The 52,822-nt window shown below is 39.2% G+C and carries 31 protein-coding genes and 1 pseudogene (1 of these 32 running past the window's edge); 30 read left to right on the forward strand and 2 right to left on the reverse strand.

Going from position 1 to position 52,822, the window contains the following annotated elements; genetic code table 11:
* Window positions 1-1,124, reverse strand: the 5' end (the start) of a protein-coding gene (dnaG, locus tag OCV73_RS12185) for a DNA primase (RefSeq protein ID WP_147552577.1). It extends 1,153 nt beyond the left edge of the window; only the first 1,124 of its 2,277 coding nucleotides appear in the window; it begins with the start codon at window positions 1,122-1,124; its stop codon lies off the left edge, out of view.
* Between the two features lie 657 nt (window positions 1,125-1,781).
* Between dnaG and OCV73_RS12190 the strand changes: the two genes are divergently transcribed.
* The 9 genes from OCV73_RS12190 to OCV73_RS12230 all read left to right on the forward strand — a co-directional run bounded on the left by OCV73_RS12190 (window position 1,782) and on the right by OCV73_RS12230 (window position 23,702).
* On the forward strand, window positions 1,782-5,783 hold the full coding sequence (locus OCV73_RS12190) for a hybrid sensor histidine kinase/response regulator transcription factor (RefSeq protein WP_147552579.1): 4,002 nt from the start codon (window positions 1,782-1,784) through the stop codon (window positions 5,781-5,783).
* Between the two features lie 595 nt (window positions 5,784-6,378).
* Window positions 6,379-8,559, forward strand: coding sequence for an alpha-galactosidase (locus OCV73_RS12195; protein ID WP_147552581.1), 2,181 nt, complete (start codon window positions 6,379-6,381; stop codon window positions 8,557-8,559).
* 296 nt (window positions 8,560-8,855) lie between these two features.
* Entirely contained in the window at window positions 8,856-11,918 is a 3,063-nt protein-coding gene (locus tag OCV73_RS12200) for a SusC/RagA family TonB-linked outer membrane protein (RefSeq protein WP_147552583.1), read from the forward strand.
* Window positions 11,919-11,946: 28 nt separating this feature from the next.
* Entirely contained in the window at window positions 11,947-13,512 is a 1,566-nt protein-coding gene (locus OCV73_RS12205) for a RagB/SusD family nutrient uptake outer membrane protein (protein ID WP_147552584.1), read from the forward strand.
* A gap of 197 nt (window positions 13,513-13,709) precedes the next feature.
* Window positions 13,710-15,575, forward strand: coding sequence for a T9SS type A sorting domain-containing protein (locus OCV73_RS12210; protein ID WP_167551260.1), 1,866 nt, complete (start codon window positions 13,710-13,712; stop codon window positions 15,573-15,575).
* A gap of 179 nt (window positions 15,576-15,754) precedes the next feature.
* Complete coding sequence (locus tag OCV73_RS12215; RefSeq protein WP_147552588.1) at window positions 15,755-18,040, forward strand: T9SS type A sorting domain-containing protein; 2,286 nt, start codon at window positions 15,755-15,757, stop codon at window positions 18,038-18,040.
* 162 nt (window positions 18,041-18,202) lie between these two features.
* Entirely contained in the window at window positions 18,203-20,605 is a 2,403-nt protein-coding gene (locus tag OCV73_RS12220; RefSeq protein ID WP_167551261.1) for a glycoside hydrolase family 95 protein, read from the forward strand.
* Window positions 20,606-20,625: 20 nt separating this feature from the next.
* Entirely contained in the window at window positions 20,626-21,666 is a 1,041-nt protein-coding gene (locus OCV73_RS12225) for an aldose epimerase family protein (protein WP_147552592.1), read from the forward strand.
* 35 nt (window positions 21,667-21,701) lie between these two features.
* A complete protein-coding gene (locus OCV73_RS12230) occupies window positions 21,702-23,702 on the forward strand; it encodes an alpha-galactosidase (RefSeq protein ID WP_147552594.1) in 2,001 nt (666 codons plus the stop codon).
* Window positions 23,703-23,758: 56 nt separating this feature from the next.
* On the opposite strand, the gene OCV73_RS12235 is transcribed toward OCV73_RS12230, so the two are convergent.
* Complete coding sequence (locus OCV73_RS12235) at window positions 23,759-24,649, reverse strand: AraC family transcriptional regulator (protein WP_147552596.1); 891 nt, start codon at window positions 24,647-24,649, stop codon at window positions 23,759-23,761.
* A gap of 146 nt (window positions 24,650-24,795) precedes the next feature.
* Between OCV73_RS12235 and OCV73_RS12240 the strand changes: the two genes are divergently transcribed.
* The 21 genes and pseudogenes from OCV73_RS12240 to OCV73_RS12340 form a co-directional block, all read left to right on the forward strand.
* The gene (locus OCV73_RS12240) at window positions 24,796-26,184 is read left to right on the forward strand and encodes a sugar porter family MFS transporter (protein WP_147552597.1); all 1,389 of its coding nucleotides are present in this window, start codon (window positions 24,796-24,798) and stop codon (window positions 26,182-26,184) included.
* A gap of 19 nt (window positions 26,185-26,203) precedes the next feature.
* Window positions 26,204-29,545 carry a DUF5107 domain-containing protein gene (locus OCV73_RS12245; RefSeq protein WP_147552599.1) on the forward strand — a complete coding sequence of 1,114 codons (3,342 nt, stop codon included), beginning with the start codon at window positions 26,204-26,206 and terminating at the stop codon, window positions 29,543-29,545.
* A complete protein-coding gene (locus tag OCV73_RS12250; RefSeq protein ID WP_262512961.1) occupies window positions 29,542-31,554 on the forward strand; it encodes a glycoside hydrolase family 97 protein in 2,013 nt (670 codons plus the stop codon). Before OCV73_RS12245 ends, OCV73_RS12250 begins: the two co-directional genes overlap by 4 nt.
* A gap of 89 nt (window positions 31,555-31,643) precedes the next feature.
* Entirely contained in the window at window positions 31,644-33,644 is a 2,001-nt protein-coding gene (locus OCV73_RS12255; protein WP_262512962.1) for a sialate O-acetylesterase, read from the forward strand.
* Window positions 33,645-33,653: 9 nt separating this feature from the next.
* Entirely contained in the window at window positions 33,654-35,921 is a 2,268-nt protein-coding gene (locus OCV73_RS12260; protein WP_147552601.1) for a GH92 family glycosyl hydrolase, read from the forward strand.
* A 20-nt stretch (window positions 35,922-35,941) separates the two neighbouring features.
* Window positions 35,942-38,518: a beta-mannosidase gene (locus OCV73_RS12265; protein WP_262512963.1), complete on the forward strand. Its 2,577-nt coding sequence runs from the start codon at window positions 35,942-35,944 to the stop codon at window positions 38,516-38,518.
* A 344-nt stretch (window positions 38,519-38,862) separates the two neighbouring features.
* Window positions 38,863-39,372 (forward strand): UpxY family transcription antiterminator, encoded by a 510-nt coding sequence (locus OCV73_RS12270; RefSeq protein WP_147552603.1) that lies wholly within the window; start codon window positions 38,863-38,865, stop codon window positions 39,370-39,372.
* Between the two features lie 288 nt (window positions 39,373-39,660).
* Complete coding sequence (locus OCV73_RS12275; protein ID WP_147552604.1) at window positions 39,661-40,863, forward strand: glycosyltransferase; 1,203 nt, start codon at window positions 39,661-39,663, stop codon at window positions 40,861-40,863.
* 3 nt (window positions 40,864-40,866) lie between these two features.
* Complete coding sequence (locus OCV73_RS12280; protein WP_147552606.1) at window positions 40,867-41,910, forward strand: EpsG family protein; 1,044 nt, start codon at window positions 40,867-40,869, stop codon at window positions 41,908-41,910.
* A gap of 1 nt (window position 41,911) precedes the next feature.
* A complete protein-coding gene (locus tag OCV73_RS12285) occupies window positions 41,912-43,099 on the forward strand; it encodes a glycosyltransferase family 4 protein (protein ID WP_147552608.1) in 1,188 nt (395 codons plus the stop codon).
* On the forward strand, window positions 43,086-43,667 hold the full coding sequence (locus tag OCV73_RS12290; protein WP_147552610.1) for a serine O-acetyltransferase: 582 nt from the start codon (window positions 43,086-43,088) through the stop codon (window positions 43,665-43,667). The genes OCV73_RS12285 and OCV73_RS12290 overlap by 14 nt, the downstream gene beginning before the upstream one ends.
* On the forward strand, window positions 43,664-44,629 hold the full coding sequence (locus OCV73_RS12295; RefSeq protein ID WP_147552612.1) for a glycosyltransferase family 2 protein: 966 nt from the start codon (window positions 43,664-43,666) through the stop codon (window positions 44,627-44,629). The genes OCV73_RS12290 and OCV73_RS12295 overlap by 4 nt, the downstream gene beginning before the upstream one ends.
* Before the next feature lie 33 nt (window positions 44,630-44,662).
* On the forward strand, window positions 44,663-45,811 hold the full coding sequence (locus OCV73_RS12300; RefSeq protein ID WP_147552614.1) for a polysaccharide pyruvyl transferase family protein: 1,149 nt from the start codon (window positions 44,663-44,665) through the stop codon (window positions 45,809-45,811).
* Window positions 45,804-46,991, forward strand: coding sequence for a Coenzyme F420 hydrogenase/dehydrogenase, beta subunit C-terminal domain (locus OCV73_RS12305; protein WP_147552615.1), 1,188 nt, complete (start codon window positions 45,804-45,806; stop codon window positions 46,989-46,991). Before OCV73_RS12300 ends, OCV73_RS12305 begins: the two co-directional genes overlap by 8 nt.
* Before the next feature lie 12 nt (window positions 46,992-47,003).
* Entirely contained in the window at window positions 47,004-48,275 is a 1,272-nt protein-coding gene (locus tag OCV73_RS12310; protein ID WP_147552617.1) for a glycosyltransferase family 4 protein, read from the forward strand.
* Between the two features lie 182 nt (window positions 48,276-48,457).
* On the forward strand, window positions 48,458-49,897 hold the full coding sequence (locus OCV73_RS12315) for a lipopolysaccharide biosynthesis protein (RefSeq protein WP_147552619.1): 1,440 nt from the start codon (window positions 48,458-48,460) through the stop codon (window positions 49,895-49,897).
* A gap of 7 nt (window positions 49,898-49,904) precedes the next feature.
* The gene (locus OCV73_RS12320; protein ID WP_147552621.1) at window positions 49,905-50,759 is read left to right on the forward strand and encodes an LbetaH domain-containing protein; all 855 of its coding nucleotides are present in this window, start codon (window positions 49,905-49,907) and stop codon (window positions 50,757-50,759) included.
* A 140-nt stretch (window positions 50,760-50,899) separates the two neighbouring features.
* Window positions 50,900-51,503, forward strand: a pseudogene (locus tag OCV73_RS12325) (oligosaccharide flippase family protein).
* Between the two features lie 39 nt (window positions 51,504-51,542).
* Window positions 51,543-51,941, forward strand: a complete 399-nt coding sequence (locus OCV73_RS12330) for an MATE family efflux transporter (RefSeq protein WP_147552626.1) — start codon at window positions 51,543-51,545, stop codon at window positions 51,939-51,941.
* Between the two features lie 52 nt (window positions 51,942-51,993).
* Window positions 51,994-52,674 carry a CatB-related O-acetyltransferase gene (locus tag OCV73_RS14520; protein WP_147552628.1) on the forward strand — a complete coding sequence of 227 codons (681 nt, stop codon included), beginning with the start codon at window positions 51,994-51,996 and terminating at the stop codon, window positions 52,672-52,674.
* A partial coding sequence (locus tag OCV73_RS12340) for a polysaccharide biosynthesis protein (RefSeq protein ID WP_167551241.1) occupies window positions 52,671-52,822 on the forward strand: 152 nt, incomplete at its 3' end. The genes OCV73_RS14520 and OCV73_RS12340, both read left to right, overlap by 4 nt.

Consider the following 52,822-nt stretch of genomic DNA (forward strand, 5'->3'; position numbering starts at 1 on the left):
AACAAATTAGTCTTGAAGCGGATAAAGTCCGTTTCATGCGATTTTATGTATTCAGTGAATGAGGCTGCACTCTGTTTTTTTGAAAAAGAATCGGGATCGTCTCCGTCCGGCAATAATACGACCTTTATATTCATTCCTTCTTTCAGGATAAGGTCTATTCCTCTTAACGAAGCTTTTATTCCGGCAGCGTCTCCGTCGTAAAGAACGGTGATATTGTCAGTGAATCTGTGTATCAGACGTATTTGTCCCGGGGTGAGAGATGTTCCCGAAGAAGCCACTACATTCTCTATGCCGGCCTGATGCATGGATAATACATCGGTGTAACCTTCCACCAGGAAACAGGAATCGTTTTTTACGATAGACTGTTTCGCTTGAAATATCCCGTATAATTCATTACTTTTATGGTATATTTCCGATTCCGGAGAATTAACGTATTTAGCTGTTTTATCGTCCTTTTTAAGAACCCGTCCTCCGAAGGCCAGTACTTTTCCCGACAAACTGTACACGGGAAAAATGACACGTCCTTTGAAACGGTCGTGAATATGACCGTTCTGTCCTTCCAGGCATAAACCGGTTTTTAACAGGTATTCCTGGTTATATCCTCTCTTTTGAGCTTCCTGTGCCAACGCGTTTCGCTGGTCCAGAGAATATCCCAATCCGAATTTCCGGATAATATCGTCCCTGAATCCTCGTTCATGAAAATAGGCCAGTCCTATGGAACGTCCTTCGGCATGGTCGAATAATATATGGCTGAAATATTCTTGAGCAAAACTGTTCACGATAAGCATGCTTTCGCGTTCGCCTCGTAGTTGCTTTTCCTCGTCGGTCAGTTCCCGTTCTTGTATTTCGATACTGTATTTTTTTGCGAGGTATTTAAGAGCTTCGTAATAGGACATTTGCTCATGCTCCATAATGAAATGGACTGCACTTCCGCCTTTTCCGCAACTGAAGCATTTACATATGCCCTTAGATGGCGATACGCTGAAAGAAGGAGTTTTTTCATCGTGGAACGGGCATAAACCTACATAGTTAACCCCCCGTTTCCGTAAGGTTACAAAATCCGACACTACCTCCAGTATGTTGGCGGTATCCATAATCTTGTCTATGGTGGCTTGGTCTATCATAAAATTATCCTGTTTTTTCGACTGAGCGAAGATAATATATTTCTGGCTTATCTTCTCTAAGAAAACAAATAACAATAGATAAAAACTATCTTTTTTGAAAATATGTATCTAATGCATAAATAATTTTAAATAGATTGATTTTGTTGTTGTTATGTGATGTTTTTTTATTTAAACATCTTATATTTGCAATGTGTTTTTCATAGTATTAGATTTAAGGTTAATGAAGATTGGTTGCCGTGAGGCAACCATTTTTTATTTAGAGACTTTTATGTTACTGTCCTTTTGGTAATAGCCCGTTTATCTGTGGTTAGCAGGTAAATCATGCGGCGTGTAATTTTTTCAGGATAAAACTTCGCAAATGATAATTATAAAAACAGGAATTCATTTTATGTTTTTCTTTTTTAGTTATGCATAAAGTGCAATATAAAGAGTATCCCCTCTTGTTCCCAGCACTGATTTACATATTTCGGTTTTCAATAATTTATTCTTCAGAGGTAAAAGATTGTTCCGGTTATAATTATTTTGCGGGTATGCATTTATGTTTTGAACAATCTATTATCTTTGCAGGTAGATGAAAGACCGTAAACATGATAATGGGGAAAATGTGTCCGGTGAGTGCAGATAAAACTTGGAATTATAAAGAGGCTTTTGACACGCATGAAAAAAACAGGATTGCTTATAATCATAATAATATATGCTATAACGGTACGAGCGGTAAAGCAAGATATATCCAGCTATTCTTTTTTGCATATAACCGGTGAAGACAGGTTATCTCAGAGCCACGTGAAATCTATATTGCAGGATAGCTACGGTTTTATGTGGTTCGGTACCAGGAACGGCCTGAACCGGTATGACGGAACTTCTATGAAAACCCTGAACTGTAACGATTACCACACTAACAAAGGAAATCATAATATTTCGGCGTTAAGCGAAGATTCGGAACGGACATTATGGGTAGGTACAGATAAAGGTGTTTTTACGTACGACCATATTTATGAAACATTTACTTCGTTTGATGTATTATCGGACGATAGCCTGAGGATAGAGAACTGGATTGCCGATATTAAGCCTGACTCATCCGGAAATGTATGGATAGTTGTCCCTAATCAGGGAGTTTTTAAATATCGGTTGTCGGATAAGCGGTTATTCCATTATTACATAACCGATCCTGAAAAATATAAAGATGATTATCCTCAATGTATTACGGTTACCCGTAACGGGCAAGTATGGATAGGTTCGGCAGGTGCCGGGCTGTTTCTTTACAATGATAAGGATAACAGGTTCATACAATATATTACAGATAGGAACGGTAGCTCTTTGAAAGGAGAGAACGTATATGCTATATGTGAGTATGGAGATAATATAGCCGTCGCCATTCATAGAGGAGAGCTAAGAAAGTTTGATAGGAAAGAGAATATATTTTCCCGGGTAGACGTGCCGGAAGTAAATTACAGTATTATCCGGGACATAGAGTGCTACCATGATAATGAACTGTGGGTGGCTACTCAGTTAGGGCTTTTTATTATAAACGAGAAAGAAAAAAAGGTGGTTCATATCGAAGAGGACGATATGAATCCTTACAGTATATCCGATAAGAATGTATATACATTGTACAGAGACCGTCAGGAAGGGATATGGTTAGGTACTCTATTCGGCGGTGTTAATTACCTGCCGGATTATCGGTTTAAAATAGAAAAATATCGTCCTCTGAGCAAAGGAGCTTCGTTGAATACGAAACGTATAGGGGCTTTGGCCGAAGATTCTTTCGGCAATATATGGATCGGGACCGAAGATGCCGGAATTAATATCCTGAATCCTGTGACAGGTAAAGTGGAACGGCTGAAGCCATCGGATAGCAACCATCTGAATATCCTTACTTTATTTGCCGATAAAAGATCGGTTTGGGCTGCAACATTTATAAAAGGACTGGATGTCATTGATTTGCCTTCCAGACAAGTAAAACATTATACCTCGCAACAATTAAATTCGGGAGATGAAAGCGTATATGCTTTATACCGGGACAGTAAAGACCGGATATGGCTGGGGAATATGATGGGGCTGAGATATGCGGGACCCGGGGAGATGCGGTTTAAGATGATAGAAGCTCCGGGATATATATGGGTATATGATATCGTGGAAGACCCGCATGGAAACATATGGGCGGCAACTATGGGTATGGGGGTTTATCGCTATGATCCGGAAAATAATACGATAAAACAGTATCAGCATCACGATACGGATAGTTCCAGTCTCAGTTCGAATTCGGTAAGTAGTATTACTATAGACAGTAGAGGCCGTCTTTGGTTCTCTACGGATCGTGGAGGTATTTGTTGTTACCGGGAAGAGAGTGATGATTTTATTTCTTATTCCAGAAAAGACGGATTGCCGGACGATGTGGCTTATAAAATATTAGAAGATCCGAACCACAATTTATGGTTCGGGACGAATAAGGGGCTTGTCAGATTTAATCCGGAAACAGGAAAGATTCGTGTGTACACTAAAAACGACGGATTACTGGGAGACCAGTTTAATTATAAATCGGCTTTGAGTACTTCGAATGGAAAGTTTTATTTCGGCGGGATTGACGGATTGATTGCTTTCGACCCTCTGCAAGAGCATGTAACCGGCTTTACCCCTCATGTTTATATTACGAAATTCAGTGTTTATAATAAGGAACTGGATTGTCATGCTGAGGGTTCTCCTTTGAAAAAAAGCATAATTCATACGAGGGAAATAACCTTGCCGTATAATCAGGCGAACATCAGTATAGATTTTGTTGCTGTCAGTTTTTCCACATCAGCTATTACACAATATGCCTATAAAATGGAAAATATAGATATGGACTGGATATATACCAATAATAATCATAACATATCATATTCTCAGTTACCTCCCGGACAATATGTTTTTAAGGTTAAGGCTTTCGATCCCGATAGAACCTGGAAGCCTGCAGGGACATCGCTGCAAATTACTATTTTACCTCCGTGGTGGAATTCTCACTGGGCTTACACATTATATATAATATTAGGATTGTGTGTGTTGGCTTATTGGTTTTTCTGGTATAAAAAAAGGCAGGAAAAAAAAATCCGGGAACAGCAGAAATTATTTGAAGTCGAAAAGGAAAAAGAGCTGTACAGTGCCAAGGTCGAATTCTTTACCGAAATAGCCCATGAGGTGAGAACTCCATTGACACTGATCAACGGGCCATTGGAAAATATAATGGAAATGGGAATAGAAGACCCCAGGATTGTCCGTAATTTGCAGGTTATGGAGCAAAATACGAAACGTTTGCTTGACCTGACAAAACAGTTGCTTGATTTTAGAAAAGTAGGGGCCAATAAGTTTTTAATGAATTTTGTAAAAGCGGATATTTCGGAACTATTACGCGATACGATAGCCCGTTTCGAACCTACTATAGTACAGCAGGGAAAAGAACTCGATGTAAAAATATCCGCTGAACCGGTATTCGTAGATATTGATAAAGAAGCCGTTACTAAAATCATTAGTAATTTGTTGAATAATGCCCTCAAATATGCTGTGCATAAGATTATTGTAAGTTTGAGAAAAGATGCCACATCGTTCACTGTAATCGTGTCCAGCGACGGCGAAAAGATTCCGAAAGATTTGAGCCAGCAGATTTTCGAACCTTTCTATCAGATAAATAATAAGAAGAATACTACATCGGGTGCGGGGATCGGTCTGCCCTTGTCCCGTTCGCTGGCAGAGCTCCACACCGGGCAGTTATTTCTGGATACCGGGGCGGAAATGAATTCGTTTGTTCTTATTTTACCTTTAAATCAAGAGAAAGTTATGGACATCGGAGAGCTTCCGGTGCAGGGAGAATATATAAGAGCCGATGAAAAAGAAGAAGTCATTCAGACAACGGATTATATTATTTTATTGGTAGAGGATAATGAACAGATGTTATCGTTCGTCTCCGAAAAACTGAAAGAACATTTTGTGGTGGAAACGGCCCTTAACGGGGAAGAAGCTTTGGAAATTATGAAAGACCGGCCTGTGGATATCGTTATAACCGATGTAATGATGCCTGTTATGAACGGTATGCAGCTATGCAGGGCTATAAAAACAAATGTGGAGTATAATCATATACCGGTTATATTCCTTACGGCAAAGAATGACCTGGATAGTAAGATAAAAGGACTTGAGATGGGAGCAGATGCTTATATTGAAAAACCATTTTCCTTTAATTATCTCGAAGTACAGGTTATAACGTTACTGAATAACCGGAGAAAAGAAAGAGAAGCTTTCTCGAGAAAGCCGTTTTTCCCTGTACACAATATGCATATGAATAAGACTGATGAAGAATTCCTGAATAAAATAATACTCATCATACAAAAAAATATTACAGACGATAATTTTAATGTGGAACATTTAGCTGAGATACTGGGTATGAGCCGTTCCAGTCTTTTGAGAAAAATAAAGGTGCTTACTACATTATCGCCTGTGGACTTTATTAAGGTGATACGGCTGAAACGGGCGGCAGAACTTATTGCCGGGGGGGAATACAGAATCGGGGAAATTTGTTATATGGTAGGAATCAATTCACCGTCTTATTTCAGTAAATTATTTTTCAAACAGTTCGGAGTGACACCTAAAGACTTTGAGAAAAACAATAATACATCTTCTTCCGGTAAATGAAAGTAATAAAAAAATATTAAGAGAGTCTGAAAATGAGGTGACGTGTTTGTAACAAATGCGTCATTTTTTATAATAAAAGCGCCATACATGCGTTATATTACAGTAAATGCGTCATTTTTTTTATTTTTTGGTGCATATGTTCATGGTTGAAATTAAGAGTGCGTATACATTTGTGCATACAAAAAATTTAATATCATGAATGCACGCGCAAATAAATTCTTTGGTAAATCCGCTTTTCTTTTTTCTCAGGAATGTCACCTATATAATAATATGTGTCGGGTAAATTCCGAAAATGAAGAGAACGGTCTTTTATCCATCAAGGGAATAAATTATGCTCTCCTTTTGTCCTTTGATGATATATTACATTATTAGAATATAAAAGTTTGGTTGTAGCGTATTCGATTCTGTCTATGCTAATCGTAAAATCGTCTATTTTTCCAATCGTCGTAATGTGATTACTTTGCTACAGTTATAAATGTTTTTTCGGTTGTATGTAAGAAATAGCGATGTCGATAGTGATTTTTGATTGCTGATTTAAATGTTGTGCTAATAATTATTTTTTATAAACCTGTTTCTAAATAACATGAACTCCGTTATGAAAATATTTTTGTTTAGTTTAATGTGCTTATTTTCTTCCGTCGCTTTTGCTCAGGAAATACTGACTCCGGTAATCTCTGTAAATACCCGGAATAATACTTTATTATTTAAAGTAGATGATAAAAGCAAATTACGTCAGTGCTATTATGGTGAAAAATTGCCGGAGGCATCTTTTAAAGGCGTACAAACCACAGCCGCCGATGCTTATCCTGCTTTTGGAACTTCTTATGTGCATGAAGCAGCCCTTCGTGCCGTTCACGCCGATGGAAATACATCTACCGAGCTGATATATGATTCCCATTCGGTTAAGAATATCTCCGATAATATTGAACAGACAGTTATTACATTGAAAGATGCATATTTCCCTTTTCAGGTGAAATTATTCTTTAATGCATATAAAAATGAAAATGTGATAGAACAATGGGCTGAGATATCCCATCAGGAAAAAAAGCCCGTTACATTATATAATTTTGCGTCGTCGCATTTGTTCGTGTCCGAGCCTACATATTATCTTACACAATTTTATGGTAACTGGGCGGAAGAAATGAATATGGCGGAAATGCAGCTGACCAGAGGCCAGAAGGTTTTGCAATCAAAATTAGGTGTGCGTGCCGACCAGTATGATCATCCTTGTTTTCTTCTTTCGCTCGATGCGCCGGCTCAGGAAAATTCCGGTTCTGTTATCGGTGGAACGCTGGCTTGGCCCGGAAGTTGGAATCTGACTTTTGATGTAGATAACTTGAATAATCTTCATATTATTTCAGGAGCTAATCCCTATGCGTCCCAATATATATTGAAACCTAATACCAATTTTAAAACGCCTGCGTTATTATATACTTTCTCGGAAGAGGGAACTGGTAATATATCCCGGAATTTTCATCGTTGGGCAAAGAAATACGGTATTTATCGAGGCGACCGTACCCGTACTACTTTGTTGAACAACTGGGAAGCCACCTATTTCGATTTTAACGAGGAAGTACTATCAGGCATTATTAAGGATGCTTCTGAAATGGGATTTGAACTTTTCTTGTTGGATGACGGTTGGTTTGGAGAAAAATATCCCAGAAATAGTGATACGGCAGGTTTAGGAGACTGGATGGTCAATAAGAAAAAATTACCAAATGGTATCGGATATCTGGTCAATGAATCGCATAATAAAGGAATTAAATTCGGTATCTGGCTGGAACCAGAGATGGTTAATCCCAAAAGTGAACTGTATGAGAAACACCCCGATTGGGTGATAGGTCAGAAGAACCGTCCGTTGGACTTGAGCCGTAATCAGTTGATTCTCGACCTCTCCAATCCTAAGGTTCAAGATTATGTTTACTCAGTGGTTGATAATACGATGTCCGAAAATCCCGGTATCGCTTATATTAAATGGGATTGTAACCGTTTTGTCACAAACTCGGGTTCTTATTATTTGCCGGCCTCAGAACAGTCTCATTTGTGGATTGAATATGTACGCGGATTATTTAATGTCCTCGACAGAGTACGCGCCAAATATAAAGATGTATCATTAATGCTCTGTTCTGGCGGCGGTGGCCGTATAGATTATGCGACTTTACCATATTTCGATGAGTTCTGGATTAGCGACAATACCGATGCTTTGGATCGTATATTCATCCAGTGGGGAACTACCTATTTCTTTCCGTCGATGGCTTTAGCCAGTCACGTATCGGTAGTGCCGAATCATATAACCGGGCGTACAACACCGCTGAAATTCCGTTTCGATGTAGCTATGTCGGCAAAACTGGGTATGGACTTGCAGCCTAAAGATATGACTCCGGAAGAGAAAGAATTCTCAAAGAATGCAATTCGGGAGTATTACGGAATCCGGGAGATCGTTCAGTTCGGCGATCTGTATAGGTTGCTTTCACCTTATACCAATAAACGAACGGCAATGATGTACGTAAGTGAGGATAAAGATAATGCGGTAGTCTTCTCATATTTGCTTAAAAAATCTATTAATGGAAACACACAACCTTTAATACTGAAAGGTCTTGACCCCAAGAAAAACTATAAACTCACCGAAGTGAATAAGATGCCGGGTTCGTATTCCTGGTTTACTCCGCTGGAGGGTAAAGTTTATACAGGGGAATTCCTGATGAAGTATGGCTTGAGATTCACTATGTATAACGAATATGACAGTAAGGTAATACGTCTTACAGTACAGAAATAGGATAATGATTAGGTAAAGAAGATTGTTTTCTTGTCACTCCGGAATTTCCGGTAGTGACAAGATTAAAGAAAAATTTAGTAAAACCTTAAAACTGATTAAAATGAAAACCATGTTATTTATTCTTTCCAGATTGATGCCTTCCGGCTGATAAAAAATTATTGCTGTCGATAAAATAAACAGGCGTAATTTTGAGTTTTTATAAAACTCTTCCTGCATATATTATTAGATGCTTATTAATATATAATAATAAAAAATTTCTTCGAATTTAAAAAGGATAAATTAATATCTATGAAGCTATGAGAAAGAAAGTTGTAATTTTTTTATTAACTGTTTTATCGCTGTTCCCGGCACTGGGCTACGCTCAGGGTACCCCGGCATTTAAAATAAGCGGTAATGTAATTGATCGGAACACAGGAGAACCGTTGATAGGAGTAAGTATCCGTATTGAGGGTAAGAGTGTAGGTACGACTACCGGAGTGAACGGTGAATTTTCCATTCAGGCTCAAAAAGGAGAAACCATTAAGGCCTCTTTTATTGGTTATTTGTCGCAGGACATAAAAGTGAAGAATGATAATTTCCTGAGAATATACATGGAAGAAAATGCACAGGAAATTGGTGAAGTCGTAGTTGTAGGTGTGGCTATGAAAAAATCGGATTTGACCGGTTCTGTTGCTCGAGTCGGTGCTGCCGAATTGAAAGAGCTTCCTACCGCTAACGTAAACCAGGCTCTTCAGGGCAAAGTCCCGGGTGTTTATATTGAAAGTAATCCGAAACCGGGAACCAAAGCATCGATAAAAATACGTGGCAACAACTCCATCCAGTATGGTACAGACCCTATATTCGTAGTAGACGGTTTGGTAATGGATGGTGGTTTCGAATTACTTAATCCCGACGACATCGCTACGATCGACGTTTTAAAAGATGCTTCTGCTACTGCTATATATGGTTCCAGAGGTGCAAACGGTGTTGTTCTTATCACGACTAAGAAAGGTAAAAAGGGAAGTGCCCGTGTAACGTATGATGCATGGTTCGGTTTCCAGGATTTTAGTAAGAAAATGCCGATGTTATCGGCAAACGAATTATTCGACCTCCGTGTTGATGCTTACGCTAACGTATATTCCGATAAATATCCTACAAGAGATCGTGAGGCTTATATCAAAAATTCTTTAATAACGGAAAATGCAAAAAGAAATGTTGCTTTTTCCGAAACCGAATTGAATTCATATAAGAACGGGGAAACTTATAACTGGCTGGACAAAGTGACGAGAAGCGGTTTCCAGCAAAACCATGCAGTTTCTTTTTCCGGAGGTAATGATACGGGAAACTATTTTTTAAGCTTTAACTATAATAACCAGCAAGGTCAGGTAAGAAATACCGGTTATGACCGATATTCCGGTAAAGTGAATTTGGAACAACTGATAAAACCCTGGCTGAAAGTAGGAACCAATAATACTTATGTTTTTGCAAAGGAAAAACCTGTAGGCGATGATAATACATTTATCAATGCATTGAAAGCCTCTCCTTTATATCCTATTTCGGAAGAGCCCTGGTATATGATGAGCGGTAAAACCGAAAATCAGAGCGCATCCAATCCCTTGCGTGATATGTATATCGACAAAGATTATTACCGTAATCGTTTAATGAGTTCATCTTATGTAAATATCAATCCTATAAAAGGACTCGATATACGTTCTACTTTCTCGATCGATGTAGACCAGATGGAAGAGTTTACTTATTATCCTACAAATTCTACGCAATCATATAAAGGTTCTTACGACGGACAATCCATTCAAAAGAAACAACGTAATCTTAACTGGCAATGGGACAATACTGTATCCTATAATAATACATTCGCCGAAAAACACCGTATAGGCGCAATGGCAGGTATGAATATGTCATACTACAGTTATAACTACAATCAGCAAAACGCCAGCGGTTACGGGAACGATCTTTTCTCTTATAAATATACGGGTGGTGCAACCGATAAAGAGAACTTCGCTCTTTCGTCCGACTTTGTAACTTATTCGTTAATGTCTTATTTCATGCGTCTCAATTATACATATGACTCCAGATATTATTTGACTTTAACAGGACGTTTTGACGGTTCATCCAAATTCGGTACCGAAAATAAATGGGGTTTCTTCCCGTCAGTTGCAGCATCTTGGAATATTACCGAAGAAAGTTTCATGGAAGACCAGCGTGTAGTAAATAACCTTCGTTTGCGTGTTGGATACGGTACGGCTGGCAACCAGAATATTCCGAACTATAGTTATTATACTCGTTATTCTCCCTCCAGCTCGTTAGGATCCAGTATTCTTACCAATGATGGTATGTACGGAAATCCCGGTCTAAGATGGGAAAAACAAGGTCAGTTTAATGTAGGGTTGGACTTCGGTGCTTGGAATAACCGGGTAAGTTTTGCGTTGGATTATTTTAATATCAAGAATGAAGATTTGTTGATGGAAATAAGTAAACCCGCTTCTACCGGTTATTTGAAAGAGATATCCAATGTCGGTGCAATGAAAAATGAAGGTGTGGAATTCTCATTGAACGTGACTCCCGTACAGACAAAAGACTTTACCTGGGATGTTTCTTTCAACATTGCATCTTCACATAATAAAGTGACCCGTCTGGATGGTAAAATGAAGGAGAAGTATAAGTTAGGCGGCTGGTCCAACAATGAAATACAACGTGAAGGAAACCTATTTGTAGGTGAGTCCATCAATAATATTTATGTATATAAATTCGACCGTATCGTTCAGGAATCCGATATGGATTATGTGAACTCTTTGGATTTAGGTGGCCGTATCGTAAAACCGGGCGATATACTTCCGTTAGACGCCAATCACGATAATATTATCAATGATAAAGACCGTAGAGTTGTGGGTAAAAAAGATCCGGATTTTTATGGAGGTTTACAGACTACGCTTAGCTATAAAGGATTCTCTTTGAATGTTGTAGCAACATATTCTGTCGGAGCAAAACGAAACAGTTATTTGTATGAAACATTAATGAACAGTACGGGATTAGATGGTACGCACAAAGACATGTTGAACCGTTGGACACCGACCAATACCAATACCGATATTCCTCGTGCTTATTCTGAGAGCGGAAGATTCGGTATCGGAGAAGTTGATTGGGCTGTACAGGACGCTTCATTCTTCCGTTTGTCGGCGGTTACTCTTTCCTATACGTTCCCCCGGGCATGGATGAAGCAAGTTTATGCCGAAAATCTGAGGCTGTATGTTACAGGAAATAATCTTGTTACTGCTACCAAATATAAAGGATTCGATCCGGAAAGCGGAGACTGGTATCCTTCTTCCAGAATGTGGGTAGTAGGTGTAAATCTGAGTTTTTAATGTGTAAATACCGTAATACTATAAAAATATGAAAACTGTAAAGATTAAAATATTAAGTATAATACTGGCGGGGACCCTGTTATTGCCTTCCTGTGAAGACGGTTTTCTTACACAGGATCCGCAGACCTCGTTGTCTACCGATCAGGTTTTCGAATCATTGGATAATGTTCAGCCTTATTTGGACGGCTTGTATTTTAAATGGCGGAGTTCGCGTGTGAACCGTAAGGGATTTATTATGATGCTGGGAACAGATGAAGCACAGCAAGGGGAATATCAGGTACAGACCGATGCCACACAAGCGGGGATGGATAAATATAACGGATTTTATGAGCCGCAAAATACCGTTATCGCTGAGTTGTGGAATGTTCGTTGGCCCGTTGTAGTCCAGGCTACCGAAGCTTTAAATACATTGAACCGTAAGCTGGAATCTGCTTCCGAAGCGGATATTACGCGCATCCGTTCATTTAAGGGACAAGCTTCATTTTATCGCGGAGCCGTTTTATTGGAATTGGCACAGGCTTGGGGTAGACTACCCATTCCCACTGTCGTAGGTTCTAAAGTAGAACTTTCAGGTCGGAAACCACTGACCGAGGTTTATACCGAGATCGAAAATAGCCTGAAAGATGCAGGTTCATTATTAGGAATAAAAGCCGATGCTTCGAATGTACGTATTCCTACTCGATGGGCAGCAAAAGTCTTATTGGCTAAATTATATATGTCCGCCGATCCGGAATCCGGTTTCAGGGATTTTGGAAAAGCACAGACATTATTGGAAGAAGTGAAATCCAATGGCGGATTTAGCCTGGTCAGGACTTTCGGTGATTTGTGGGATCCGGAAAAGACGGCTGGTAATGAAGCTGTATATACATTCTATTTCAATAATATCTGGCCGGATACGAATGAATTACAATGGTATGCCGGTACTCGGGCCTGTTCCAGCGATCCCAATTGCTATTTGGGCGGTTATGACTTGATTCTCCCTACCGAGTATTGCTACAGCGATGCCAGTGCCAACGGCTTATGGGAGACCGGAGATGTGCGCAAGGACGAAAGTATCCGCTACAATTTTGTATATAACGGAAAACAGCCCTCCGCAATGGCCGGTTTCGGAGATGACCAGTTAAAGCCCCATATCAAAAAATACGAAGATAAACGTATCGACGGGACAAAGACATTTTACAATACAGGTAAGAATGTGTACTATCTCCGTTATGCCGATGTATTGCTTATGCTTGCAGAATGTATGAACGAGACGGGGAATACGTCTGGTGCCGTGACTTTGGTGAATAACGAAATACGCAACCGTGCTTGGAATTACAATTTGCCGGAACAGTATAAGTGGGATACGGGAATGTCTCCTGAAGAATTCCGTACTAAGATTATGGACGAACGTATGCGTGAACTTTGTTTCGAAGGATGGAGACGTTTCGACCTTATTCGTACAGGACATTTTGTAGACTACATTTCTGCTAAGAACCGTTGGGCAAAAGCTGAGGGAACCATAAAGAAAGAACATGCCTTATATCCGATTCCTTTGGTAGAAATGAAGCAGAATCCGAATATAACGGAAGCCGATCAGAATCCTGGATATTAAAAAGATATGAGCTTAGCTTCATGAGGAGGATAGTTTGTCTGTCCGGTCATTCCGGATTTAATCCGGAATGACATTATTCCTCCTCTGATCTGATGAAACGGCCTTAAGATGGCCCGCTCCTGATTGTTTCGGGGGAGCAGGAGCGTTAATAACCCGACTTAGAAAAAGAAAATTTATTTACTCAAAAAATGTTTGACATGAGAACACTTATTACTTCATTAGCATTGTGTGCTGCTATGGCAACACAAGCTGCAGATGCCCCAAAGACAGTGACTTGGGAAATTTTGAAAGATTGTGTAACGAACGGTAACCTTCCTATGACTCAGTCCGGTCAATTGATTTGGGGAGATTATAACAATGACGGTCTCCTGGATGCTTATATTTCCGCCGGGACATCCGATCCTGTTTCCGGATTATTTAAGAATAACGGAGACGGTACTTTCACAGAAGTGACGTTTGGTGATCAGAGTATGTTCGGTCTTGCCTCTGCCGTTTTCTTTGATTATAATAACGACGGAAACCTCGACCTGTTGGTAACGGGCTCGATGGACGGAACTGCTACGACTGCTGTAATGGACTTGTATCGTAATACAGGAGCTCCTGATTATGATTTCGAACTTGTTGATATTTCCGATGTTGTCGCAGCGGTAAGCTCCGAGAGCGGCGATAACGGAACCCGTATGCTCGAAGCCGTGGATTATGACAATGACGGTTGGGTAGACCTGTTTGTCAATGGTAATGCCGGCGGAATATTTGAAGGAACCGGAAGCTCTCGTGTTGTTGCTTTATTCAGGAACAATCACGGTACTTTCGAATTGGTGAATAATCCGGTAAACAATGGTACGGAGCAATTCCTTCCTGTAAACGGAGGTTCCATACATTGTGCCGATGTGAACAATGACGGTTTTGTCGATCTTATCGTTTCAGGCTATCATGATGATATGAGTACGATTACGGACCTTTATCTGAATGACGGAAAAGGCGGATTTACCCGTTTGGAAGATTCTCATAATATTTTTAAAGGACATCAGCAAGGAGAAACATTCTTTGCCGACGTTAATAACGATGGCTGGATGGACATCATTGAGATAGGACGTGACGTGAAAAACGGATGGGCGAGCTTTGCAAGTATGTATATTAATAATAAGGATAATACCTTTACTGCTCTGAATGAAGCCGAAACAAACCTGATCGGCGGAGGTGCTTGTGCTGCAGTCGGTGATATAAATAATGACGGACTGGTAGATCTGTTCGTTTGCGGCTGGGGACCTAATGCTACATTCTTCTATAACAACGGTAACAATTCTTTCACCCCGGTAGCTATTGATCCCGATGCTGCACGTGCTCGTTCGGGTTGTGCCTCATTTGTCGATTTCAATAACGACAATAATCTGGATATGGCGATATTCGGATATCGTGACAACGGCAGCGGAACACCAGAAGATCCTACATGGCCTGATTTCTTCCTGCAAAATAAATTAGGAGACGGAATCGCTTCTAACCAAAAACCGACAGCTCCCGGAAATGCAACTTTCAATTATAGTGAAGATCATTATATTCTTTCCTGGGATAAATCGACCGATGATACAACTCCTAAAGATGCTATCCGTTACAATGTTTTGGTAAAATCTGACGATGGAACAGTGTTCTCTTATGTTCCCGCTGCGGAAAATGGATTTGTAAAAGTAGGAGGAATGAGAGCATTCATTATGACCAATTCGTTCCGGTTGAATATTCCTCAGGGAAATTATACTTTTATGGTACAGGCTATTGACAATGCTAATGCTGCCAGTGAGTTTGTTCAGTTGAAAGATGGTGCATCCGTTGGTAAAATAAATGCCGATGATAATGTAAGAGTATGGGTTAACGGTAAATCGGTTAAGATTAACAATGCAGGCGATAAGGCTCTTTCCTATACGATAGTTTCGGCTAACGGTCAAACTGTCAGTGCCGGTGAATGTGCCGCTTACGATGATAGTACCGTTTCTTTGAGTGATGGCGTATATGTTGTACGCGTAACTACTGCTGCAGGTGTATCTGCCCAGAAAGTGATCATATTCTAAATTATAAAAGTAGAGGGACACTTCGCAGTGAGTGTTCCCTCTGCTTATTTTTTTCAGTACAATATTTTTGAAGAGGGTGGTACCGCCACTCGGATAACGGTACAAAAGCAGACAAATTCTCAGGATGATATCGTGCTGTTTATAATAATTTGTCTATATAAAATTTAATATATATCATTATGAAAAAGTTAAGTTTAAAGACAGGTGTCTTATCTTTATTGGCCTTGGGCTGTTCCATGAGTGTTTCGGCACAGGCTAGTGAAAATGACGGGACATATCAGATGACTGGTGGAGATTGGCAACTGTCAGTAAATCGTGCTACCGGAACAACTGATATTTCTAAAAATCAGGTAATACTACTTAACCAAACACAGCCGTCCTTTAAATCCGGCAGTACAATTTATTCCGGTAGTCAGCTTACAGTAAAGAATATAGAAGAATCGGATTTGAATGATAAGTTCGGAACCGGAAAACAATTACAGATTACTTCTGTTACCGAAAATGAATCTGTTACTTTGGTCCAGCATTTTTATTTGTATAATGAAAGAGACTATATTCTGACGGAATTTACGATCGAATCAGCCGAAGAACTTGAGTCTAATTATATGGCTCCTATTGTAGCTTCGGGTAGTTCAGTATTTTTGGAAACTTCAGGTAACAGAGCTCTTTTCGTACCTTATGACAATGACCAGTGGGTACGTTATAAATCAGAAAATTTTGGGAATACGGTAACCAGTTATGAAGTAGGTGCTTTATATAACCCCGATAGCAGAAAGGGCTTGGTTGTCGGTTCCGTTGAACATACTATGTGGAAGACTGGAATAGTTTACACAACGACAGAGAATGCAATGACCCGCTTGGAAGTATATGGGGGAATTACGTCTTCCGAAACACGCGATAATAAAGAACACGGTGCCGTAAAGGGAACAAAAATAAAATCTCCGTTGGTTTTTATAGGTTATTATAATGATTGGCGTGAAGGAATGGAAACCTATGCCGATGCTAATGCGATTGTGGCTCCGAAACTTCCCTGGGACCAGGGCGTACCGTTCGGTTGGAATAGCTGGGGAGCCATACAGACCAATCTGTCAAAGAAAAATGCGACCGAAGTTGCCGATTATTTTAAAGATACACTGGTTCCGGGCGGTTTTTCGAATGACGGTACCGTATATATTGGACTGGATTCATATTGGGACAATATAACTTATACCGATCTGAGATCTTTTGCGAGAAGTTGTAAAACAAAAGGATTGAAAGCCGGTATCTATTGGACCCCGTTCGTAGATTGGGCGAAAGATCCTAACCGTACAGTAGAAGGTTCTGACAATGTAAAATATAAAGATATTTATTTATATGCCAACGGTCAGCCTCAGACGATTGCAGGAGCCTATGCCATTGACCCCACTCATCCCGCAACAAAGACAAGAGCCGAAACCTATCTGAAGCGTTTTATCGATCAGGGATTCGAGTATATTAAACTTGACTTTATGACACACGGCTCTTTGGAATGCGACGGTCATTATGATAAAACGGTTTATACTGGTATACAGGCATACAATCAGGGACTGCAGCATATCATTGATTTTCTGGATGGTAAGATGTATATTAATCTTTCTATCGCTCCGCTATTCCCGGCCAATTATGCCCATAGCCGTCGTATAGCTTGTGATGCCTATAAGAAAATGTCCGAGACAGAATATACACTCAATTCCCTGACTTACGGCTGGTGGCTCGACAGAGTATATTCCTATAACGATGCCGATAATATGTGTTTTTACGGAGCTACCGTAGGAGAGAACAGGGCTCGTATGACATCCGGTTTGGTATGCGGGATGTTTACGGTCGGGGATGATTTCAGTTCTTCGGGAGCTGCTAAGGCAAAAGAACTTGCCGAAACATGTTTGCTGAATAAAGAGGTAATTAAATTGGCACGTAACGGACGTTCGTTCCGTCCTGTGGAAGGAGCGGCAGGAGATGCTGCGGCCGATATGTTTATACAACGGGTAGCGGATACGGTATATGTCGCCGCCTTTAACTATTCCATCAAAGTAACCCAGCCGCTGATAGATTTCGACCGGTTAGGTTTAAACAAAGGTACTAAGTATGTTGTACATGAGATATGGAGAGATGATATATCTCAAAAGTCCGATTCCTGGGAAGAATCGGTTCCCCGATATGATGTAAAATTATTTAAGATATATCCGGGAGATTTAGGATCGGTAGACAAAACGGAAACCGGTTCCGGGTTCCTCTGTTACCCTAATCCGTGTACCGATTGGCTGTATGTTTCCAACGACGGATTTGAAGCGAATTATACGATTCTTAATGCTTCCGGTCAGGTTGTTAAGGAAATGTCGGATTCTACAGGAATTTTATCGGTTGCCGATTTGGAAAAAGGAATCTATTTCCTCATGAGTAAAACTGCGGAGGGGAAAGTAAATACTGCTACGTTTATCAAGCGGTAATTCCCTGCCTTTCTTTTTAAATTCAAGTTATATATAAGTTTAGTTAATTCTTTCCGGACATGATTCGTAATTTTTTAATTACGAATCATGTCTTTACAAGAGAGAAGCAGCTTGTCTTTTGTCTTTTCGTTTTGCTGTAAATTAAATAATCGCGAAATTATCATGAAAGTCCTGAATAAAATATTCGTTGCTTGTATTGTCTCATTGTTATTTCCTTTTTCGGGTTGCGCCCCGCATGAAGACAATGATTTTATTATGTGGTACGAACAACCGGCCCGGGAATGGATGGAAGCGCTCCCTATGGGGAATGGCCGCTTAGGTGCTATGGTATATGGTGGTATCGAAAATGAAAAAATAGCGTTGAATGAAATAACGATGTGGTCCGGGCAACCCGATTCTACACAAGACGATCTTTGCGGTAAAGAGAACCTGAAAAAAATGAGAGAGCTCTTTTTTCAAGGGAAAATAGAAGAAGGAAATATGATGGGGTCCGCTTGTCTGTCCGGTGCCGGAAAATCTTTCGGTACCCATTTGCCGGTAGGAGATCTGGATATGCGATTCGTTTATGGAGAAGGAGAGATAAAAGATTACCGCAGACAACTCGATCTGGAAAATTCGATCTTGTCTGTTTCTTTTGAGAAGGGAGGAGTGAATTATTTCCGTGAATATTTCTGCAGTAATCCCGATGATGTGATGGTTATGAAATATACAGCGGATAAACCCGGAAAAATAACCACGACACTTTCGCTGAATATGCTTCGGGAAAGTAAAATACGAGCCGGAGTGGACGGCTTGAGTATGTCCGGTAAGGTTTCCTTTCCTAAGCTCGGACCCGGCGGAGTCAGCTTCTTAGGCATGATATCCGTTTTGCCGGTAAGAGGGAATATTACTTTTACCGATAGTACGGTCACGATTACAGATGCGGATGAGCTGGTTGTTTTAACTGATATCCGCACCAACTATAAATCAGAAAATTATAACAGCCTATGTGCTGAAAATATAAATTTGGCAAAAGGAAAAGATTATGAAATCCTGAAAAGTTCCCATGTAAAAGATTATCGTTCTCTCTATAGCCGGATGAGTATTTCTTTAGGAGACGGAAATAACGCTCTGCCTACCGATGTACGCAGGGAACATATAAAAGCAGGTAAGTCCGATCCTGCCTTCGATGCTTTGTTCTATCAATACGGGCGTTATATGCTTATTTCCTCTTCCCGCCCCGGAGCGCCTCTTCCTGCAAATTTGCAGGGAATATGGAACGATAATCTGGCCTGTAATATGCCTTGGACCTGCGATTACCATCTGGATATCAATATCCAGCAGAATTATTGGTCTGCCAATGTGGCGAACCTGCATGAATGTAACGAACCATTGTTCGATTATATCAGGCAGTTATCCGTCGCCGGACACCGGACGGCCGGAAAAGTATACGGATGTGACGGATGGGTAGCCCATACCATTGCTAATGCATGGGGATATACAGCTCCCGCAGCAGTGGGGTGGGGAATGCATCCTACTGCTGGTGCGTGGATTGCCACACATCTGTGGACGCATTATCTATATACCAGAGATAAAGAATATCTGAAAGTAACGGGATATCCTCTGCTTAAAGAGACAGCTAAATTTTTCAGGGATTATATGATAGAAGATCCGAATAGCGGTTATCTTGTTACGGGACCCAGTATATCTCCCGAAAATGCTTTTCGTTATAATAACGGGAACTGGTCTTTGTCCATGATGCCTACGGTAGATCGTTGCATCGTTTATAGTATCTATACCGCTTGTATAGAGTCATGCAAAATATTGGGAGTAGATGAAGAGTTTCGGGAAACTCTGGAAAACGATTTATCGAAACTCCCGCCGTTGATGATCGGTAAAAACGGCAATATACAGGAATGGTTGATGGATGTGGAACGGGCCGAACCGAATCACAGGCATTCTTCTCATTTATTATGCTTATATCCTTTGGGACAGATCTCTTATACGAGAACTCCTGAATTGATGGCGGCTGCCCGTAAATCTGTCGAAAGCCAGTTGAATGCTCCCGGATGGGAAGACACGGAATGGAGCCGTGCCAACATGATAAATTTTTATGCCCGCCTCAAAGATGCTTCCGCTGCTTATAATTCGTTACAGGGACTGTATCGTGAATTTTCCAGGGAGAATCTTATGACGGTTTCTCCGGCCGGGATAGCCGGTGCGGAAAATGATATATTCAGTTTCGATGCAAATGAAGCCGGAGTGTCCGGTATTTCCGAAATGTTGTTGCAAAGTTACGACGGATTCCTTGAATTTCTTCCGGCTCTTCCGGCACAATGGGCTCGGGGACAAGTGTCAGGTATTTTTGCGCAAGGCGGTTTGGAGATAAATATGAGCTGGAGGGAAGGCCGGTTGAAAAATGCATCGGTAAAAGCGACGAAAGCTCATCATTTCCGCCTGAAGTTGTCGCAGTCATGGGGCAAGCCTTTATTTAGAATAGATGGAAAAGAGTTATCCCTGGACGAAGGGGACGGTTATTATACCGTGAATTTAAATCCCGGTTCGGTTTTGTCTGTACGGTATTGATAAATAAAAATCTCTGAAAGATGAAGATAACAAAAAGAGTTTTCGGGTATGCGGCATCAGGAGAACCTGTATTTTTATTCCGTCTTGTTTTGGACAACGGAGCCTATGCCGAAATATGCAATTATGGGGCGACGTTGGTTTCCGTTGTCGTACCCGGTAAAAAAGGACGGTTCAATGATGTTGTGCTGGGATATACCAGCCTGGACGGCTATATTTCCGATACTTGTTATCTGGGCGCTACCGTAGGACGTTTTGCCAATCGTATAGGAGACGCGCAGTTTCACTTGAACGGAAAATTATATCAGCTTGAACAGAATGACGGAGAGAATACCAATCATGGAGGATTCTCAGGATTCCATAAAAAAATATGGGATTACGAGATAAAAGATTCCGGCTTGGTTCTTACCCTTGAGAGTCCCGACGGAGAAGGAGGCTATCCCGGAAATATACGGGTAGAGGTCTCATATACGTTTACCGAGAATATGTGCCTCCTCATACATTATAAAGGCAGAACGGACAGGGACACTTACCTGAACCTGACGAACCATGCTTATTTTAATCTGTCTGGGACCGGTAATATATTGGATCATAAACTTTTTATTCCTTCGGCATATATGCTCGATACTACGCAACAATATATACCTACGGGTGAAATGATCCCGGTAAGAAATACGGTTTTTGACTTTTCTGCTCCAATGTGTTTGGGGACTCATATACATGAACCGCTTCCGCAACTGATATGGAATAAAGGATATAACCACTGTTATGAAGTTCGAAACAATAAAAAAATTGCGTTAGCAGCAGAACTGACCTGTGAAGAGTCGGGACGTTCGCTGGAAGTACATACGACATTACCGGGCATATTGTTATATACCGCGGGATTTCTGGACTCTGCTTTACCAGGAAAGTCTGGAAGCCGGTACAGCCCGTACGAGGGCGTGTGTCTGGAAGCCCAGTATTTTCCCGATACCCCCCATCATGCGAATTTTCCCTCTTGCCTGCTAACCCCTGTTGATGAATATGACGAGCAAATTGAGTACAGGTTTAAAATCGTAGAATAAATAAAATCGAACAGAGAACTTAAATGTATATGCACATGAAAAAATATTTTATATCTGCTTTTTTGTTTTTATTGATCTCCGCCTTTTCGGTAAAAGGAGAAAATAACAGAACCTCTTTACATCGGGGAAATTGGACGATCAGTTATGATACGAAGTCGGGGAAAGCCGATTTTTTATACAAGGACAAATGTGTTCTGGCCGATGTCGCCGCCGTAGCTTATACCCGCAATAAATATTCATCGGATGCGTATGAACGGTGCGAAATCACGGAAGATAAGCTAAACGATGATTTCGGGAGCGGAATAAAATATACCGTTGTACATATGGGTGAAAAAAAACCGGTTATGAAACGCATTTTTTTCTTGTATGATAATACCGATTATTTTTTGACCGAGCTCGTACTGGAAAGCGACGTCCGGATAGCATCCAATTATATGTCTCCTATATCGACAGAAAAACCTGTCGATATATTGAAGAAAGGAGATAACCGGGTATTGGTAGTGCCGTTTGACAATGATAAGTGGATACGTTACAAGTCGTCACCTTTGAATTCCGGAATAAATAGTTATGAAGTAACGGCTTTGTACAATCCCGATAACAGGGAGGGACTGGTGGTCGGTTCGGTCGAACACGATACATGGAAGACAGGAATACGGGTGGAAGCCGATAGCAAGACTCGTTTGAGCCGTCTGGTCTGTTATGCGGGAGCGGCCGGGGAAACAACCCGGGACATTTTGCCACATGGTAAAGTTTCGGGAACGACCGTGAAATCTCCTAAGATTCTTTGTGGCTTCTTTAAAGATTGGAGGGACGGAATGGAAACTTTTGGCAAAGCATGTGCCGTTGTTGCACCTCCGCGGGAATGGTCGAAAGGCGTACCTTTCGGGTGGAACAGCTGGGGAAAAATGCAATTCAATATGACATATGATAAGGTACTCGAAGTTTCCGATTTTTTTGCAACTGATTTACAACCGAAAGGATTCGGAAATGATAGTATCTTATATATAGGAATGGATTCGGGCTGGAACCATATGACCGATGAACAGTTGGCCGAGATTGTGAAACACTGCAAACAGAACGGTCAAAGGGCCGGTATATATTATACCCCGTTTACCGATTGGGGACGTAAACCGGATAAGGAATTGGAAGGCGCTCCCGGATATACATATAAAGACGTTTATCTGTATGCCAACGGTAAACCTCAGGAACTGGACGGAGCCTGGGCCATAGACCCCACTCACCCGGCAGTGCAGCAACAGATTAAATATTTTGCAGATAAATTCAAGAAAGCCGGTTTTGAGTATCTTAAAATAGATTTTCTTACGCATGGCGCTATGGAAAGCGATTCTTATTATGACCGTTCGGTCACTACGGGTATACAAGCTTATAACAAAGGCATGTCCTATCTCGAATCACAGTTAGAAGATTTTTATATTACGGCTTCCATCTCACCGCTTTTCCCTTCTCAATATACACATTCACGTCGCATTGCCTGCGATGCCTTCGGAAATATGAGCGATGCTGAATATACCCTGAATTCGGTCTCTTATGGGTGGTGGCTCGATGAAGTATATACATTCAACGATCCCGACCATTTGGTGCTGGAAGGTGCTTCGGAAGGTGAAAACCGGGCCCGGGTAACTTCGGGTGTGATTACCGGTATATATATGTCCGGTGATGATTTTAGCAAGAGCGGTTCCTCCGAAGCAAAGAAAAAAGCCTTGAAATTTCTTACTAATCGGGATATAAATCAACTGGTCCGGAATGGCAGGACCTTCCGTCCGGTGAACGGAAACGATGAGAATACCGACTGTTTGTTCATGCTCCGTAGTGGGAAAGATCTGTACGTGGCTGCGTTTAACTATTCGGGTTATGATACGACAATTGAATTGCCTTTGGAAAGATTAGGTTTGAACCGGTCGGAAAAATATCCCTGTAAAGAATTATGGAGTGGAAAGAAAACTACGGAAAAAGGTTTGTTTAAAATAAAATTACCTCGGAAGGATGCTGCTTTGTATCGTTTCGAATTGGAATAGAATAGATAGGCGGGCTGGTAAAACACTGTTTTATCTCGTCCGCCTGTAATGTTTGATTATCCTTTTTTCTGATTCCGGTATTTACTGGGCGACATACCCATTGTCTTTGTAAATATTCTGGTGAAATAAAAAGGATCCTCGATTCCGATCTTAGGACATATTTGAATAATTTTCATGTCGGTGAAGTCGAGATAATGGCAAGCCTTCTGGATTTTCAGATGTATAAGGTAACTGAGTGGGGAATATCCCGTCTTTTTCTGGAAAAGGGCCGACAAATGGGAGGCGGACAGGCTTACATGGTTGGCGATATCCGCCAAGGTTAATTTACGTTCGATGTTTTCACACATAAAATGAATGACCTCATCTATGATATTTTGATTTTTATCCCGGGAAGTACCGCTTTCACGATATTCTCCCAGGAATTTCATGGAGCCCAGAAAATGAAAAAAACTGGTAATCGCATAATAGATATTGTTCATCGAATATCCCCGGCTGAGGATTCCGAAAATTTCTTCGAACAAAAGAAGCCTTTCTTCGATACGGGAATTGAAATTGGGAGATATATCGGTCGGCTTATCAAAACCGTTGGCAAAAAAAGACGCCTTATTCCCGTCAAAGTGGACCCAGTAGATTGTCCACGGCGATTTAGGTGTACTCCCGTATTTATGAGCCTTTTCTTTAGGCAGTATAAAAAACTGGTGTTCCGATATTTCTTCGTGTCTTCCGTCCAGTTCGAACCAGCCGTTTCCTTTGACACAATAAATAAGTACAAATTGCCGGGCTTCTTCTTTGGTACGTTCCCGGTAATGAAACTCAGCCTGTGGATAATAACCTATATCGGTAATATGAAGTTCTTTACCCAGTACGTCGTTCGAGATTTGTTCTACTACAAAAGCCGGCAGTACGATAGCTCTTTCTCCTTTGAATCCGCTTTTTATTTTAGCCATAATAGTATTACTTATTCAACAAATATAATAAAAAAAAACGAATATCCTTATCTCATAAAATAATCCATGTATAAAATAGTTTATTCTATTTTGTTTATTGCAGAAAAACAGTCAATTTGTATCATTAAAATTAATTCATCATATCAATGAAAAAGCACAGTAATCTCTATCTTTTTTTAATAGCCGTGATTTCGGCTATGGGCGGTTTGCTTTTTGGTTACGACTGGGTCGTAATCGGTGGAGCTAAGCCCTTTTATGAACAATATTTTGATATTGCGGGAAATCCGGCTTTGCAGGGTTGGGCGATGAGTAGCGCGCTTATCGGATGTCTGGTAGGTGCTTTGATCGCAGGTAAGTTTAGCGACCGGTTCGGACGCAAGCCTATATTGATACTGGCTGCTGCCCTTTTCACATTGACATCTCTCGGTACGGGAGCAGCCAATAGTTTCGCATTGTTTAATGTATTCAGGCTTATCGGAGGTTTTGCCATAGGTATCGCATCCAGTCTTTCTCCCATGTATATTGCCGAGATAGCTCCGGCAAAAATACGGGGCCGGTTTGTTTCAATTAATCAGCTGACTGTGGTGCTGGGCATACTGGCGTCGCAAGTCGTGAACTGGCTTATAGCGGAGCCTGTTGCTGCAGATGCGACAGCCGAGATGATACGTACGTCCTGGAACGGGCAATGGGGTTGGCGCTGGATGTTCTGGGCGATGATGGTTCCTGCCGTTCTGTTTTTTATTTTCAGTTTTATATTACCCGAAAGTCCGCGTTGGCTGGCTTCTAATAATAAAATAGAAGCAGCGCGTAAGGTATTCGCCCGTATAGGAGGAAGTGCTTATGCCGAAGAACAACTGGCCGAAATAGAAGAAAGCAAAGGACAAGAAAAAAGTCATCAGGGCGGTTTCCGGCAACTACTGCATCCGTCACTGCGAAAGGTACTCATTATAGGAGTCGTACTGGCTGTTTTCCAGCAATGGTGCGGAATTAATGTAATATTTAATTATGCACAGGAAATATTTATGGAAGCCGGTTATGGCGTTTCGGACGTTTTAATGAACATTGTCGTGACAGGTATCACCAATGTTATTTTTACAGTCATTGCAATGTTCGTTGTCGATAAGTGGGGACGTAAGGCTTTGCTGAAAATAGGAGCATTCGGGCTTACACTTATTTATGCTTTGATGGGTAGCGCGTATTTCTTCCACGTTTCGGGGCTGCCGTTACTTATCGTGGTTGTTATGGCAATAGCCTGTTATGCAATGACCCTGGCTCCTGTTATGTGGGTAGTAGTTTCCGAAATATATCCCAACCGTGTAAGAGGGGTGGCGATGTCTGTTGCGACCTTCGCTTTATGGACGGCCTGCTTCCTGCTTACATATACTTTCCCTTTGCTCAATACGGGATTGGGTGCCGCCGGTACCTTCTGGCTTTATGGAGGTATCTGTCTGTTAGGAGGTATCTTTGTTTGTGTCCGGGTGCCTGAGACGAAAGGAAAAAGTTTGGAAGAACTGGAAAAAGAACTCGTAAAATAAAATTTTAAAATATATAATAATGGAAAAAATAACGGAATATCTGATCCGTAGCACGGTCAGTACGAGCGAGGTACGTGCATGGGAAGAGGACATTATGCTGCCTACCTATGAAATAGGAGAGGAAGAAAAGAATCCAATATTTTTGGAAAAGCGTGTATATCAGGGGAGTAGCGGTTCTGTATACCCTTATCCTGTAGTAGAGAAAATCTCCGATGAGAAAAAAGATAAAAAGTATCATGCCGTATTTATTGAAAATGAATATATTAAGGTAATGATCCTGCCCGAATTGGGTGGACGTGTACACATGGCTTATGATAAAGTAAAGAAACGTCATTTCGTTTATTATAATCAGGTGGTAAAGCCGGCATTGGTAGGACTTACGGGACCTTGGATTTCCGGAGGTATCGAGTTTAACTGGCCGCAGCATCACCGTCCGTCCACTTTTCTTCCTACCGATTTTTCGATAGAAGAACATGAAGACGGCAGTAAGACTATCTGGTGTAGTGAAGTGGAACGTATGTTCCGTACCAAGGGCATGCAGGGATTCCGCTTGTATCCCGGAAAAGCCTATATAGAGATAAATGTAAAAGTTTATAACCGTACTTCATTCCCCCAGACTTTCTTGTGGTGGGCCAATCCTGCTGTTGTCGTGAACGAACACTATCACTCGGTGTTCCCGCCCGATGTAAATGCCGTGTTCGATCATGGCAAACGGGATGTTTCCAGTTTCCCTATAGCTACGGGAATATATTATAAACAGGATTATTCGGCAGGAGTCGATATTTCGAAATATAAAAATATTCCGGTTCCTACTTCCTATATGGCTATCAAGTCTAAATTTGATTTTGTAGGAGGATATGAGAATGATGTTAACGGCGGACTTCTTCATGTCGCTAATCATCACGTTTCACCGGGTAAAAAACAATGGACCTGGGGTAACGGAGATTTCGGTATTGCCTGGGATCGTAACCTTACAGACGAAGACGGGCCCTACATCGAGCTGATGACCGGTGTTTATACCGACAATCAGCCGGATTTTACTTGGTTACAGCCGTACGAAGAAAAATCATGGGTACAATATTTTATGCCTTATAGTGAAGTCGGTTATGTAAAGAATGCGACGAAAGATGCTATTCTCAACCTCGATGTAAAGGATGGTGAAGCTACCGTTATTTTATATACGACAGGTATTTATCCGGGGGTAAGAATAACGCTTAAAGATAAAAAAGGAAAGCTGCTGCTGGATAAAGAGACATGTATGTCTCCGGCCGAACCGTTTAAGACATCGGTAAAGGTAGGAGGTGTTGCACCGGAGGACCTGATTGCCGAAGTTCGTGATAAAGACGGTAAAGTCATGGTATCTTACCAGGCGGATAAACCTGAAATCAAACCGGTTCCCGATCCCGCGAAAGCTGCAAAAGATCCTAAGGATATCTCATCGATAGAACAGCTTTATCTCACGGGTCTGCATTTGGAACAATACCGGCATGCCACATATAATCCGTTGGATTATTATCAGGAAGCCTTACGCCGTGAACCGGGCGATGTCCGTTGTAACAATGCTATGGGATTATGGTTGATGAGAAAGGGCCGGTTTGCCGATGCAGAACCATATTTCAGAACCGCTATTGCCACATTGACGGAACGGAACCCTAATCCTTACGACGGAGAACCTTATTATAATCTGGGTTGGAGTTGCAAAATGCAGGGAAAGAACGACGAAGCTTATGAAGCGTTCTTTAAATCGGCTTGGAATGCGGCCTGGCAGGATCCTGCTTATTTCTCGGTAGCCCAAATAGATACGTTGCGGGGAAAATATACAGAAGCCCTGGACGCCATTGAACGTTCTTTGGTACGTAACTGGCATAATCATAAAGCACGTCAGTTGAAGTGTTCTGTTCTACGGAAATTGGGACGAACCGAAGAAGCGGTTTCCTGGGCAGACGATTCTCTGAAAATAGACCGTTTCAATATGGGATGTCGTTTCGAGAAATATTTGCTTACCCGTGATGAGAACGTGCTGGCTGAGATGAAATCATTGATGCGAGGCTGGTCTCACGGTTATATGGAATACGCACTTGATTTTGCAGGTGCAGGATTATATGATGAAGCTATAGAACTGTTGCAGGCTTATTTGTCCGGTGCTCATGATGTATATCCTATGATATATTGCGCTTTAGGATATTACTATTCTTTGAAAGGGGATAAAGAAAATTCCTTGAAATATTATAAGAAACTGGAAGAGGCCAATCCCGACCGTTGTTTCCCTAACCGTATCGAAGAGGTGAGCATGTTGCAGGATGCGATCAATAATAATCCCCAAGGGGCTAAGGCTAATTATTATCTGGGTAATTTCTGGTATGCTATGCGTCAATATGACAATGCTATTGCCTGCTGGGAAGAGTCGGTAAAACTCGATGATAAATATCCTACTGTATGGCGAAACTTGTCTTTGGCTTACTATAATAAGCTGAATGATAAATCGCTTGCTTTGAAAGCGATTGAAAAAGCTTTTGCTTTGGATGAAACCGACGCACGTATATTGATGGAACTCGACCAGCTTTATAAGAAACTGGGACGTGACCATGCCGGACGTTTGGCCTTACTGGAAAAATATATTGATTTGACCGATTCGCGGGATGACCTGTCTATAGAACGTATTACTCTTTATAATCAACTGGGACGTTATGAAGAAGCCCGTAAGCTGATAGCTGCCCGTAAGTTCCATCCCTGGGAGGGCGGTGAAGGAAAAATCACCGGACAATATGTACTTTGCCGGATTGAATTGGCTAAAATAGCGATTAAAGAAGGACGTTTTGCAGATGCATTATCTTTGCTGAAAGAAACGGAATCATATCCTCATAATTTGGGAGAAGGTAAATTGGCCGGAGCGGAAGAGAATGATATACATTATTATATGGGTGTAGCCTATCGCGGACTGGGACAAGAAAAAGATGCAGTGGAATGCTTTAAGAAGGCGACCGAAGGATCGGCCGAAGCTAAACAGGCGTTTTTCTATAATGACCAGCAGCCCGATAAGATATTCTACCAGGGATTGGCATGGCGTGCATTGGGATGTGAAGATAGAGCCCGCAGCCGTTTCAATAACCTGATTAAAAATGGAGAGAAACATTTGTTTGATAAGTGCCGGATAGATTATTTCGCCGTGTCGTTACCCGACCTTGCTATTTGGGATGATGATTTGAACAAAAGGAATAAGATTTATTGCAATTATGTGATGGGATTGGGATTCCTTGGTTTGAACGATCTGACAAAAGCAACTGAATTCTTAAGAGAGGTTAAGAACCTGGATGTGAACCATCAGGGAGGACAAATTCATTTAAATCTTTGTGAACTATGAAAAAGTCGGGAATGCCGGTGGTATGTTTATGGGTTGTAGCTGTTCTTTCAGGCTTGGTAATGCCGGGCCTGGAAGCGGCGAATACCTATAGATTGTATTCGCCAGATCGGAAACTGGAACTAACGGTAACATTGGGTACCGATGTAAAATACCAGTTAAAGTACAGTAAGAAACAAATAGTAGAACCGTCGGAAATAGGAATGAGCCTTGCGGATGGTTCGCAATGGGGTATAAATCCCGTAGTAATAGGTGAATCCGAAAGAACGGTTGATGAAAAAGTCTTTCCGGTTTGTGGCAAATTTTCCTCTGTCCGGGATAATTTTAGAGAACTCAAATTACAGATGAAAGACGGATATAGTCTTTATTTCCGTATATATAATGAAGGCATGGCTTATCGTTTCGAAGGAAACAGACTGGTCTCCGATTCTGTAACGGTATTGAATGAAACCGCCACGTTTCGTTTGGCAAATGACCCCGGTGTGATATTGGGTGAAACACAGAATTTTACCGCATGGGAATTAAGCAATGTGGTGTATAATTCTGTTTCGGAAATCAAACAGGATACCTATGGTATTACTCCTACGGTATTTAGTGATAAAAAGCAGGGATTAACGGTGGTTGTCGCCGAGTCCGACCTGAATGACTATCCCGGTATGTATCTTCGTAAAGATAACGGGATTATGAACGGTTTCTGGGCTAAATCCCCTAAAGAGATCGTAATGGGCAGCTGGGGAAATTTCGTAACGGTGGTAAAGGACCGTTATGATTATCTGGCCCGTACCGCAGGGAATAACCAGTATCCCTGGCGGGTAGTGATCGTAACGGACGATGACAGGGAATTGCTGACAAATGAAATGATATATTTGTTAGCGAAACCTAATCAGCTGGCCGATACATCCTGGATTCGTCCGGGTAAAGCGACATGGGAATGGTGGCATTGTGCGATTTTGGAAAATGCACCGTTTGAATCGGGACATAAAAAACTTTCCACCCGGTTGTATAAATACTATATTGATTTTGCTGCGGAAAACAAACTGGAATATTTATTGATAGATGCGGGATGGTCCAATTTGTTCCGGCCGAATGAGCTGAACCCGAATGTAGATGTAAAAGAGATTATACGTTACGGAAAAGAAAAGAATGTAGGAGTATGGTTGTGGACGGTGGCTTCTACTTTGATACATCATCCTCATAAATATCTCGATTCAATAAGCGAATGGGGAGCTGCAGGTGTAAAAATAGACTTTTTCGACCGGGATGATAATTTAATAATCAGGGAATATGAAAACCTGGCGAAAGCGTGTGCGGATCGCAAACTTTTGGTGGATTTTCACGGTTGCAGCAAGCCTACCGGTTTACATCGTGCTTATCCGAATATATTAAATTATGAGGCTACACGGTGTGCCGAATGCCATAAGTGGGATACATCCTCCAATCCCGATTATCGCATGCAGTTTATTTTCGGCCGTATGTTGGCCGGTGGTTTGGATTATACACCGGGTGCGATGAGGAATGCGACCCGCGAGAATTTTAAACCGATAGATCCGGGATTGCCGTTCGGTTTGGGAACCCGTTGTCAGGAATTAGCAATGTATGTCGTATTTGACAGCCAGTTTACGATGTTGAGCGATTCACCCGATGAATATCGTAAATATCCCGATATCCTGAAATATTTGTCGGCTGTACCCGTTTCTTTTGATGATACCCGGGCTTTGTCTGCCAAAGTGGGAGAATATGCCTTGATGGCGAAAAGAAAAGGAGCTGATTGGTATGTGGGCGGAATGACGAACTGGACTTCCCGGGATATGACAGTCGATTTTTCATTCTTACCTCAGGGGCAGCAGTATGTGGCCGAAATCTATAAAGATGGAAAAGATGCCGGTACGAATGCCAATTCTTATGTATATGAAACTCTTACGGTAGATTCCGGAACAAAGATGAATGTCTGGCTGGCTCCCGGAGGAGGAATAGCTATGCGCCTTAGTCCTGCTTCTCGGTCAGGAAAATAATATGTATGATAGAACGGGATCGTCATTGGAGGACGATCTCGTTTTGTTTTTTAATAGGAGATACCTGAAAGACTTTAATGGAATATATTATGAGTAGAATAACCTTAAATGCATTGCGTAAAATAACGTTTTCTGCTATTATGCTGGCAGGAAGTATGATGTTGTTTGCAAGACCCGTGCTTCCGGTACTTTTTTCCGATAATATGATTTTGCAGCAAAGGACGGAAGCTCCTGTCTGGGGAAGTGCTATTCCGGGAAAGAATGTGAGAATATGGACCTCCTGGAACGGTAATGAAAAAATTGTGAGGTGTGGTGACGATGGGAAATGGAAAACAACAATAGAGACACCGGCGGCCGGGGGGCCTTACCGGATAACCGTTTCGGACGGGAAAAAACTTGAATTGAAAAATGTAATGGTAGGGGAAGTTTGGATATGTTCCGGCCAGTCCAACATGGAAATGCCCCTGGCTGGTTGGGGGAAGGTTCAGAATTTTGAAAAAGAGATCGCTTCTGCTGGTTATCCTGCTATACGTTTGTTGCAAATTAAGAAAACGACGGCTCCGGGACCTTCGTCCGAAGTGTACGCGACTTCGGGTGGCTGGAATGAATGTTCACCGGAGACAGTCGGTAATTTTTCGGCAGTCGCTTATTTTTATGCGCGGGAATTACACCGCCGGTTGAATGTTCCGGTCGGTGTAATAGATGTTACATGGGGCGGTACGCCTGCTGAAGCATGGATAAGCGGTGATGCATTGGAATATTTGCCGGAATATAAGAAGAGTATCGAACGGGCTCGTCAGGCCGCTGAAAATCCGTCAGAAGCAGAACGAGCTTATAACCGGGAGATGAGCGATTGGAACGATCGGATTATGTCTTTAGATAAAGGTTATGCCGGAACCGATCCGGTATGGGCTGCATCAGGTAATTTGTCCGGACAGTGGAAAACTATGAATATTCCGGCATTCATGGAAAAAACATTGGGTGATGATTTTGACGGGATAGTATGGTTCCGTAAGGATGTGGAAATTCCCCGTGAATGGTTGGGGAAGGACATGAAGCTCGAACTGGGACCGATCGATGATGAAGATATATGTTTCTTTAACGGAGTAGAGATAGGACGGACATCCGGCTATAATGTAGAACGGCACTATACGGTTCCGGCCCGTTTATTGCGAAAAGGAAAGAATGTGCTTGCCGTTAGGGTTTGCGATACGGGAGGGGAAGGTGGTATTTACGGACAGCCTGAACAATTATATATTTCGAATGGGAGCGAACGTATATCGCTTGCCGGAGAATGGCAGTACGGTATAGGCCTTATCAGCCGGGAATTTCCGCCCCGTCCTGTCTCAGTCTTTTCGGGAGCCGGATACCCGTCTGTTTTGTATAATGCTATGTTGCATCCGCTGATCCCTTATGCTATGCAAGGGGTTATATGGTATCAGGGTGAAGCGAATGAAAACAGGGCTTGGCAGTATCGTGACCTCTTTCCGTTGCTTATACGTGACTGGAGAAATCGGTGGGGGCGTGATTTTCCGTTCTATTTCGTTCAGTTAGCCGGATTCAGAGCTCCTATAGATGAACCGGGCGAATCTGACTGGGCTGAATTGAGAGAAGCGCAATTAAAGGCATTGTCGCTGGAACATACAGGAATGGCGGTTACGATAGATATAGGGGATGCAAGAGATATACACCCCAAGAACAAGCAGGAAGTGGGTCGCCGGCTTTCACTGATAGCCATGGCGAATACTTATGGGAAACCGGAAACTTTCTCAGGACCTCTCTATGATAAATATACCATAAGAAAAGACACGATAGAAATTTCATTTATCCATACCGGAGAGGGACTAGTCGCAAAAGACGGAGTATTGAAAGGCTTTTCTGTAGCCGGAACGGATCATCATTATTATTGGGCAGAAGCTATTATCAGGGGAGATAAAGTTTTAGTTTATTCGGATAAAGTTCCTTATCCTGTAGCAGTCCGGTATGGCTGGGCTAGTAACCCGGAATGTACTCTTTATAATAAAGCAGGGCTTCCGGCATCTCCTTTCCGCACCGATGATTGGCCGGGCGTGACTTATGGGAATAAATAAGATAACGAAATGGAAAAAATATTATATGGGCTTTTCTTCGTGTTAATATGTTGGGGAAGCCCGGTATATGGAATGAAACTGACGGATTATGTAAATCCGTTTATCGGGACGGGTGCGGTAACGGGAAGTCTTTCGGGAAATAATTATCCCGGAGCGACAGTGCCTTTCGGAATGGTTCAGCTGAGCCCGGATACCCGGGTTGCTCCGGACTGGGCACAGGCCTCCGGGTATGATTATAACGACAATACTATTATCGGTTTCAGCCATACCCGGCTAAGCGGAACCGGAGCGTCTGACTTTATAGATATTCTGTTGATGCCTACGGTAAATAACCGGATGACGGAAGCGGCGGAGCCGAAAGAATTCCATAACGGATATCAATCTTTTTTTTCTCATCAGGAAGAGTCGGCCCGTCCCGGATATTATCAGGTATTCCTCAAAGATTACAAAATAAAAGCGGAACTTTCTGCGACCGTTCATGTGGGCATGCATCGCTATACTTATCCTTTCGGACAAGAGCAACACGTTATACTGGACCTTGACCATTCGGCCAATAAAGCCAGTTGGTCGAGAAAAATAATCAATGCCCAGATACGCCTGGTAGATAATTATACGATCGAAGGCTATCGTATAATAACAGGTTGGGCGAAACTCAGGAAAATATATTTTCGTATGGAACTTTCAAAACCGGTAACGACTTGTACGCTTGTCGATGGAGACCGGAGGTATGAAAATATGCCTGTGATAAACGGGACTTGTTTAAAAGCGGTATTTGATTTCGGAAAGGCCGGTAAGGAACCGTTGCTTGTTAAGGTCGCTCTTTCTCCCGTATCGGTGGAAAATGCGCGTGAGAATATGAGGAAGGAAACTTTGAACAAAAGTTTTGACGATGTTGTGGCCGAAGCGGATAATGCATGGGAACAAGAACTGGGAAAGATATATGTAAAGGGTAGCCGGTTAAAAAAAGAAATATTTTATACCGCACTGTATCATACAATGGTACAACCCAATACGATGTCCGATGTGAACGGGGAATACATGGCTGCCGATTATTCGGTAAGGACATTGAAAAACGACGAAAAGCATTACTCTACATTCTCTTTATGGGATACTTTCAGGGCGGCCCATCCTTTATATACGCTGATGCATCCCCGCCGGGTGACGGATTTTGTCAATAGTATGATACGCCAATATGATTATTACGGTTATCTGCCGGTCTGGCAATTATGGGGACAGGATAATTATTGCATGATAGGGAACCATTCCATTCCTGTTATTGCGGATGCTGTGTTGAAAGGCATACCCGGAATCGATGTAAATAAAGCCTATGAGGCTGTTTATAACAGCTCTTGTATTTCACATCCTAATTCTCCGTTCGATATTTGGGAAAAATACGGCTATATGCCTGAGAACTTGCAAACGCAGTCGGTCTCTATTACATTGGAGCAATCGTACGACGATTGGTGTGTTGCCCGTCTGGCCCGGAAATTAGGGAAAAGCAAAGATTACAGGCGTTTTGAAAGACGTTCGGAATTTTATAAAAATCTGTATGATTTTGAAACGAATTTTTTTCGTCCTAAAAATAATACGGGCGATTGGATAAAACCTTTCGATCCCTATAAATATGGTGCGAATGGCGGTTATCCTTTTACCGAAGGAAATGCATGGCAATATTACTGGTACGTTCCTCACCAGATAAAAACACTGATAGAACTGACGGGGGGCGATAAAGCGTTTATCTCCAAGCTGGATGAATTTTTTACCACCGAACATATAAGCAGAGAGCTGAACGATAACGCTTCGGGGTTTATCGGTCAATATGCCCACGGGAATGAGCCCAGCCACCATGTGGCATATTTGTATAATTATGCCGGAGCTCCGTGGAAGACACAAAAATATGTGGCTTGTATTTTGGACAGTCTTTATAATAATACTTCGGCCGGTTATGCAGGGAATGACGATTGCGGGGAAATGTCGGCCTGGTATGTATTCAGCGCTATGGGTTTTTATCCTGTTAATCCTGTAGGCGGAATATATGTGATAGGTACTCCCGGAGTAGACGGAAGCGTGATGACCCTGGAGAACGGAAATAAATTCGAAATAAAAGTTCTGCGTAAAACTCCGCATGATATTTATATACAATCTGTCACACTCAATGGACGGAAATATGATAAGACGTATATCACCCATGAAGACATATTATCGGGAGGAATGCTTGAATTTAAGATGGGGCCGGAACCCTCTGACTGGGGAAAGGAAAGTCCCCTTGAAATATAGTAACTTAAAATCGATGTAATATGAAAAAGATAATGATTACAATCTTGTGTATGTTCCTGTTTTTGCTTCATGCAGGAATCATGAAAGCAGAGGTGAGTTCCAGGGCGTTATCCGCTGGCTGGACGTTCCGTCAGGCCCGCTCTGAATTCTGGTATCCTGCTGCCGTCCCCGGTTGTGTACATACCGATTTGATGGCAAACAGAATTATAGAAGACCCTTTTTTCAGACTGAATGAGAGGGGAGTTCAATGGGTAGATAAGGAAGACTGGTTTTACCAGACCTATTTTGATATTACGGATGAGGAACAAAATGCAGTGAATCAGATATTGGTATTCAAGGGACTGGATACTTATGCCGATGTATATCTGAATGGAAAACCGTTATTGAACGCGAATAATATGTTCCGTGAATGGCGTTGCGATGTAAAAGGATTGTTAAAGGATAAGCAGAATCATCTTGAAGTCTATTTTCACTCTCCTGTCAAGATAGACGTGCCAAAATGGGAATCTTTACCTTACCAATATTCAACCGGACCTGACCAGGCCGAAAATGGAGGGTTGTTCGATAAACGTATAAGCATATGGGCCAGAAAAGCCGGTTATCATTACGGATGGGATTGGGGACCGCGTCTGGTCACTTCGGGTATCTGGAGACCTGTATTTCTGGAAGTGTGGAATACGGCCCGAATTGATAATGTTCAGTTGATACAAAAAAATGTCACGGCAAAAAAAGCGGAGTTGAGTACGGTAGTAGAAATCCTGTCGGACGGGAATATTGAAAATGCCAGGGTAATTTTGACTGCAGATGGTAAAGAATATGCTGTAAAAAACATAAAACTGAAACCGGGAATAAATACTGTGTGCCTGGATTATGTTATACCTTGTCCCCGTTTATGGTGGTGCAACGGATTGGGGGAGCCCTATTTATATAAGTTCTGTACCACTGTTGAGATAGAAGGTCAAAAAGCCGATGCAAAATTGGAAAATATAGGATTGCGTTCACTTAAACTTATTTCAGAAAAAGATAAATATGGAAAATCTCTTTATTTCGAATTGAACGGACATAAAGTTTTCATGAAAGGAGCCAATCTGGTGCCGTGCGATAATTTTCTGCCCCGGGTGACAGATTCAATATATGAGAAGACCGTTGCCGATGCACGCGATGTGAATATGAACATGCTTCGCGTGTGGGGCGGTGGTATTTATGAAGATGATGCCTTTTATAAATATTGCGATAAATACGGTATTCTGGTATGGCAGGATTTTATGTTTGCCTGTTCCACCTATCCGGCGGATTCCGCTTTTCTTGAAAATGTACGGCAGGAGGCCGTATATAACGTGAAACGATTACGTAACCATCCTTGCATAGCTGTTTGGTGCGGAAATAACGAATGTCAGGATATCTGGTTCGGGTGGGGAGGAAAAAAGAAAATGTATGAAGAGCAGGGATATGCCGATATTATCTGGGAACAATTTCATAATCTCTTTTTCGGAGTATTGCCGGAAGTCGTGAAACAATACGCAGGAGGCATATCGTACAGGCCCTCTTCTCCGTTTGCTTTTGACGACACTCCCAGTGACGGTATAAACGGTGATGACCATTATTGGGGAGTGTGGCACGGCCGGGAACCCATAGGCAACTATAATGTGAAACGTGCCCGTTTTTTCAGTGAATACGGTTTTCAGTCATTTCCCGAATATGAATCGGTAAAGATATATGCTCCGGATAAAAGGGATCAATATATAACGTCGGAAGTGATGATGGCACATCAGCGGGCCGGTAATTATGCTAATAAACTTATCGAAGAGTATATAGAAAAAGAATATAGGAAACCAGCCGATTTCGAATCGTTTTTGTACGTAGGGATGATATTGCAGGGCGACGCCATAAAAACGGCGATAGAAGCTCATAGGCGGGACATGCCTTATTGTATGGGATCGTTGTTCTGGCAGCACAATGATTGCTGGCCGGTAGCTTCATGGTCGAGCCGTGATTATTACGGACGCTGGAAAGCCCAGCATTATTTTGCCAAAAACGCATTTGCGGATATATTGGTTTCTCCTTTGGTGGCGGACGATACGGTTACTGTCCATGTCGTTTCGGACAGGCTGAAAAATGAGAAGGGTACGTTTCGGTTGAAAGTAATGGATTTGAAAGGGACTCAGATTTTTGAGCAGGTCAGTCGTCTTACCGTTCCTGCGAATACTTCGGAGAAAGTATTTACGGGTTCGTTGAAGAAGATGATCGGAAACGAACAACCCGGAGATGTCCTTCTCTATGTTGAATTTAGAACGAAAGATAAGCTGTACCGGAATATAGGTTATGCGGTAAAACAGAAAGATATGAATTATCCTAAAGCTCATATCTCCAGTTCGGTAAAGAAAGTGGACGGAGGTTACGAAATAACGCTTACGAGCGATAATTTTGCCCGGGGAGTCTTTATGTCCATAGATGGCATTCGTAATTTCTTTGAAGATAATTATTTTGATATTCTTCCCGGTGAAAGCCGCATGGTAAAAGTCAATACAGCTTTAACAGAGAAAGAATTTAAAGAACAATTAAAGATCGTTTCATTAGGCGATTATTATGGAGGCTGATTGAGTATTAGCCGTTATTTGATTGGTTGATTGATTAGGCCGGGTATCATATCCGGCCTTTTTATATTTATTCTTATATAATTTTAAAATATATATATATGATTTTATGCATTGTAAACATGAATTTTAACTATTGATAAAAAATAGAATACTTTATTTTTTTGAAATTATGGATATATTCCTATATTTGCACCGGAAAATAAAAGAATAATACGTGTGGATTAATAGACAGCCGGTAGATTCTGTTGCCGGTAGATATTTTTGAAAATAAACCCGGCTTAAAAAGTTTATTCACGGCATTATTGGAATTAATCCAGGTAAATTAAGCGTGATAAGAAAAACGGATGGCAGCGATTTCTGACGATAAATATTGGTTTGCCGTGTATACGGCTCCGAGAGCCGAGAAGAGAGTAAAAGAGCGGTTTGATATGGCGGGTATTGAAAACTATTTGCCTATACAGACCGTTGTAAGGCAGTGGCATGACCGTCGTAAGAAAGTAGATGTACCTGTTATGCCCGGATATATTTTTGTATATATTGACAGAAGTCAATATAAGGATGTCCTGATGACGTATGGGGCGCTTGCCTTTCTTCGGGAAGAGGGAACACCGGTCGCTATTCCCGACGTACAAATAAAAAATCTTCGCAGTATGGTCGAGCTGAGTACCGGTATGGTGGAATTCAGCCAGGAAGATCTCTCGGTAGGAACTCCGGTGGAAATTACGAAGGGTGATTTGCTCGGACTGGTCGGGGAGTTGGTGGAGATTAAAGGTAGACATAAAGTAGCTGTCCGTATTCAGGGACTGGGTTATGCACTTACTACGCTAAGCCTTAGTTTCTTGAAAAAACTGTAAATTACATAGCAATTCGTTTGCTAAAAATAAATATATGCGGTATTTTTGCCGCAACAAATTTTATCTTTTTTTTCGTTACTAATATGTTAGTGACGAGCTTTTTTGTATCTTATTTTATTCTAAAAAATCACGTAACCATTTTAAATTAATTGTGTTTTGCAGGAAATAAAAGTTTCTGTTATAGGCTGTAATGTTAATTTTTTATGTTGTTGAACTTATATATATTGGAATAAATAAGGCTATTCCAAATAATGTATTAAAAAATAGGAAGTTAATTATAATCATGTAATGCGGATCTTACAAATAAATACCGTGTGTGGTTACGGCAGTACAGGGCGTATTGCAGTGGATATAGCTTTGGAAGCCGAAAATCGGGGACATGAATGTTATATTGCGTATGGGCATGGAACAACGACATATCACCGGGCTTATCAAATAGGCACATATGTAGAAAGGAAAAGCCATAATGTTTTATCCCGGCTGACAGGCCGCCAGGCTTTGTATTCTGTAAGAGGAACGAAGCTATTTATTCGATGGATAGAGGATTTACAACCCGATGTGATACATTTACACAATATTCATGGACATTATTTGAATATGGAAATTCTTTTTGAATTTCTTAAAAGATATGACCGTCCGGTAATATGGACTTTCCATGACTGCTGGCCTTTTACAGGCCATTGCGCTTATTTTGATTTTGTGAGTTGCAGTAAATGGAAAGAGCATTGTAACCGATGTCCTAATTTAAAAGCTTATCCGCCTTCGTTAGTGGACTCTACTTTTCAAATGTTTTCTAAAAAGAAAAGTCTTTTCACTGGTTTGAATAATATGATTATTGTAACTCCGTCTTTCTGGTTGTCCCATAAGGTAAAAGAATCTTTTTTATCAGGATATGAGACGATTGTAATTAATAACGGTATAGATACAAATATATTTAAACCGGTTCCAACCGATGAATTAAGAATGAATTTAGGCTTGGAACAGAAAATTGTATTATTAGGGGTTTCTTCGGAAGGATTTATCGGACGCAAGGGACTGAATTATTTTGTAGAACTAAGCAAACGGCTCGGTTCGGAATATAAACTTATATTAATTGGAGCAGATCGTGCGGATAGAAAATCTCTCTCCTCCGATGTAATAGCCGTTGAAAGGACTGATAACATTAATCAGTTAGTTCAGTATTATTCTTTAGCCGATGTATTTATAAATCCTACATTGGAAGATAATTATCCTACGGTAAATCTGGAAGCGTTGTCTTGTGGTACCCCCGTTTTGACTTTCGATACAGGGGGAAGTCCCGAAAGTCTGGAAAAAAATACAGGGATCGTAATTTCTAAAAATGATTTACCTGAATTGTTGAATGCTGTAAATTCCATGAATTCTGTTTTTAAAAAGAACTTTTCTGCGATTTGCCGCGAAAAAGCAGTAATGAATTTCAGTAAATCCGTTTTTGTAGATAAATACATGCAATTATATAAACGATATAACTAATATATGCTACCCTATATAATACTTATCATGTATCTGATACTCTACCGCTTTATGTTCTTTCCTAAAAAGGACTTGAATAAAAAGCATAAAAAAATGTATATTATAGGAGCATTGATACCCATATTTATTATAGCAGGTTTTAGGGGAATAGATGTTGGAACAGATACTCCAAATTATATCAGAATATTTGAAGTAGCAGGATCGGTAAATTTTTTAGATAGTTATTCCGAATATTCAAGGCTGGAATATGGTTATAGGTACTTTATTTATTTTCTTGCTTCTTATTTTTCTCATCCGCAATGGCAATTTATTTTTGTCGCATTCTTTTCTTGTATAGGTATTGGGTATTTTGTATATCAGAATGCAAGAGAACCTTTTTTGGCAATCTTATTTTTTGTTACGTTAGGTTTTTTTGATTTTACTCTTTCAGGGGTGAGACAAACTATTGCAGTAACTGTAACGCTATTTCTTTTTTCATTTATAAAAAACAGAAAGTTACTCTGGTTCTTAGTCGGTATTTTTATTGCTGCATTGTTCCATAAATCGGCATTATTTTTCATACCGGCCTATTTTATTGCGAATAATCCGGTTAAGAAGAAAACGGTTATAGTGTATTTCCTGTCATTTTTTGTGCTTTTTCTGGTTGCGGACAAACTATTATTAGCGACAGCAGATGCTTTGGATTATAATTATGGTGTTGAAAGCACAGGAAACGGATATATATTCTTTTCGATAGTTTTAATTATAACCGTTTTGGCATTTAAATTCAACAAGTCGCTGATACGGCAAAATAGAGATAACCGCTTTATGATCAATATTAATTTCTGTAGTTTTATGCTATGGGGAGTACGGCTTATAAGCCGTACGGCAGAGCGGATAACGCTTTATTACATGCCCTATACTTATGTGTTACTGGAAGAGATAATAATGTCCCGGAGCGTTTCTATCAGGAGGCAATATTATTTTATTACCGTAGTGTGTTGTATTATATTATATTTCTATAGACTTCATAATAATACAAGTTTAAATCCTTATCAGTTTTGTTGAAGTGAAAGTATCTATATTTTCAAATTATATCAATCATCATGAAAAGCCCTTTTGTGATGTTTTGTATTCTCGTTTAGGAGCGGATTTTGTATTTATACAAACGCAAAAAATGGAAGAAGAACGCATATCTCAAGGGTGGAGTCTGGATGTTAAAGAAATTCCTTACGTGAAATGTTCGTACGAAGATAAAGAATTGTATGAAGAATGTTTAAAAATAGGAGAATGTAGTGATGTCGTTTTATTTGGTTCTGCGCCTTTCAAATTTATAGAAAAACGCGTAAGAAAAAACAAATTGACCTTTTATATAGCTGAACGTTTATTTCGTCGTGGATTCGTAAGAGCTTTTTATCCACCTTCATTTTTTAAAATATTAAAGAGATTTATTGTTCCGGGCAGGAAAAGTAATTTTTATATGTTGTGTGCTAGCGGATATACAGCATATGATGTTAATCGTCTGGCAGCGTTTAGAGGCCGTTGTTATAAATGGGCTCATTTTACTGAAGTCCGGGAATATGATATTGAACAATTGATGTGCAAAAAAAGTGGAAAAATTGAAATTTTATGGGCCGGACGTTTTTTAAAATTAAAACACCCTGAGTATGCAATCATGTTGGCAAAAAAGCTAAAGGAGGAGGATTATACTTTTCATATAAACATGATCGGTAGGGGTGAAGAAGAAGCTAAGTTGAAACTTTTGGTGAATGAATATGGGTTGGAAAATAATGTTTCCTTTTTGGGATTTATTGAGCCAGAAAAGGTTCGTAATTATATGGAAAGGTCCGATATTTTTTTATTTACCAGTGACTTCCGCGAGGGGTGGGGAGCTGTTTTGAATGAATCGATGAATGCTGGTTGTGCAGTAGTAGCTAGTCATGCAATAGGTGCTGTTCCTTTTTTGTTGGAACATGAAAAAACAGGATTGATTTATAAAAATGGAGATTTTCAGGATTTTTATGAAAAGGTTGTCTTTTTAATTAATAATGAAAAAAATAGAAAAAAAATGGGCAAGAATGCATATTTGAATATCTCAAAAAACTGGACTCCCGAGATAGCTGCCATTAGATTTCTGAAAACATTAAATGATGTTTTTTATTCAAAAAGTATGGTTCATTTTTCTTCAGGCGTGTTGAGTGTCGCTGATTGTTTAAATAATCATTGGTTTAAAACAGAGCAAAATGATAAAATCTAAAGAAGACTATTTATATTATTTGGAGTGTGATAAGATAGCGTTAAAGAAGAAAACAAAACGTCCTAGATATAAACATGATATAATTTGGATATATCAAAGACTCTTAAGGCGCTGTGAATATATTGAAAACTGCAAACATGGTTTTTGGTGGCATTTCATCGGTAAGTACTATAAATTTAAATATGTGGTTTTAAGTCAAAAATTAGGATTTTCGATCGGCTTTAATGTTATTGGACCAGGGCTATGTCTGGAACATTATGGGACTATTTTAATTCATCAGGATGCTATTGTAGGGGAAAATTGCCGGATTTTGCAAGGGGTTACTATCGGCTCGGATGTAGAAGATAAGGCACCGAAGATAGGGAACAATGTTTTTATTGCAGCCGGAGCAAAAGTATTGGGTGGCATTCGTATTGCTGACGGAGTTTGTATCGGAGCAAATGCAGTGGTAATAAAAGATATTCTTGAACCCAATATAACGGTTGGCGGTATTCCTGCCAGGAAAATAAGTGATAATAACTCCGATAAATATATTATTAAGGCGACAGAAATAGCAAGAGAGCAATGAAATATACAAATGATCCTTTAATAAGTATTATTATACCTGTTTATAATTCGGAAAGATATCTGGAGAAATGTGTAAATTCAGTTCTTAATCAAACATATAAGAATCTGGAAATTATATTGGTTGATGACGGATCGACCGATTTGTCTCCGAGAATGTGTGATGCTTTTTCTGTTCAGGATAGTCGTATAAAAGTTATACATCAAGAAAATCAGCGGCAAGCAGCCGCAAGAAATACGGGTATAGAAGTCGCTTCGGGAGAATATATTATGTTTGTTGATAGCGATGACTATATTGCTGACGACATGTGCGAGTATCTTATGGACGGTGCTCTTAGCTATCATGCCGATATTGCTATTTGTGGTTCTATGGCTGTTTGCTTGGATGGTACAATAAATTTCTCTAAAAAGAGCGATGGGGTAGTTGAGATGACGACCTATGAGGCTTTAAAAAGTTATGTTGAAACGGGGTCCGGTCTTTGTGCACAGACTCCCTGCGATAAATTATATAAAAGAGAGGCTATCGGAGAAATTCGTTTCCCGGTAGGAAAATGGTATGAAGACCTGGCTACTATTTACAGATTTGTAGCAAATGCTTCTAAGATTGTCTATTTGAATGAAGGTAAATATTATTATGTTGAGCATGAAATGTCTACTATGAAAAAAGCCTTTTCGAAGCATTCATTTGATACGGTTGAAGCTTATCATAATCTCGATTTATTTTTACGAAATAAATATCCCGATTTATGCTATTATGTGAACTGCAGTAAAATCGGTGCGATTTTTTATTGTGTGGGAGAGGCCTATAAGCAAGGTTTGTCAAAAGAATTAAACCGGGAAATTAACTGGGCTGTGAACCTTGTAAAAGATATAAATACTCCGTTAAATTTAAAGCAGAGATTACTAAGTATTTGTTTGGTTATAAATTGTGAAACATTTGGAAGATTATATAAAATATTTAAATAATTAGTTTTAAATCAAATATTTAGTTGGATTGTAATGAATAAAAATAAAAAGACGGTAGGACTTATTACGATACATAATATTATAAACTTTGGTTCTGCGCTACAGACTTATGCTTTATCGTATGTTATCGAACAATTAGGATATAATTGTAAAGTTATCAATTATAAGTATCCTAATTATTATCATCTTAATTTTTTGACAGAAAATTATAAACCTGCTTTTGATTTTAAAACATTGTGCAGGACATTAATAAATAATATATTGAATATTTTTATCGGATCATCAGAAAAAAAACAAAAAGAAAAATTCCGAAGATTTTTAGAATGTCATTTACAATTGACGAAGGAATATGGCACACGAGAAGAAATACATAAAGATCCTCCTCTGTGTGATATTTATGTGACGGGGAGCGATCAGGTATGGAATCCCAGATATAACCATGAAGATACTACCTTTTTACTCTCATTTGTTGAAGAAAGTAAAAAAAAGATTGCTTATTCTGCAAGTTTTGGCGGAATGGATATGCCAAAAAATTATTATTCTTTGTATAAGAAATATATAAGTTCTTATTTATATATTTCTTTAAGAGAAGAATCGGGTGTGAAATTAGTAAAAGAACTCACGGGGAAAGATTCTGTGAATGTACTTGATCCCAGCCTTCTTATTTCAGGTTCTGAATGGTCAAGTCTCGCAATAAAACCTCAAATAAAAGAGCCCTATATATTGTGTTATCTGTTGAGCTATACCTTTACCCCATTCCCATATGCGTATGATTTGCTTGATTATATTCAGAAAATAATGAAATGCAAAGTTGTTTTAATTGGCGGGGCGAATAAATTAGTGTTCAGACATGACTATATTTTGAAAAATGATATTGGTCCCGAAGAATTCTTAGGATTGTTTGATAATGCTGCATTTGTCTTGACGAGTTCTTTTCATGGAACGGCCTTTGCCATAAATTTCAATAAACCTTTTTATTCTATCATAAACGATCAGAAAACAACAGATGACAGACAGCTGTCCGTCATGCGTCGTATCGGTATTGAAAACAGGGGAATAGTTAAAGGTTCCCCTATGCCTGCCGAGTCCGAATTATCTATGGATTATACGGTTGCGAATCAAAAACTTCAAAAATGGAGAGAGGTGTCATTGTTGTTTCTGAAAAATGCATTAAATGATTGAACAGATGGGAGATAAAAAGATTATGCTGTGCGATTCTGATTTATGTACGGCATGTAGTGCATGTGAGAATATTTGTCCGGAGAATGCCATTAATATGATTTCGGATGATGATGGATTTCATATTCCCGATATTAATTATGAAAAGTGTATTTCTTGTGGACTTTGTGTGAAAAAATGTCCTGTAATTACACCATTACATAAATATGACGTTGAGCCTTCGAGGGTTTATGCTGCTTGGAGTAATGATAGAAAGAATCGTATGAGTAGTTCTTCGGGAGGTGTTTTCGGTACTCTTGCGAGGTATGTGATAGAAGATTTACATGGAATTGTGTTTGGGGCTGCATATAATGAGGATATGCAATTGGAGCATATTTCGGTAGAATGTACTGAGAAGCTGGAGTTATTAAAAGGGTCGAAATATTTGCAAAGTGATATTGGCTTGACTTTTAGAGAGGTAAGATCCTTCTTGAAACAAAAAAAATATGTTTTATTTGTCGGAACACCATGCCAAATAGCCGGATTATATAGCTATTTGGGGAAAGATTCCGATTACTTATTTACATGTGATCTTGTGTGCCACGGAGTACCTTCACCTCAGCTTTTTCAGAAATATATCAGTTATTTGAAAAATAAATACAAACAACCGGTATTAAAAAATTTTTCATTTAGATATTTGGAAGGTTGGTGCGTCCGTACGTCATTCGAATATAAGAATAAAATAAAAACATTGGTTGGTATTGATAATTTCTATATCAAAGCTTATTTAAAAAATTATCTGCACAGAGAGTCTTGTTATAAATGTCGTTTTTCTAAATTTCCAAGGCAAGGTGATTTTACATTAGGTGATTTTTGGGGCATAGGAAGAGAGACGCCTTTTATCCATGATGTGCAGAAAGGTTTATCTTTAGTTATTGTAAATACTGCAAAAGGGCAGCTTATCTTTGAAAATATAAAAGAATGTCTATTTGAAGAAGAGCGATCTTTAGATGAAGCTGTGATGGGAAATAAAAATCTTGTTGAGTCGAGTCAAAGGCCTGTGGAACGGGATTTTATTTATCAGGATCTCAGGGAATTATCCATAACACAAGTTGCGAAGAAGTATAATTTGTTGGATAGTCGTTTTTTTATTGTGAAACGAGGATATAATTATTTATTACGATTATTATCTAGGAAGAAATAGTTATTGTATTGTATGAATAAAGATAATAAGTCTGTTTTATTTTTAACGGGATCTTTTTATCCATCACCGTCTCCTAATGCCATTTGTGCTAAAAGAATTATGGACGGATTAATAGAAAAAGGTTTTTCTGTTTTTTTAGTGACGTTAAAAAATATACATGGTCAAAAACAACAAGAAGTTATAGACGGTATTTCGGTGTTGAGAATAAAAAATTATTTACTTGTACAGATGCAACTATTTTTTACCCGTAAAAATACTAATAAAAAATCTTGTTTTTTAAAATTGACTGAGTTTCTTTTACGGTTTAAAGGTCTTCTTTATATATTCTTTTGGCCGTTATTATCCCCGATTGTTGTGTGGCGTTATTATAAATCTTCCTATGATATTTGTAAGAAAAATGAAGTGAAAGTCGTTGTAGGGGTTTATAAATCATTAGAAATATTATTAGCTTGTTGTATCTTGAAAAAACGATGTCCGGAAATTAAATTTTTTATTTATTCTTTGGATGCAATGTCAGGGAGTATTTTACCTCGTTTATTATTCTCAGATAAAATTGCATTATATTCGATTAAAAGATGGGAACGTATCTGTTTTACAAAAGCGGATTCTATATATCTTATGGAATCTCATCGAAGTTACTATTCTCAAGATCGATATTCTGTATATCAGAAAAAGATTAGATACGTAGATATCCCATTGGTAGATGTTAATTATAATAATAACATTTTTGTTCATGATACCTCAAACAGCTTAGTATTTACTGGTTCGATGGGGAGAGCGACGGCAGACCCACATTATCTTATTAAGTTATTAAGACTTCCATTATTAATGAATATTCCATTAAAATTTAATATATATGGAAATATCTCTATGGAAATAGAAAATGATATTAGGGAAAGCGGATTATTAAATGATAAAATTTTTCTTTTGGGAAATGTTCCTCATTCTGAAATTAAGGATATTCAGAATAATGCAACGGCATTAATTAATTTCGGAAATTCATATTCTTGTGCTATTCCGTGTAAAATATTTGAATATATTTCTACTCAAAGGCCTATTATCAGTTTTTATAAAATAGATGAAGATGCAGGAATTCCATATTTGAAAAAATATCCAAATATTTTGCTGATCAAGGAGGATGAATCACTCTTAGAAGAAAATGCCAACCGGTTGAAGCTATTTCTTGAAAAAAATATAGGCGTAAATGGAGCTTTTGACTTAGGAGATGTTTATTATGCGAATACTCCTGAGAATATGGTAAAGGAAATATTAAGAGAGTTTTAAAATGCAGAAAGATCCAAAATACTGTTTCTATGACAGTTATTTTAATAATGAAATATATGAAGATAAGAGTAATATGAATATAAATTATATGGCATGAATTTTATGTTGAATAAAGTTGATATAGATATTATTTTATTAGGCTCCAGTTTAAAAAAGTAGTAAAAGAGAAGGCGTGAATATCAATGGATGAATTGAAAAGAAACATTTTATCAGGGTTAATTTGGAGATATACCGAACGATTTGGAAATCAAGTCATGCAATTTGTTATTTCCATTGTACTGGCTCGATTGTTGACACCAGATGATTTTGGTCTTATAGCATTAAATACGATTTTTCTTGTAATAGCAGGTTTATTAACGGACAGCGGTTTTATCAGCGCTATTATTCAAAAAAAGGAAATAGACCAGTTGGATTTATCGACTGTATTTTTTGTGAACTTATTTATTGCGACAACATTGTATCTACTTTTATTTTTTCTTTCACCGCAGATTGCTATTTTTTATAATACTCGAGAGTTGATTCCTTTATTAAGAGTTCAATCCTTAATTCTTTTTTTCTCGGCTTTGGATGGGGTGCAAAATGCTTTGCTGTCCAGAAAAATGCAATTTAAAAAAAGCTTTAGAATAACATTAACTTCCACTATAATAAACGGAGGAGCAGGAATATTTTTGGCATATAAAGGATTCGGTGTATGGAGCCTGATTATATCTCAACTATTAGGACGATGTGCTTCTACTGTTTTATTATGGTCTACGATAGGGTGGAGGCCTTCTTTAGAATTTTCATATTCCCGGTTTAAAGGGATGTTTGCATTTAGTTCCCGTTTTTTAGGAGTAGGATTGTTAACAGCAATATTTAATAATATAATATCCGTATTTATAGGTAGGTTTTATACAAAAGCTCAATTAGGATTTTACAATAGAGGCCATACGTTACCGGCGTTGGTGGTAGATAATATTACAAATACTATAGGACAAGTGATGCTTCCGGCTCTATCATCTTGTCAGGATGATAAGCAACGTATAAAGAATATTCTTCGGCAGCTTTTAGTTTGCGGTTGTTATTGTTTATTCTTTTTTTTAATATTGTTGGCGGCAGTTGCTAAACCATTAATAATTGTCCTATATACAGAGAAATGGGTTGATTGTGTTCCTTTTTTACAAATTTCATGTTTAGGATTTTTATTATATCCTTTAAATCAGGCTAATCAAGTGGCAATAAATAGTGTAGGTCGTAGTGATTTACATTTAAAATACGATATAATAAAAAAAATAGTTATTCTTATCTTTTTGGTATGTAGCATTCCGTTCGGTATATATGTAATGGTTTTGGCTTTTTCCATTTCGTCTATAATATCCGCTCTAATTAGTACCATACCATGTGGGAGACTCATAAATTATTCCGGATGGGAACAATGTAAGGATATTTTTCCCTCATTACTGATTGCTTTGATTGTTGGCATTATTGTTTGGGCTTTGCATTTAATAATCTCGGATGCGTTTATTTGTTTGGTAACCCAGGTACTAGTGGGGATAATATTATTTCTGACTGTGTCTCATATGCTAAAAATCGAAGGTTATTTAAGAATTCGAAATATGATAATAAGTTTGAGATCAAAATAAGCGGAATATGGATTATAAAAAAATGAAATCAAGTGTTCGACTTTTGATAAGGATTACACGAAAATTTATTAATGAAAATGGTAAACATAAAATAAATTGGGTGAAAACGATTTATTTTAATTTCAGAACAATGCCGTTTGAACAAGCTAGAAAGTTGCCGGTCTACATTTATGGAAAAGTAAAATTTGTAAATCTGGATGGAGATGTTATAATCAATGGAGACGTAAAATCCGGAATGATAAAATTAGGCCAAAACCGGGATTTATTTTCTGCAAACAGAAGAGGTCTTATTTTAATAAATAATGCATCGCAAGTTGTTTTTAATGGTCCTATGATGGCTTATGTCGGTTATGTTATTAGGGTTACCCATAAGGCCAGATTGGAATTTGGCAACTATTCTTTAATTGGCTCGAATGTAAAAATATGTTGTTCAAAACATATTGTGTTAGGTGAAAAATCGGCAGTTGGATTTGAAAGTCAATTAATCGATACGAATTTTCATTACAGTATAAATGAAAATACGAATAAGATTGGGAATATTTATAAAGAAATCATAATAGGTAAGAGTAACTGGATTGGGAACAGGGTTACAATAATGAAAGGAACAAAGACTCCTGAGAATACGATTGTAGCGGCAGGCAGTTATTTAAACAAAGACTATGTGAAGGATAATGATAAAAAAGGTTTGTTGATAGTTGGATCTCCTGGAAGAGAAATAGCGAATGGTTATAGGGAAATTGTGTCAGGAGAATACGAAAAAACTTTAAATGATTATTTTACAAATAATCCCGATGCTGATTTTTATATAGAAAGTAATTGGGATAGAGATTTTTTATACGATAGAGCAAAACAGTTTGAATAATTATTTACGTTTTTTTCTCTTTTAATAGCAAAGAGATTTTAATTATATTGATATTTTTTTATCTTATATTATAAGAAAAATATACGAATGAGAATATTTTGATCCCAGTTTTAAGAGTTCAATCATTATCTCTTTTGATTATGGCTTTTTCGTGTGTGCAGAATTCTTTATTGGTAAGAGAGATGAAATTTAAAAAAACTTTGGAGTAAATATTATGGCTGTTATGGTTTCTGCGATTGTGGGATTGATGAGGGCATATAACGGATTTGGAATATGGAGTCTCGTGGTTTCTCAGCTTTGTTCTCAAATAATGACAGTTATTGGCTATTGGTATATGGTAAAATGGAGACCCTTAGGCTATTTTTCTTTGGAAAGAGTGAGGATTTTATTTAATTATAGTTCTAAAGTACTGCTGGGTTCTTTGTTTAATGTTGTTTATAACAATGTTTATAATTTGGTTATCGGAAAGCAATATAATACAATTATGTTAGGTTATTATAATAGAAGTATGTTAATACCTACTTTAATTGTAGATAGTGCTGCAAATACATTGAATAGCGTTATGTTTCCCGCTTTATCGTCATTACAAGATGATAAGATACAAATAAAAATATCGTTCGACGAATGTTGAAATTAGTATCTTATGTTGTATTTTATTTGATGGCCATATTGTTTGTGTTGGCAAAACCGTTAGTTGTCGTACTCCTCACGGATAAATGGTTACCAGCAGTTCCTTTTATGTAAATTGTCTGTATAACAGTTTCTTTTTATCCGATTTATTTAATGAATATTTCTGCGTTGACTAGTTTGGGGCGAAGTGATCTATATTTAAAAGCAACACTTCTTTCAAAAATGGTTTTGTTAGGTTTAATTATATTGGCTATTCCATTCGGTGTATATTATATGGTCTCAGCAGGAGCTTTAGGTGCATTTATTTCTATATTTATTGTTGCTCAATGGAACAAAAAGCTGATTAATTATGCTATAAAGAATCAACTATTAGATATTTTACCATCATTTTTGTTGGCAATTTTTACCTCTATTATTGTTAGTCTTATAACTTTTTTACCTTTGGACAACTGGGCGATTTTGCTTTTTGGTTCAGGCTTTGCTGTTTTATTATATCTCTTTTTGTCATTTGTATTTAAAGTTGATGCTGCGATATATATATTCTCAAATTAAATTTTTGAATAAATTTAAAAAAAGGAAATGATTTATTTTATTATTTAGATATATGGGATTATTGTTTGGACGAATATTGAATAAAGTAAAAATAGTTATACGAATACAAAGATTGAAAAAACGATATGTATTTGTAGCGAAAAAGAGTAGTGTTGATACGGATTCTTTTTTTGAAGGATATAATAAAATAGCATTTAGAACGACCATATATAAGTCCGTCATAGGTTTTGGTTCTTATATTGGCAATAATTCGTCTGTTATATGTGCAAAAATCGGAAAATATTGTTCTGTTGGAGAATATTTGAGAATTGTATATACACATCATCCATATAAAGAGTGTATTTCTACTCATCCTGCGTTTTATTCACGTAGATATTTTTTATCTTTTGTTGATAGAGAAAAATATATCCAGGAGAAATATGCCGATAAGGCTGTCCCTTATACTGTAGTAATAGGAAATGATGTATGGATTGGAGATAATGTTACGATTATGGGAGGAGTATGTATTGGTGATGGAGCTGTAATTGCAACAGGTGCAGTTGTTACGAAGGATATATTACCTTATGAAGTCGTGGGAGGAATTCCTGCGAGACATATGTCTTTTAGATTTGATAAACCTATGATTGATTTTTTATTGAATCTCAAATGGTGGGATAAACCTCAGCAATGGATTGAGGAACATGCCGATCTTTTTTCTGATGTAAGAAATTTTAAAACCAAAATAAAGTTATGAGTATATTCAGCGACAAAGTATTATTAATTACGGGAGGTACCGGAAGTTTCGGTAACGCCGTATTGCGAAGATTTATAGACAGCGACCTCCGTGAAATCCGGATTTTCAGCCGTGATGAAAAAAAACAAGACGACATGCGTCACCACCT

This window comes from Barnesiella propionica, from assembly GCF_025567045.1.
GTDB lineage: Bacteria > Bacteroidota > Bacteroidia > Bacteroidales > Barnesiellaceae > Barnesiella_B > Barnesiella_B propionica.

Bases quoted from the DNA above. Each gene is read 5' to 3' on its own strand.
- OCV73_RS12190 (WP_147552579.1), top strand. From the start codon at position 1,782: ATGAAAAAAACAGGATTGCTTATAATCATAATAATATATGCTATAACG.
- OCV73_RS12195 (WP_147552581.1), top strand. From the start codon at position 6,379: ATGAAAATATTTTTGTTTAGTTTAATGTGCTTATTTTCTTCCGTCGCT.
- OCV73_RS12200 (WP_147552583.1), top strand. From the start codon at position 8,856: ATGAGAAAGAAAGTTGTAATTTTTTTATTAACTGTTTTATCGCTGTTC.
- OCV73_RS12205 (WP_147552584.1), top strand. From the start codon at position 11,947: ATGAAAACTGTAAAGATTAAAATATTAAGTATAATACTGGCGGGGACC.
- OCV73_RS12210 (WP_167551260.1), top strand. From the start codon at position 13,710: ATGAGAACACTTATTACTTCATTAGCATTGTGTGCTGCTATGGCAACA.
- OCV73_RS12215 (WP_147552588.1), top strand. From the start codon at position 15,755: ATGAAAAAGTTAAGTTTAAAGACAGGTGTCTTATCTTTATTGGCCTTG.
- OCV73_RS12220 (WP_167551261.1), top strand. From the start codon at position 18,203: ATGAAAGTCCTGAATAAAATATTCGTTGCTTGTATTGTCTCATTGTTA.
- OCV73_RS12225 (WP_147552592.1), top strand. From the start codon at position 20,626: ATGAAGATAACAAAAAGAGTTTTCGGGTATGCGGCATCAGGAGAACCT.
- OCV73_RS12230 (WP_147552594.1), top strand. From the start codon at position 21,702: ATGAAAAAATATTTTATATCTGCTTTTTTGTTTTTATTGATCTCCGCC.
- OCV73_RS12235 (WP_147552596.1), bottom strand. From the start codon at position 24,649: ATGGCTAAAATAAAAAGCGGATTCAAAGGAGAAAGAGCTATCGTACTG.
- OCV73_RS12240 (WP_147552597.1), top strand. From the start codon at position 24,796: ATGAAAAAGCACAGTAATCTCTATCTTTTTTTAATAGCCGTGATTTCG.
- OCV73_RS12245 (WP_147552599.1), top strand. From the start codon at position 26,204: ATGGAAAAAATAACGGAATATCTGATCCGTAGCACGGTCAGTACGAGC.
- OCV73_RS12250 (WP_262512961.1), top strand. From the start codon at position 29,542: ATGAAAAAGTCGGGAATGCCGGTGGTATGTTTATGGGTTGTAGCTGTT.
- OCV73_RS12255 (WP_262512962.1), top strand. From the start codon at position 31,644: ATGAGTAGAATAACCTTAAATGCATTGCGTAAAATAACGTTTTCTGCT.
- OCV73_RS12260 (WP_147552601.1), top strand. From the start codon at position 33,654: ATGGAAAAAATATTATATGGGCTTTTCTTCGTGTTAATATGTTGGGGA.
- OCV73_RS12265 (WP_262512963.1), top strand. From the start codon at position 35,942: ATGAAAAAGATAATGATTACAATCTTGTGTATGTTCCTGTTTTTGCTT.
- OCV73_RS12270 (WP_147552603.1), top strand. From the start codon at position 38,863: ATGGCAGCGATTTCTGACGATAAATATTGGTTTGCCGTGTATACGGCT.
- OCV73_RS12275 (WP_147552604.1), top strand. From the start codon at position 39,661: ATGCGGATCTTACAAATAAATACCGTGTGTGGTTACGGCAGTACAGGG.
- OCV73_RS12280 (WP_147552606.1), top strand. From the start codon at position 40,867: ATGCTACCCTATATAATACTTATCATGTATCTGATACTCTACCGCTTT.
- OCV73_RS12290 (WP_147552610.1), top strand. From the start codon at position 43,086: ATGATAAAATCTAAAGAAGACTATTTATATTATTTGGAGTGTGATAAG.
- OCV73_RS12295 (WP_147552612.1), top strand. From the start codon at position 43,664: ATGAAATATACAAATGATCCTTTAATAAGTATTATTATACCTGTTTAT.
- OCV73_RS12300 (WP_147552614.1), top strand. From the start codon at position 44,663: ATGAATAAAAATAAAAAGACGGTAGGACTTATTACGATACATAATATT.
- OCV73_RS12305 (WP_147552615.1), top strand. From the start codon at position 45,804: ATGATTGAACAGATGGGAGATAAAAAGATTATGCTGTGCGATTCTGAT.
- OCV73_RS12310 (WP_147552617.1), top strand. From the start codon at position 47,004: ATGAATAAAGATAATAAGTCTGTTTTATTTTTAACGGGATCTTTTTAT.
- OCV73_RS12315 (WP_147552619.1), top strand. From the start codon at position 48,458: ATGGATGAATTGAAAAGAAACATTTTATCAGGGTTAATTTGGAGATAT.
- OCV73_RS12320 (WP_147552621.1), top strand. From the start codon at position 49,905: ATGGATTATAAAAAAATGAAATCAAGTGTTCGACTTTTGATAAGGATT.
- OCV73_RS12330 (WP_147552626.1), top strand. From the start codon at position 51,543: ATGAATATTTCTGCGTTGACTAGTTTGGGGCGAAGTGATCTATATTTA.
- OCV73_RS14520 (WP_147552628.1), top strand. From the start codon at position 51,994: ATGGGATTATTGTTTGGACGAATATTGAATAAAGTAAAAATAGTTATA.